Genomic DNA, 57,671 nt, shown 5'->3' on the forward strand with positions numbered 1-57,671 from the left:
TCATGAATTAGTTTCATTTGAACAAAATGAAAACGGGGTAAAAGCAACGATTCGAAATCGTGAAACAGAAAAAGAAAGTGTCATACATTGTGACTATGTAATTGCAGCGGATGGAGCGAAAAGTAAAATACGTGAGCAGTTAGGGATTAAAGCTGAGGGTCGTGGAACCATTGGTGGCTATTATATGAATATTTATTTTGAAGCTGATTTAAGTGAGTTTATACAAGGATATGCATTCGGTTTTTCGATGGTACTTCATCCGGAGGTTCTTGGTGCACTTATCCCGGTTGATAACGTAAAAAAATGGATTTATCATGTAGCCTACGATCCATTAAAAGGAGAGGGGTTAGAGGACTTCACTATAGAACGTTGTAAACAAATTACTCAAATAGCAATTGGAAGTACAAATATTGATTCAGAAATATTAAGTGTTTTACCGTGGGAAGCGGCCGAAAGTACAGCGGTGAAATTTCAAGAAAATCGAATCTTTTTAGTTGGAGATTCAGCACATATTATGCCGCCAACAGGAGGGTTTGGTTCAAATACAGGAATACAAGATGCACATAACTTAGCTTGGAAATTAGCGGCTGTTATAAAAGGGAAGGCAAAACCAAAATTGTTAGAAACATATCATGAGGAGAGACACTCTGTTGCAAAATTAACGACAGCTTATTCAAGTAGTTTACTGTTTCGTGCTGCAAATAGAGAGGAAGGTAGTTTGAATAATATGGATGGTTTAGCTGTTACAGTTGGATATCAGTATTGTTCAGAGGCGATTATAGATGATTCAGTAACTCCGTATAGAATGGATAGCATAGAGTTGAACGGAAGACCTGGAACGCGAGCGCCACATTTATGGGGAACGTATGAAGGGAAGAAAGTTTCTACATTAGACTTATTCGGTAACAGTTTTGTATTACTTACAGGAGTAGAAAATAGTTCTTGGGCTGAGGCAGCACATACTGTTTCAGCTAAATTAGGAATAAATATAAAAGGGTATCGTGTTGGTTTAAGTGGAGACTTTGTTGCTCCAGAAGATATTTTTAGCAAATTATATGGTATAGAGAATGGAGGTGCTGTATTAATTAGACCAGATGGCTTTATCGGATGGCGTTCGGAAAAAACGGTAGTAAATCCAGATATAGTATTGGAAGAGGTAATGAGAAATTTATTATGTGATTTTTAAGTAACTACAGAAATATTGTTTTATGTGCTTCACTGTACTGAAAAAAATATTCACAAATTTCAATAGGTTTGATATGATTAAATTCGACAAGTTAATAGAGGCCGGAGATATTTGAGAAAAGCCATAAATTTATTTAGGGACACAGGAGTGTATTCTAAATAATTTATGGCTTTTTTTATTGAATGAACCGTACAAAATAGGGAGTTACATGTGAAAAGGAGGGCTATAGAAATTAAATAGGATAATACTAGTTTATTAATAATATAGAGAAAGTATATTTGTAAGATTGGAATTTTAATATAGGTTTATAAAAATAATGAAAGTGTGTCTTCTATTTCGTGTAAATCTCATTAGCTTGTTGAAATTTGCAACGTAGGAAGGGTTAGAAGGATGAGAAAGATTATTAGCGTTTTAGTTATTTTCTTTATGACGGGAAGTATCTTTGCTGGGGGAGCTGTTCATGCGAAAGCAGAAGGAAAGCATGAATGGAATACGAATAAGCTTTTAAATATTGCACATCGCGGAGCAAGTGGACATGCACCTGAGCATACTTTTGCTTCTTATAATTTAGTGAAAAAAATGAAAGCGGATTATTTAGAGTTAGATATTCAATTAACAAAGGATGGCCAATTAATTGCAATGCATGATACAGCAGTTGATCGCACTACAAATGGAACAGGCGAAGTACGCGATAAAACGTTAAGCGAAATAAAGAGTTTAGATGCTGGATCATGGTTTAATAAAGCGTATCCAGAAAAGGCTAAGCAAGAGTATGTTGGGCAAAAGGTTCCAACTCTTGAAGAAATCTTCCAAAAGTATGGAAGAAGTATGAAGTATTATATTGAAACAAAATCACCAGATGTGTATCCAGGAATGGAAGAGAAATTGTTGGCGTTGTTACAAAAATATAATTTAGTAGGCCAAAACATGTCTTCTAGCCGTGTTATGATTCAATCATTTAGTAAAGATAGTTTGAAAAAGATTCATAGTATGAATGAAAATATTCCGTTAGTTCAATTGCTTTGGTATTATCCAAATGAAAACAATGAAATTGTTGAATGGTCTGGCATTACACATGAACCGAAAAGTGTAACGAATGATGATTTTCAAGAAATTAAAAAGTATGCAGCTGGTATTGGACCAAACTTACGTAATGATAACGGAGAACTAATTATTGATGAGTCATATATGAAAATGGCTAGGAAAAATGGACTGTTAATTCACCCTTATACAATTAATGAGAAACCAGATATGAGACTGTTAATCAAATGGGGTGCTACAGGAATGTTTACAAATTATCCGGATCGATTACATAGTGTATTGAAGGAAAAATAAGTGGAAAAGGGTATACCAGTGTTTTAGGTATACCCTTTTTAATCTAACTCCCCGATAAACGTAATCTCTTTTTGATAGCATTCATCTGCATCATAAATAATTTCTTGAAAGTGAAGCGTTTTGAAGGAATGATAAACTGAAATTTCCCATGTCTCCCAAAAATCAATTTCATTTGAAAGAAGAATCCATTTTTGAAATTCACTATCTCTATTAAAGAAATTATGAAAGTAGTCCTCATTTTTAAATATAATGATTTGCGAATCCCACAAATTATTTATAGAAATCAAAACAACAACTCGATATGTATGTGTATCGCTCGGTTTCATATTTATTAAATGATTTGCTTGATTTAATAAGGTTTGAATACATAACCGTTTTACTTTTCTAGGTGTTTTACGAGAGTCAATAAAAGCTTGCGAAACTGGCAATAGCATATTCCAATATTCATCGTTATAGAAAGTAGAAGGGAACGTTTTTGTATGTTCCTCAATTCGCTTTATCACAGTGTTTGTTTTTCGTTTCATACCACGTATTTTCTTTTCACGCATTGTGAGTCATCTCCATAAATTTTTGTAATGCAGCAGAGTGATATATATCTTTTCTAGTAATAAAAGTAGTAAGAACTTTTTTGAAGCTATTTGGTAAAGGGTTGAATGATATGTCATGTTGATGACCATTTAAAATAGACTTCATCATAATTGCTATGCCCATACCTGATTTTACACATGCGAGTATCGCTTCAATTGTTCCAAACTCTAATACTCGCTTAGGTGAAATTCCTTCTTCTTGAAGCCAATCTTCTAATAAATTTCTATAATAGCACCCGTGACTAAATGCAAGTAAATTCATGTCTCCTATGTCTTTAAAGGAAGATAAAGGCTTTTTGCTAATGAGAACTAATTCTTCTTTACGAAATATATTTGTATGAAGTTCGGCATGCTGAGTAGAGCCAGCTATAAACGCTCCGTCCAGTTTTCGTTCTAGTACAAGCCTAATCAATTGTTCCGTCGTATTTGATTCTAAAATCAATTCGATTTTTGGATATTTTTCATAATAGGCCGTTAATATAGATGGAAGTCTTACAGCGGTTGTAGATTCTGTACATCCAATTTTTAAAGTGCCTCTTGGTTCGATCCCATTACTTTGAACTGCTTTAACAGATTGATCCATTAAGTGGATAATTTGTTTGGCGTATGTTAATAAAATCTCACCGTTAGAAGTTAAAGTTACACCTTTTCCGTTTCGGTAAAATAAAGGCACACCTAATTCGTTTTCTAGTTTTTTCATACGCATTGTTACGCCAGACTGTACATAGTTTAAATTTTTAGCTGCGTGAGATATGTTTTCTTCTTTCGCAACTTCGTAAAATACAGTTAAATCTTTTATATCCAAGTATCATCCCTCCAGAAAAGGTATCATTTTTTTTGATGGATCACATGATAAATCTTTATTTTATATGATATCAGAACTTTCATACAATGGAAGGGGGTGGAGGGATTATTGTGTTAATGGAAGAAAGGGTGAATAGTACTTATAAGTGGGTTATGTTAATTTTTGCGACGGTTGCTCAAACAACAGCGACACTTATAACGTATGGTGTTGGAGCGTTTGCTTTATTTTGGAAAGAAGAATATGCACTTACGAATACGGAGATTGGATTGTTAGTAAGTGTTGTAAATATAGGACCGCTATTTTGTATGCTTTTTGTCGGGCGGCTACTTGATCAATACAATGAAAAGTTGTTAATTTCGATAAGTTCATTTTTACTAGGAGGTTCGTTTTTACTGACTAATATGGTCAATGGATTTAATGGGTTACTTTTTGTACTTTTATTAGTAGGAACGTTTTATAGTGTTTCGCAGCCAGGAGGAAGTAAGGTGATAATGAAGTGGTTCTCAAAAGAAAATCGCGGGTTAGCGATGGGGATTAGACAAGCCGGTATACCGATTGGTGGTACATTAGCGGGAGTATTGATCCCGTTTCTTACAATAAAATATAATATGGCCTATGCGGTAAATAGTATTGCATGCATTTGTATAATTGGAGGGCTTTTATTTTTTATATTTTATAAGGAACCATATACTCAAGAGAAAGTTAAACAAGAACGTAGTAAACTTTCTTTTTGGATGCAGTTAAAAGAAGTGATGTGTAAAAAAGAGTTGTATGCAATTTATATAACTGGCATTTGTATGATTTCATTGCAAATGGTTCTAGTTGCACACTTTATAAAATTTTTAGTATTGGAACAATCAATCACGCCAATTTTAGCTGGAAAAGTATTTTCCGTTATGTTCTTTTCTGGAATGGTTGGTAGGGTTATATTAGCAGCTACTAGTGATTTATTTTATAAGGGGAATAGGCGTACCCTCTTATTTATAACTGTTTGTATTTCTATTTTCTTCATTCTAATATTAGTAATGAGCATACATACAATAACGAATGTATTGTATGGTGTAAGTGCATTGTTAGGGTTCTTTTCAATTGGATGGTTTAGTCTTTTTATAACTGAAGTTGCAGAATCAGCAAGTGAAGAATCGGTAGGGATGACAGTGAGTTTTGCACTTACATTAAATCAAATTGCCATTATTGCTGCGCCTGCTTTATTTGGTTATATTGTAGATAAGAAGGGATATACGTATGCGTGGTTATGCATAGTTGTATTACTAACTATTTCAGCGGTCAGCTTATATAGGAAGTATAGAAAATGAAGGAATGTTAGCAATGTAAATTTTTTATGAAGAAAGTCTAAAGAAATGTTGAATGACCGACATTTCTTTTTTTATTTGTTGTATAATCAAAATGTAAATGAGATTCATTTTCAATTTCGTTCATTGCCTCTTTTGAAATTACCTGTAATTTTAGCCATAATTAGCTGTTTTTCATTATCGTTATTTGCATGATTTATTTTATTTAAAAGTTTTTCAGCATCATTTCCTTTTAATATCATAATCTGTTTTCTGTAATATTAAATTAATACAATGTTATTTTTTGTTATCCGATAATGAAACACCTTATCATCTAAACGATTGCGTTTATCGGTGTTTTTCATATTACATCTCCATTCTTTTTAGTATGTAACAAATGTTACAAAAGAATTTGAAATTATAGTGTAATGCATCCGATTGTATGTTGGAAATTTTGCAAGAAAGAAATACAATAGAGAGTAGTCAAAATTGAAAATGAGAAAAAGGAATCTAGTTTTAACAGAGTGAATATTAAATAATATTATAATATACTTGATAATTAAAAGATAGAATGGATATACGTTAAGTGAAACTAGATAAAAGAGGGTTCCTAGTATGTTAAAGAAATGGTTAATCATTTTCTTTATTTTTGCTGTTTTTTGTGGAAGTGTTGTTACACTAATACATGCAAATAAAGGAAAAAAATATGATGCAAAGGCATTTTCTAATGTAAATAGTAAGCAAAAAGATGTTAAGCAGGAAGTTGATGCGAATGAGAAAAAGCGTTATGAAATTGCAGCTGGAAAATTAGATCAGTATTTAAAAGATAAAGGATTTAATGGGAGTGTTCTTGTAGCAAGTAAAGATCATGTCATTTTACGAAAAGGCTACGGTTATGCGAATGTGAAAGATCAAGTATTAACAACGCCAAGAACGAAATATCGCATTGGTTCTATTACGAAAACAGTTGTTGCAATATCTATTATGCAATTAAAAGAAAAAGGGAAGTTGAACATTGAAGACAATGTAAATAAATATATCCCATCGTTTCCAGCAGATAAAAACATTACGTTACGAAACTTGTTAACACATACGTCTGGATTACCAGAACAGGGACAAGGTAGTGTTGATGCAGCATCACGGTTAAAATTAGTAACGTGGATTGGGGCACAAACGTTACAATTTCCAGCAGGGACAGGATGGAAATATACAGATTATAATTATATGGTGCTTGCATATATTGTAGAAAAAATATCGAATAAACCACTTGCTGAATATGTGAAAGAAAATATTTTGACTCCTGTTGAAATGCATGAATCTGGAATGGGCGCAACACTTCCAGAGGATATTTTCTTAGCAGAAGGGTATACGAAAAAAGATAATAAGTTAATAGCCACGCCTCGCTTAAAAATGAACTGGCTGTATGGTTGTGGTGAAATGTATACGACTGTTGAAGATATGAAAAAGTTAGATGAAGCTATTATGGATGGTAAACTACTTTCTAAACAAAGTGTATCAGATATGTTTTCTGCATCACCTGCAAGAAAATATGGATTTAGTTTCTATATTTACCCAGATTATTATCATAACCACGGTGTATTAGCTGGCTGGAACACTTTTAATAATTTTAACTGGGATAAACGAACGTTTGTCATATTATTTTCTAACGTCCAAAATGGTATGAATGATGCATTTAATCAAGAATTTAGGAAAATGGCGAATGATTTAATAGAAGGAAAGGGAATATAAAAAAGAGCCTCTAGCGAGGGGCTCTTTTTTATAGAGCTGAAAACTCCTCAACAAGTTGAGTGAATTGTTTCAATGCACTTTCAATCGGTTCTCGCGTTGTTAAATCGACGCCAGCTTTTTTCAATAAGTTTAATGGGTAGTCTGAACTTCCGCCTTTAAGGAATTCAATATAATTTTTCTGAGCATTCGGATCACCACGTAATAGTTTATCAGCGATTTGAATGGCAGATGCGAATCCAGTTGCATATTTGTATACGTAAAACGGGCGGTAGAAATGAGGGATTCTAGCCCATCCGTATTTTACTTCTTCATCAAATACAAGTGAATCACCGTTATATTCTTTAAATAGCTTTTCATAAATTTCACTGAAGACTTGGGCATTTAATGGTTTACCTTGCTCAGCCATTTCATGTGTGATTTTTTCAAATTCTGCAAACATGATTTGTGTAAAGAAAGTACCTTTAAATTTCTCAATAAAATGGTTAACTAAATGGTTACGCACGTTCGTTTCTTTTGCTTCTTTTAATAAATAGTGAATTAATAACACTTCATTTACTGTAGAAGCGACTTCTGCGACAAAGATAGAATAATGTGCAGAAATTCTTGGTTGGTATCCATGTGAATAGTGCGTATGCATACCGTGCCCGCATTCATGAGTAAGAGTGAACAGGCTGTTTAAATCATCGTGATGATTTAAAAGAATGAAAGGATGAACACCGTATACACCAAAGTTATAAGCACCAGAACGTTTTCCTGGTGTTTCTCTTACGTCTATATATCGTTTATCTTTAAAACTTTTTAATGTCTCAATATATTCTTCTCCTAAAGGAGCTAGTGATGCAATCATAATGTCAAATGCTTCACTATATGGAATGTCTTGTTTTGCACCCTCTACTAAATCGACGCCTAGGTCGTATTGTCTTAGTTCATCTACGTTTAATTTTTCTTTTCGAATTTCATTGTATGTATGTAATGTTTGAATGTTTTTTTTCGTTGTATCAATTAGGTTTTCATATACTTCTTTCGGAACCATATCGCCAAATAATGATTTCTCTAACGCCGATGGATAGTGTCTTAGCTTCGAAACAGTAACATTATTTTTAATAGCAGCGGATAAAGTAGATGCGATGGAATTCTTTAACTGAACATATGGTTTGTAATATGCTTTATAAGCTTCTTTACGCTTTTCACGATTCGTATCTTCTATTAATTTTGCATACATTCCGCGTGTTAAGTTCATTTTCTCTCCATCGTCAGTCGTCACTTCACCAAATAATATATCTGCATTATTCAACATACCAAATGTGTGCTGTGGAGAGGAAAGAGCTTCACCCATTTGTGATAAAATTTCTTCTTGGTCCTTATTCAATACGTGTTTTTTATAACGATATAATTCAAACAAGTCTTCTTTATAATATTGTAAGCCTTCTGTTTCTTCTATGTAAGAATGTAATGTGTTTTCGTCTATGCTAAGTAAGAAGGGGGAAAAGAAAGATTTAGCTGCACTTACTTTCACGTGTAATTGTGATACTTTATCGACAAGAGATTGCGCGTCAGTATCGCGTGTATCAAGGTCAGATTGTAATCGTGCATAAGCGAACATTAAAGATATTATGCTAGAAATTTCTTCACTCTTCGTTAAATAAGCTAATAAACTATTGCCATCGTGAATATTTCCATTAAACTCGTGTAATTCCTTCGTTAATACTTCAATTTTATGAAAATCACTTTCCCAATCTTCAATTGTATGGTAAATGTCTGTTAAATCCCATTTTTCTATATCAGCTACTTGTAATCGATCTTTAAGTTCTGTCATAATCATTTCCTTTCTAAACATGTAGTTATATTTCTATATAACTATGAAATACAACAAATTGCAAAAAATCCCTGCTGAAAATTGAAAAGCCCTGCTAAAATAACAAGGCTTACTTACTTATAGTGTAATTCCGAATTTTGAATGTAAAAGGTTTGTATATTGCATGTCTGTAACGGTTTCTTTCGTTTTTTTACCATTTTTCGCTACTGTAAGGCTATCCTTCGTTAAAGAGGCATGCCCATCTTCAGTTAGTTTTACAATGAGAGGTACTTTATTAAAGGGTGATCCTTCATGTTCAACGATAATTTTTTGTGCTGTATTTGCTTTTTCTTCATCCACTTCTTCTATATAAAATGCATAGCCTAACGTCCAATCATCAGCAGAAGATTGATCCAAGAACTCATTGTTTTTCCGCATCTCTAAAATGTAGTTTTCCTTTTCGGTCATTTCTTTACGAATACGATAATCTCCTGTAACAGAGTGAATGACTTCACCTGAGAAAGGGACAGGGGCAAGAGGTAAGTATGATCCAAATCCTACTTCAATTAAATAAAGTTCATTATGATGTGTTAAAACGGTTGCGATATGGCCAGAATCAACAGCCCATATGGAGTTTGCAGCGTTATAAACTGTTCCTGAAACGAGATGAACATCGAATCCTGAATCTTTCAGGAAGTAATACATAGTAGGATTGAGTTCATAACAAAGACCGCCACGGTTATTTACTAAAATTTTCTCCTTCAAATTTTCTTTTGATATTTCTGTAAAATTCTTTTCGAGAATATTTAAGTTTTCAAAAGGAACAGTTTGTGCCATTGCGTACATAATGTTAGATAAATCTTCAAATAAAACTGTGTCTTTTTCTTCTATATGTAATCTTGAAAAAAAATGTTTTTGAAAGTCGGTCATAGAAATCCCTCCATTATGCTTATATAGGTAAATTGTAAACAATCTTAGATGGGATGTGAAATTAAAACTACGCTGAATATTTGAAGGGAAATTTAAAATAATGTGGGAGAGTGAGAGATTGATACTTTACTAACAGATGGGTGTAATATTATAATAATTCTGACAAACTATGCAAACGCTTTCTTGGAAAGGGATGGTGTACAGATGTTTAAAAGAATAACAATAGTCGGATTGTCGATTGTTATGTTTTTACCTAGTATATATGGAGGGAGTAGAGCATATGCAGATACAGTTAACAATGGAACGCTAATGCAGTATTTTGAGTGGTACGCTCCGAATGATGGGAATCATTGGAATCGTTTGCGTACTGATGCTGAAAATTTAGCGCAAAAAGGAATTACATCTGTTTGGATACCACCTGCATATAAAGGAACTACGCAAAATGACGTAGGATATGGAGCATATGATTTATATGATTTGGGGGAATTCAATCAAAAGGGAACGGTGCGGACGAAATATGGGACGAAAGCACAATTGAGATCTGCAATTGACGCTTTACATAAGAAAAACATCGATGTATACGGTGATGTAGTTATGAATCATAAAGGTGGAGCTGATTATACGGAAACTGTCACAGCAGTTGAGGTAGACCCGAGCAATCGGAATATTGAAGTATCAGGTGATTATGAAATTAGTGCGTGGACGGGATTTAACTTTCCAGGGCGTGGAGATACTTATTCTAATTTCAAATGGAAATGGTATCATTTTGACGGAACGGATTGGGATGAAGGAAGGAAATTAAATCGAATTTATAAATTTAGGGGTATAGGTAAAGCGTGGGACTGGGAAGTGTCTAGCGAGAATGGAAATTATGATTATTTGATGTATGCGGATCTTGATTTTGATCATCCAGATGTGGTGAATGAAATGAAAAAATGGGGAATGTGGTATGCGAATGAATTAAATTTAGATGGTTTTCGTTTAGATGCTGTTAAACATATTGATCATGAATATTTGCGCGATTGGGTAAATCATGTTAGACAGCAAACTGGGAAAGAACTGTTTACAGTAGCTGAATATTGGCAAAATGATATCCAGACTTTAAATAATTATTTAGCGAAGGTTAATTATAATCAATCTGTGTTCGATGCACCACTTCATTATAATTTTCATTATGCTTCAACAGGAAATGGAAATTATGATATGAGAAATATTTTAAAAGGAACGGTAGTTGCGAATCATCCTACACTTGCGGTTACTCTAGTTGAAAATCATGATTCACAGCCTGGTCAGTCATTGGAATCTGTAGTGAGCCCTTGGTTCAAACCGCTGGCATATGCATTTATTTTAACGCGTGCAGAGGGGTATCCTTCTGTTTTCTATGGTGATTACTATGGTACAAAAGGAAATAGTAACTATGAAATTCCAGCGTTAAAGGACAAAATTGATCCGATTTTGACGGCACGAAAAAACTTTGCATATGGTACGCAGCGTGATTATTTTGATCATCCAGATGTGATTGGCTGGACAAGAGAAGGTGATAGTGTGCATGCTAATTCTGGTTTAGCAACATTAATCTCTGATGGACCAGGAGGATCGAAGTGGATGGATGTTGGAAAGAATAACGCAGGGGAAGTATGGTACGATGTTACGGGTAATCAAACAAATACTGTAACAATTAATAAGGATGGGTGGGGGCAGTTCCAAGTAAGTGGAGGATCAGTTTCCATATATGTTCAACAGTAATTTTGTGATGAAAAAGAAGAGGTAGACTGAAATATAAGTTTTCCTCTTCTTTTTATATTGTTATCATTCTTAAATTTTTATTTTCATAAACGAATTAGTCGACTTTTAAAACAACGAGAGATGCGTTGGAATAAATAATATCACCTGTGGCTTCTCTTATTCGTACTCGAAGAACATCCCCTTGATTTAAAGATAGTAAATCAGTTCTGGCAGATGTTGATCTTACCCCAGAACCACCACTAACTCGCGTTTCAATTGCGAATTGGATGGAATCGTTTATTGTAAGATTTAATATACTAGACGATATAGCTTGTATTACAAATACAATTGAAAAGGATACAGAGTACACGCCAGTGGTATCAATTGTAATAGAATTATTTAATGGATTTAGAGTAGTTCCATTAGCAGGTCCTGGGATTGTAAAATTAACATTTGTATTAACTACTGCTGAAAAACCGATTCCTACTTCAGAAGTTATTGTTCCAAATACGGGAAGAATCCCTAAACCAGTAACCCCAGTGGGACCAGTTATTCCAATTCCGGTAGGGCCAGTAACCCCAGTGGGACCAGTTATTCCAATTCCGGTAGGGCCAGTAACCCCAGTGGGGCCAGTTATTCCAATTCCGGTAGGACCAGTAACCCCGGTGGGACCAGTTATTCCGATTCCGGTAGGACCAGTAACCCCAGTGGGACCAGTTATTCCAATTCCGGTAAAACCTGTCGCACCGGTAGGGCCTGTGATTCCAGTAGGTCCAGTAGGGAAAGTAAATGGTGGAATTGATGGTAGTGTGGGACCAATTAAATTTGGTTCCAGAGCAGGTCCATGTAAAATATTATATTCTTCATTCATATAGTAACCTCCTATCATTGCTTGTCATAATTATTAAATGTATTAGGGGAAGGAAATGACATTCGCAATAGCGGAGGCGCTTCTTATAATTTCTCCTCAGCGAATATAGGTCTAATTTAAGAAATATTGAAGTGTAGAGTTGCGTACTACTGAAGTATGGCACCTTTACTTCTCACGTAACATATAGTATGATGATTTCAATAAATTAGATTTCAATGACTATAATATAACTTAATGAGAGGTGCTTTTTGTGAGTGCGGTAGGTATTAAATAGGAAAAATTTAATGAAATAAATCGGATAAGACCAGGGGATTTTTATGTACATCATACCCCTAATTTTGTCATGCATTTATTTCAAAACCTATGAAGATACCTACAATACTTTATAAAGCGTGTAATAAGGGACTGCCATCTATTTTTTATGGCTTATTTCCTCATATGTTATTACACATGCCTTGTAAATGTAAAAGCTGCGGTATCCCCGCAGCTTTTTTGTATATGTTTTTATTGTATAATTATGGAATTTTATATATGGCTCATTGGAATCTAATGAGTAGGTATCTTCATTTATGATAAAAATCAATCATAGTGAGGAGAAACAAAATGAATACGATGACTTTTGAAAAGTTACAATATAACGAATTAAAGGATATAGTGAAATCTTATTGTGTAAGTGGATTAGGTAAGGAATTATTAAACAAATTAGAGCCTAGTACGAGTATAAAAGTAGTGAGAAATCGCTTGAATGAAACGACAGAAGCACGAGCTATATTAGATGCAGAAGGGCATGTTCCTTTCTTCGGCATTTCTAATATTGCTAGTACAATTCAAAAATTAGAAAAAGGGATGATTTTAGATCCAGAAGAATTAGTCAGTGTTTCAGACTTTTTACGCGGATGTAGAAAGATTAAAAAGTTTATGTTAGATAAAGAATTTTTTGCACCAGTATTAGCTTCTTATGCAAATTCAATGACTGAATATAAAAGTATTGAAGAGGAAATTAACTTTTCAATTAAAGGAAATAGTATTGATGCAGCTGCAAGTAAAGAGTTAAAACGAATTCGAAATAATATCGATTCTGTAGATGGGAAAATAAAAGAACGTTTAACGAAGTTTTTAAATAGTAGTTCAAATAAGAAATTCATTCAGGAATTCTTTATTAGTAAAAAGGATGACCGTTATACGATTCCAATTAAATCTTCCTATAAAAACCAAGTTGCCGGAAGTATTATTGAAGCCTCGGCAAAAGGTTCTACTGTATTTATAGAACCACATACGGTTACGAAATTGAATGCAGAACTAGCAGGTTTGAAAGCAGAAGAAGCGGTTGAAGAATATCAAATTTTAGCGACTTTATCAGGAATGGTGTTAGAAAACATTTATAGTATAAAGATTAACATGGAGCTAATTAGTCAGTATGATATGGTATTTGCAAAAGCGAAGTTTAGTAAATCAATCAATGGAATAGAGCCGAAGTTAAATGATCATGGCTACATTCATTTAGTGAATTGTAAGCATCCGCTTTTAACAGGGCAAGTTGTACCCTTAAATTTTAAAATTGGTCAAGAGTATCGTAGTTTAATTATTACAGGGCCGAATGCGGGCGGAAAGACAATTGTGTTAAAAACGATTGGATTGTTAACATTAGCTACAATGTCAGGTCTTCATATTGCAGGAGATAAAGGTACAGAAATCGCTATTTTTGAAAATGTATTTGTAGATATTGGTGATAATCAAAGTATCGAAAACGCACTAAGTACATTTTCATCTCATATGAAAAATCTTTCTGAGATTATGAGCATGTCAAATAATAATACGTTACTTTTATTTGATGAAATAGGAAGCGGTACAGAACCGAATGAAGGTGCAGCACTTGCAATATCAATTTTAGAAGAGTTTTACCTTACGGGATGTATTACCGTTGCGAGTACGCATTACGGAGAAATTAAACGATTCTCAGAAATGCACGATGACTTTATGAATGCAGCGATGCAGTTTAATAGTGAAACGTTAGAGCCCCTTTATAAATTAGTTATCGGAAAATCAGGAGAAAGTAATGCACTTTGGATTGCGAATAAAATGAGCGTAAAAGAACATGTGCTGAAAAGAGCGAAAGAGTACATGGGAAATAAAGAGTACGCTTTAGAAAAAGTGAATGAAAGTAAAATTAGAAAACCGAAATTTGTACAAGAAAAAAGAGAATTTCATTATGAGTATAAAATCGGCGATCGTGTGAATTTATTAGATTATGATGATTTTGGTATTATCTATAAGGAAAAAGATAATTTTTATAACGTTGTTGTATATTATAACGGTGAATTTGTTGAAGTGAATATAAAACGTATTACGTTAGAGGTAGCAGCAAAGGAATTATACCCAGAGGGATATGATTTAAATACACTATTTGTCGATTATAAAGAAAGAAAAATGCAGCACGATATTGAGCGCGGATCGAAAAAAGCGCTTCGTAAAATCCAAAAAGAAATAAGAAAGAATAGAGGATAATATAGAATGGTAACGATTAGACAAGAGCAAAAAAACGATTATAGAAAAACAGAAGAAGTGGTACAACAAGCATTTTTACATGAAGAATTTAGTGATAAAACAGAACATGCACTTGTAAAACGTATTAGAGAATGTGACGCGTTTGTTCCGGAGTTATCAATTGTTGCGGTAGATGAAGATATAGTTGGTCACATTATGTTATCGAAAATTACAATAGAACAAGGTGGAACTTCTGTAGAATCGTTAGCACTTGCACCAGTTTCAGTTGTTAGGGACCATCAGAAGAAAGGAATTGGTGGAAAACTGATTACGGTTGCTTTAGAAAAAGCGAAAGAACTTGGATACGGATCAGTTGTAGTGTTAGGACATCCAGGGTACTATCCGAAATTTGGCTTTAAGAAAGCAAGTGAGTGGAATATAAAAGCACCATTTGAAGTGCCAGATGAAGTGTTTATGGTGATTGAGCTAAGCGAGAACGCTCTGCAAGGTGTAGAAGGAGTTGTGCAATATTCGAGTGCTTTTGCTGAGTAAGAGTATCGGTTGAAAATATAATCATAAAAGATGCTATCTTTTTGTAGGGATATACAGAAAGATAGCTTTTTTTATTAAGTAAATCTACTTACGTATATTTTGCTCAATGAATAATTAAGGTGGTAAAATTGATATAGAAATGTAAAGGGAGAGAATTGAATGAAGAATCGAGAAACAGATAGCAATGAGAATGTAGTTACGTTATATGTTACAAGGCACGGTAAAACAATATTAAATACGAACCATCGCGCGCAAGGTTGGGCAGACTCTCCGTTAGTAGAAAAAGGTGTGGAAGTTGCCTCTAATTTAGGAACGGGATTAAAAGATGTTCATTTTGCGAATGCATATAGTAGTGATAGCGGCCGAGCGATTGAAACTGCTAATTTAGTATTAAAATATAGTGAGCAAACAAAGTTAAAACTTAAGAAAAGAAAAAATTTACGAGAATTAAATTTTGGTATTTTTGAAGGTGAAAAACTTGAAAATATGTGGGATGTGGTTGGAAAAGCTGCGGGCGTTGCATCACCAGAAGAACTTATGAAGTTTTCTATTCAAGAAGTGATTAATCTTATTAGAGCAGCGGACCCTACAAAACAGGCGGAAGATTGGGAATTATTTTCTACTCGTATAAAAGCAGAGATTGATAAAATTAGTGAAGAATCTGCTGCAAATGGTGGCGGTAACGTTTTAGTTGTCGTTCATGGGCTTTTGATTACTACCTTAATAGAAATGTTAGACAGTAGCAAAACAAAACTTGGAGTAGAAAATGCTAGTGTGACGAAGATTGTATATAAAGACGGAACATACACAGTCGAGTCGGTTGGAGATATGAGCTATGTTGCAAAAGGGAAAGAAAGTGTGGAAATATAAAAATAAGGAAAGGAAGGTAGAGAAATCTAGCTTCCTTTCCTTATTTTTTAATATATCATTTATTAATTTGAATCGGAATATTCCGTTAAAAATGAACTATGAAAATTATTGTAATGGTATAATTAGAGAGTAGGAACAACAAATTAGTTTGCAGTGTATTGGAGGGACATTAGCCTTACATTTCATCTCGGAATCTAAAGTAAGTATACGAGAAATAAAAAAAGTAAGGAATGTGTGAATATGGGTGGTACATGGTATGTGATTTATGTTCAGTTCTAAGAAGAAAAGAATATTAACAATTATATGGAGAAGTGATTATGTTGATTAAATTGGTTCATTTGTTATTTGGAAAACCGTGTGAAAAAGGTGATTCGTTCTAAACTAAGTTTCCACGTTTTATTTATTGGAGTGCAGTTGTATTTTATTTTTTTGGAATGCTATTATTTGGGATTCTTTCTTTTATTGATACTGTATTTATTGGATCGTTGATATTAGGAGGTTTGTTCTTTCCTTTAATATTTAGATTCGTTTATTATATAAACTTAAAAATGAGGGGCCTAGAAAGAGAAGCGTAGAGAAAAAATATAAATAACAGGGTTATTGAAAAGAAGCGAGATTGAACATAAATAATGTTAAAAAAGGAAGCAAAGAAATACATTCTAGCTTCCTTTTTTTATTGGAATAATTATGGGATTAATAAAATCTTCCCTGTGCTTTTTCTGTTCTCTAATAATTCATGAGCACGGGCACCATCTTGTAAAGAGAAGGTAGTAGGACTTGCGATCTTTAATTTTTCGGTCGTAATCCATTCGAATAATTGAGAGGAGCGTTCTTTTCTCTCTTCATAAGATGTAAGCACGTTCCAAAGGTCTCCGCCAGTTAAAGTTTTCGAAGTATCCATAAGCATACGCGGATCAACGGGCGTAGGATTACCGCCAGCCATTCCGTAAAATACGACAGTACCACCAGTTTTAGTTGCGCTAAAACTTTCCTCTAGCGTAGAACCTACTGATTCATATACAACATTTACTCCATCACCGTTTGTTATTTCAAGTACTTTCGCAGGCCATGCTTCCTTATATAAAAATACGTGATCAGCACCAGCTAATGTAGCTATTTGTGCTTTTTCTTTTGATGATGTGAGGCCGATTACTTTTCCGCCTAGTAGTTTAATTATTTGGATAAGAAGTTGCCCAACACCTCCAGCAGCAGCGTGTACTAAAGCTATATCACCTTGTTTTATTTGATAGCTATCTTTCGTTAAATAATGTGCTGTTAATCCTTGTAATAAGACAGAAGCGGCTGTTTTAAAAGAGATAGAATCTGGAAGCTTAATTGCTTTCTTCGATGGAACGGCAACTAGTTCTGCATTTGCAAATGGAACGTCAGCAAATGCAATACGATCTCCAGGATTAATATTCGTAACGTCAGCTCCTACTTTTTCTACAATGCCAGCCCCTTCATAACCTAATATATACGGTGGGTTGCCACCGAGATGATAATCACCGCGACGTCTATAAATGTCGGCGAAATTTAAACCGATTGCTTTCGTGCGGACAAAAATTTCATTTGGATTTATGATTGGATCATTTAGTTCTTTATATTGTAGTACATCCGGATTTCCGAACTGTTCGAAACAAATTGCTTTCATATGGAATACCTCCATTTTTATTGTTTGTAGATGCTCTTTATCATACAATACAAATATCAATAGACAAAGAGGATTATTTCGATGAAATCAATCGGGAATATCGATTGAAAAGAGGGATGATAAATGGAGATAAAACAATTAATTACATTTAAAGTAGCGGCGGATACTTTGAATTTTACACAAACTGCGAAGAAATTAAACTTTGCTCAATCGAGTGTGACAGCGCAAATTAAAACGTTAGAAGCTGAGCTAGGTACGCCGTTATTTGAAAGATTAGGAAAACGTCTTTTCTTAACTGAAGCAGGTAGGAAGTTTCAACTATATGCCGACAAGATGATTGCGCTCAGCAACGAAGCAAAAATGGCTGTGAAAGATGATGAAGAAATAGCAGGTACGTTAATAATTGGTGCGCAAGAAAGCCAATGTACATATAGACTTCCTTCTATATTAAAGAGGTTTAAAGCACAATTTCCTCAAATAAAGCTTATATTTAAACCAGCGCATTCCAATAAAGATGCGAAGGAACAATTGATGGAGGGAAAAGTCGATCTTGCCTTTATTTTGGACGAATGTAAAACAGAAGATGCTTTACATGTGGAGCCGCTTATGAAAGAAGAATTAAAAGTAGTAGCTGCTTCAGGACATCACTTACTCGAGAAAGCTTCCGTTTTTACAAAAGATTTAGAAAGTGAGACGTTATTGCTAACAGAGCTAGGATGCTCGTACCGGACTTTATTTGAAGAGCTATTTCGTACAGAAGATGTGTATCCAGCAAATAAAATTGAGTTCGTTAGTGTCGAAGCAATTAAACAATGTGTTATTGCAGATTTAGGAATAGCTGTGTTACCAGCAATAGTAGTAGAAAAAGATATACGAGAGGGGACGATAAAAGAGTTACATTTAGAAAATGAAATCTCACCGATTTATACACAAATTGCTTGGCATAAAGATAAATGGATGACAGCGCCACTGCAGCAATTTATTGATGTAACGAGGGAGTTTCTTACAACGGATTAAGTGGAGAAATATTTATTTTATATAATAGTAAAAATGGCAATTTTGTATAAAGAACCGATGCTTGCATGAAACGAGTATCGGTTCTTTTATGTTTTAAATAAAGAATGCTATAACATGTGTATTTCTCAACTTTTTTTCTTAGACGATTACGTAAATTTCTTCGTATATTCCAATAATCATAAGGAAATTTACAACGTTTATTCGTTTCTGTAAGATGCCTCTAGGAAGCATGAAAGGAGGGGCGTACATAGGGGATAGATTGTCTTTATTATACGTACTTTTTTTGAGGGAGGAAATTGAAAATGTTTAAAAAGTTAATGAAAGTATGTGTATTAAGTGTAGCGAGTGTAGGGGTATTATTTAGTTTCCAAGGAAGTACATTTGCAGCTACTGATTTAAGTAGTTATTATGACGGGAAAAATCCAGCAACAACGAAAGTATACGGAGGCAGTACAACGTGTGATGCAGATGGATTTAATGCAAAGTCTACAGCGGTGTACGAAGGTAGTAAAAAAGTAGGGACAGTGTATTTACGTTACAGTAATAAATGTCATGCAGCTTGGGCTAAGTTTGTTTTAGATCAACCAGCACCAGCTGTTTCTGGAGGAGTGTATGCGTACGCTGTTGTGAATAAATATAAAAATGGTGTATTCCAAAAATCAGTCACTTCCAATCAGGGGAACGGGACAATAAAAACAGGTCAAACGAGTACGTATACAGGAATGGTATTTGATTTAACTGCTGATTTCGGATACACAGCAGATGCTGAAGCAGTTACTTTTAATAACGGTTATGGAAAAACAGGACGCTATTAAAAAGGAGCGGAGTGCTATGAAACTTTTAATAAAGGTAAGTACATGTTTCTGTCTATCATTGCTCGTTTTAACTAGTATGTTTAGCACGACGAATAATGATAAAGCATATGCAGAAGACCATTCATATGATGGGAAAAGTCCATATTACAATAGCTGCGATCAATCAGCAGTAACGAAAGAAAAGAAGTGGATTGATTCCAATTCTTATGTGGAATTAAAATTTAGCACAACGTGTAAGACAGCGTGGGCAAAAGTTACAGTAACTCGTGCAGCAGTATATAATAACGAAGCTGATGCAAGAATCGTAAGAAAAACAGATGGAAAGGCATATACTTGCGGGAGTGCTGGAGGAAATGGTGTTGTGAATAAAGGGCAAACATCATGCTATACACCAATGGTATATGATTTAGATCCAAGAAAGGCGCAAGCGCAAGGGAAACATGCTATTCCAAATAGTGATGCATATAATTATGCGGAGACTATTTGGTATTGATGGGGATATGGAGATTGTAAGATAGAATATTTTAAGAGCATGTTTTGATTGGATTTCAAAACATGCTCGTTTTTGTTTGAATGCGAATGATCCAAGCCAGTATCGATAGCAATCGGCTACATGAATATGAGTCTTTATAATGCTACCGCTTCCGAAATTAGGAACTGTGCTATGTAATTTTTCTACTGGGATTTCTTCCAAAAATGAAAATAGAGTTTCTCTTGTAGAGCTAATAAGATTATATTGCTGTTTTAAAATATGTAACATGCAAGTACACTCCTCTTTTATTTACATAGTAAGTAATTCTATATTTACGAGGAGTGAACCTTTTTATTATTTTTAATAAGCATATTAGATGTATTTCTTATTTGTTTCTGATAGATTAAACAAGGTGAAACTTTAATAAATTGAACATTCTTAGTTCATAATAAATGGTACATGAAGAAGGAGAACGATCAAATGAATAGACTAGTTGGCTTAAAACAATTTGAAATAACGCGTGGAGAATTGCTTAAATTTATGGAGACGTTAGACGATAAAACTGTAGATACACAGCCAGAGGGTTTTAACAATACAATTCGCTGGCATATCGGTCATGTATTAACGGCAGCAGAAGTTTTCATGTTTGGAAAAGAATTTAAACAATTACCAACTGAATATCCAGGTATGTTTGGGTATGGATCAAGACCGTCTAAATGGAAAACAGAAGGACCATCATTAGACGTGTTAATGGCTCAATTAAAAGAACAAGCAAAACGTATTAACGAAATTCCAGCAGAAGCATTTGAAAATAAACTGCCAGAGCCGTTCTTAGGACTAGAAACAGTTGGTGAGCTTTACGGTATGATGCTTTATCATGAAGCTGATCATATTGGGCAAATGAAGGCGATGGAACGTATTGTTAAAGTTCTTTAGTTCTTAATTGCATATAACAAGCAATACAGGTGTAATGTTAAATAATATATACAAAAAAGGTAGATAAATTATTATCTACCTTTTTTGTATAACTTCTTGAAGGATTAGAGAATTTTATAATTTTTTATGTTGTGATTATTAATTATAGTATTCCTAAATATGGAATATACGTATAATAATAGAGAAGAACTAGAAATAGGGGTGAATACTATGATTACATTAGAACAAAAGTTGGAGCAATATAAACATACATATGTACAGTTAAAGGGAGAACTAAAATGGAAAACGAGTGATTCTCGAACAGGAATGATGATTGCTGCTATGTATGCAGGTAGTGATAAATTGTTTGATCTCGGACGTTTTTTAGAAATTAGTAGTTATATTAAGAATGAGGTAGGGATGTTTTCATACTTAAAGTCTTATCATCGTTTTGTAGTGGCCGCAACATTAGATATTCACTTTACAGATTACAAGGAAGCTTTTCGCACGTTTTTAGATTTATATGAACAATTGGTCACTGGTGGCTTTAGCCGGAGTATATTTACTTATCTCGCAGCAGCTGTGCTTTTAACAGAAGAAAATGAACAGCATGGCGCGCACATTCAGCGTTCGATGCAAGTATATAAACGCATGAAAAAGGATCACCTCTTTCTTACAAGTACAAATGATTATCCGCTCGCGGTTTTATTAGCAGGACAATCAGAGAATGTAGAAACACTTATGGACCGAGTGGAACGTCTTTATCAGAAACTAGCGACAGCTGGTTTACGTAAAGGGAATGATCTTCAATTTTTGAGTCATATTCTTTCATTAAAGAAGGATGTCAGGGAAGAACTATTAGTTGCAAAATGCACAAATATATGGAATTTGTTAAAGCAAGAAAAGGTAAAAGTAAAACAGATGCATTACCCAGCTATCGGGCTACTAGCGTTACTCGAGGACGGAGAAAAAGAGATTCATTCTATTCGAGCATTTATTGAAAAATTGCAGGGGGATAAATTGTTCCGTTGGCATACAGATACAAATATTCTTATTGCTATTCAACTGTTCGTAAGTCAGAAAGGTGAGGAAAGTAAAGCTACTAACACAGGTTTACAAACAATGATAGAAGTCCTCATACAAGCACAACAGGCAGCCATGATGGCAACGATTGCCGCTTCATCTGTAGCAACATCTTCTGCTAGTAGCAGTTCATAATGTGTAATTGCTTATACTCTTGTAAATTATAACTCCCTTGATAAGGACGGTTTAAAAAATATTACTAAAAACAATTAGCTCATCACTCTCTAATGAGTGATGGGAACTGTTTTTACATAATCAGCATTATCTTTTTGATTCCTTCAAATGTTTGAGCTGCGTGACAATCATAATGCTAATAACAACGAGTAAAAACCATGAACTAATTTTGCTTAAGTGAACGAGACTCCATGCTTCCCGTTGATTTGGATATTGCCATGCTCCGAAAAATGTTGCGATGTTCTCTGCAATCCAAATGAAAAATCCGATAAGGAAAAAGGAGAGAACGAGTGGCATTTTATATGTAACGCCTTGTAATGAAAATTGTACAAATGTGCGAGAGAAAACGATGAATAGAAGTAAAGTTAAGAACCATCTAAAATCGTATAGAAAATGATGCGTGAAAAAATTGAAGTAAATCATTGCTCCTAATGGCACGATAAAAATAGCTTTCGGCCAATAATGCATTTGTAAATGCAACCTCCTCCACGCTTGGCATATGTAACTGGCGACACTTGCATACATAAAACCACTGTAAAGCGGAACTCCAAAAATCTTTGAATACGCCTCTTCAGGATAAATCCACGAACCGAAATGTACCTTATATATTTCTAGTAGAAGGCCAATGAGGTGGAAGACAGTAATTACTTTTAGCTCGTCTTTTGTTTCAAGTCCAGTTTTGTACATAATCCACTGCATAAGAAGACATACGATGAGTATAAAATCATAGCGGTATAACCCTGGGATAGAAATGATTTTTGATAGGGCTAGTGTTAAGAAAATAACGACTGGGAATAAACAAGATAATGCTTGCTCGTAAGTGAAATGTAATAGTTGTTTTATATAGAACATTGTGTCTCCTTTATTTTTGTTAGAAAACTCAAAATAATGACTAAGTATACTACAATTTAAAAAATAAACCAGTAGTCTATTTTGCATGTATTTGTAAGTTTTAGAGGGGAATTGTAATAAGTATTTTAATATATAACAAAGTAAAAAATAGTTTGCTATTTAAAAAAAGTGGGGATATAATATCTAAATGAAAATGATAATTATTATCAATATTAATTATAAATAAAAAATAATTATAAAAAACAACTGAATATAAAGGATGAAATGAAACATGTTACATAAGTCTACTATACGTGCTGGCAATAACCGCTGGATACATATTAAGTTAATATGTTTTATGAGCTTAACAATTATATGTTTAATTGGATCTATATTTTTGGCCGTCGCATTTGGTGCAAAGGATATTCATTTGCAAACGGTGTGGACAGCGGTTTTTGATTACAATCCGAAATTAACGCAGCATCAAATCATTTACGAATTAAGGCTCCCAAGGGTAATTGGCGCAGCAGTTGTAGGGGCAGCTTTTGCGGTCGCTGGAGCGGTTATGCAAGGAGTAACACGAAATCCTTTAGCTGATGCAGGTGTACTTGGCATAAATGCAGGAGCGATGTTTGTAGTAGCACTTAGTTTTGCTTTTTTTCCGCATATGCCGTATTCCTATTTAATGATTGTTTCCTTTATTGGAGCAGTCTTAAGTACAGTACTTATTTTTGTTATTGGATCAGCAACATCAGGTGGGTTAACACCAATGAGGTTAACGATTGCTGGAGCTGTTATGGCAGCGCTTTTACATTCATTAAGTTCAGGTGTTGCGATTTATTATGATTTAAGCCAAGATTTAGCGTTTTGGTATGCTGGTGGTGTTGCAGGGGTTAAGTGGGAACACTTGAAATTTTTAGTCCCTATTATTCTTATAACGATTATTTTTGCAATAGTGTTAGGGAGATCTATTTCACTCATATCAATGGGGGATGATGTTGCTACAAATTTAGGAGTGAAAACGAACCGAACGAGAATACTAGGGATGATTATAGTAGTTATTCTAGCAGGTGTTTCTGTTTCAGCTGTTGGTTCTATTGGATTTGTAGGACTAGTTATCCCCCACATTGCTAGAAAATTAGTTGGTGTGAATTATAGACTCATTATTCCTATGTCAGCGTTATTAGGAGCTATGTTATTAGTTTTAGCTGATTTAGGGGCAAGAACAGTAAACCCTCCTAAAGAACTTGCGATAGGAATTATGGTAGCTCTTGTTGGAGTTCCGTTCTTCCTCTATATAGCACGTAAAGTTGGGAGGGAGCTATAAGTGAAGGGTCTTATTAACACAGATAAAAAAAGAGCCATTACTGTAACTACAATTTTTGGTTGTATTAGTATCGCTGTCATTTTACTTAGCTTAAATACAGGGACACTTAGCATTGCACCGCTCAAAGTAATTCAAACGCTTTTCGGTTATGGTGATTTTGAAAGTGCAACCGTGCTATACGATTATCGTATGCCAAGAATTATAATCACAATGTTAGCCGGTATTGGCCTTGGGATTTCCGGTGCGATTTTGCAAGGATTATCCCGTAATGCACTTGCAGACCCTGGTATTCTTGGACTGCATTCAGGTGCATCTTTCGGGCTAATTATATTCGTTACATTCTTTCATTCTATTAATGAAAGTGCATCTATTTTAATACCGTTATTTACATTTGGCGGAGGAGTATTAGCTGCATTTCTTATTATTTTACTTGCGAGTGATCGGTCAAATGGTTTACTTCCCATTAGACTTATTCTCGTTGGTATTGCAGTTTCAGCTGGTTTTAGTGCAATTTCGTTATTTTTCTCTCTCAAGTTAAATGATGAGACGTATACATTCGCTTCTAGATGGCTAGTTGGTAACGTGTGGGGAAGGGATTGGATTCATGTCCTTGCATTATTACCTTGGATTTTCATACTAACCCCTTATGCGTGGCTAAAATCTAAAACGTTAAATGCATTGTCACTAGGTGATAGTGTAGCGGCGGGACTTGGTGTTTCTGTTCAAAAAGAACGGTTATTACTTTTAGCTACAGCGGTTGGATTATCTTGCGCAAGTGTATCGATGGCAGGAGGGATTGGTTTTATCGGTTTAGTTGCTCCGCATATCGCAAGGAAGTTAGTAGGTACTACATATCAACACTTTCTTCCTTTAGCTAGCATTATCGGAATGATTATTTTAGTGCTAGCAGATACGATAGGTCGTTCTATATTTGAGCCAAACTCTATTCCAGCTGGTGTAGTAGTGGCGGCATTAGGAGCACCGTATTTTCTTTATTTACTTACAAAAACAAAATAAATACTTCAAAGAGGAGAACATATGAAAAAGAAACTTACTATTTTATTTAGCATGATGTGTATTTTAGTATTATCAGCATGTGGTCAAACTAAAGCTAATGAAGAGGCAACGAAAAAAACGGAAAAAAGTAATGATCCAAAAATCGCCTCTATGTCCATTCATTTAACAAATAATTTACTTGCATTAGGAATTACACCAGTAGGTTCTGTTATTGGCGGAGATTTAAAAGATTTCTTACCACACGCAAAAGAGCAGTTGAAAGATACGAAGAAACTTGGTGTTGTAACAGATCCGAATATGGAAGCGTTACTTCAATTGAAGCCAACTGACATTTATGTGGATGAAAAATACGCGGGCAAAGATTTAGCGAAATACGAAAAAATTGCAAAAACACATTCTTTCAACTTAGATGAAGGCACGTGGAGAGATCAGTTAAAACAAGTTGGTAAACTTGTAAACCGTGAGAAAGAAGCGGATAAATATATTCAAGATTACGAAGAGCAATCAAAACGAGTAAAAAGTTTAATAGATAAAGAATTAGGTAATAACGAAAAAGTAATGGCAATGCGCGTTACTGCAAAAGAATTACGAGTATTTAGTACGAAAAGACCGATGGGACCAATTTTATTCCAAGACTTAGGATTACAACCTGCAAATGGTGTAGAGAAAATTGATGGAAACCGTCCTTTCGAAGTCATTTCACAAGAAGTATTACCTGACTTTGATGCAGATGCTATTTTCGTTGTCGTTAACAGAGATGATAAAGCGAAAGCTGCATTTAAACAACTTCAAGAAACACCAATTTGGAAAGACTTAAAAGCTGTTAAAGGTAAGCACGTATACATTATTAATGACCAACCATGGCTTGACTATTCTGCTTTAGGTAACAAAATGGCAATGGATGAAGCAGAGAAAATGTTTACGAAATAATATAGATTCGATGTTAGGAAGATCCTCTGAATTTTGAGGGTCTTTTTTATTGTTAGAATAAATAAAAAATTATACAATAAATTTAATTTAATGCAGAGGAGATGTGCCGATGTCAGCACTTATTGTAAGTATCCCGTTTATAAAGCAGTTTATGGAAATAGGGGATAAATAGGCTAGAATAATTATCCCCATTATTTAATAAAGGGGAGTTTGAAATGACAATGAATCTTTTTCAAAATAAAACGGTTAAATTATCAGTTATGAGAGAAGCAGATGCTGAAGTAATGGCTATGTGGCAAGAAGATAGTGAGTATTTAAGGAATGTAGATACAGATGTAGCATTCCCGCAATCGATACAAGAAATAGCAAGTGATGGGCTATTAAAGGGACGGAGATCGAATAGTGTTTCTTTTATGTTAAGGACAGTTCAAGATGATTGCTTAATTGGTTTTGTTGCAATTCATGGCATAGAGTGGAATAACAGAACGGGTTTATTAGCCATTGGTATAGGAGATGCAAATGATAGAGGAAAGGGATATGGAAGAGAAGCAATCCATCTTATCTTAAAATATGCTTTCTATGAATTGAATTTACACCGCGTCGGTCTGGATGTGATTTCTTATAATAAAGCAGCCATTGCGTTGTATAAAAAGATAGGTTTTCAGATGGAAGGGTGTATGAGAGAAGCGGTTCAAAGAGATGGGAAGTGTTTTGATCGTATCATTATGGGGATATTGCGGGATGAATGGATAGGGTTGCAAGATTAGCGAATACATTCAATATTATATATGTAGTATGCAGGAGATATAATGATAATTGGCGAAAATTTACAGTGAACTGATTGAATTTATAAGGAGTTATGTAAAATGAATTTAGAAAAAGTAAAACCAGTAAATGAAGAGGTCGCTGAATTAAAGGAACTAATTAAAGAGTTACACGGAAGTGTACATCAACTGCAAAGCGAAGTGCAGCAACTAAGGCACGAAAGACCAGTTGTTGAAGTGAGAAAAGGTGTTCAATTATCACCAACAATTGTCGGACAAATTGGTGGTATGATTTTAGGTGGGTTAGCAATTATCGGTATATTTTGGTGATGAAAAAAGGTTTGCAGCACGATGCTGCAAACCTTTTGTATTTGACGATATAATTTCATGCAATACAACTTTTACATTAAATAACGTAAATATATATAACCATGTGATAACAAGAGTGCAACAATAGTTAATGGTAAACCAATTTTTAAGAAGTCCATATAAGAGAAAGCATGTCCTTCACGTTTTGCAATACCAGCAACGACTACGTTTGCAGATGCTCCGATTAGCGTTCCATTTCCTCCTAAGCAAGCTCCAAGAGATAACGCCCACCATAGTACTTCGATTTGCGGAGAATCGACAGATAGTCCGAGTCCTGTAGCTAAGTCTTGAATAAGAGGAATCATCGTAGCGACAAATGGGATGTTGTCGATTGTCGCAGATGCGATGCCAGATACCCATAAAATAAGTATAGCTGCGAATCCGATGTCACCGTTTGTTACGCCGATTACTTCTTTTGCAAGTGAAGAGATAAGTCCGATATCAATTAACCCGCCAACGAGAACAAATAGTCCGGCGAAGAAGAAAATGGTTACCCATTCAACGTGGGCAAATACATCTTCAATATCATGTTCTTTCACGCCGATTAACATAAGAAGTGTAGCGCCTGTCATCGCGATAACAGCAGCGTCTACATGAATAATCGAATGAAGTACGAAGCCTAAAATAGTTAGTCCTAAAATCGAAATAGATTTTAAAAGGAGGCTTTGATCTTTAATGTAATCTTTTTCGTTTAATGCCATTAGTTTTTCGATTTGTTCAGGTGTTGTTTTTAGTTTGTTACGATACATGAAGTAAATAATGCCAAGTGTCACGATAGAAATAATAATTACGATTGGAGCTAAGTTAAGTAAAAAGGCGTTAAAGTCTAAATGCTTGTTTGCTGATCCAATCATAATATTAGGTGGATCACCGATTAATGTTGCTGTTCCGCCTATATTTGAAAACAGCACTTCTGAAATCAAATAAGGCACAGGATTTACTTTTAAAATACGTGTAATGGATAATGTAACAGGAACGATTAATAAAACAGTCGTTACATTGTCCAAAAATGCTGATCCGACAGCAGTTAATAGGGATAGTAATAATAAAATGCGAATCGGTTTTCCGCCAGCTGCTTTTGCCGCTTTAATGGCCACAAATTCAAAGACGCCTGATTGACTCGTAATATGTACGAGAATCATCATCCCAATTAAAAGGGTAATCGTTTCCCATTGAATATGTGATGTGAAAGCAGTATGTAAATCTACAACTCCAAAAATAATCATAATAGCAGCACCGAATAGTGCGATTACAGCACGATTCAATTTCTCAGAAATAATAAATCCGTACGTGATTAAAAATACGGCAATTGCAAAATAATATTGCCAATTTGCTACTTCATGTGCTGATTGTTCCAACCATGTCACCTTCTTTAAATTATGTATTCAATTGTCGAAATGTATCTCGCTGCAATAATGCGGGATAAAATATATTGTAGCAAATTCAAAAAAGAAAGAAAACTATTTAACAAAGTGAAGGAAAAAATGTATTTTTTACATATCATATAAAAAATATAAAAAACACAGTGCAAATTATTAGGAAAAGTGAGCGTTGTCCTCTAATATAGAGATAGCAATTTACATTATTTTTGCGTAAAATGGTTTAAAGAGGTGAATTCCGATGGAAATAGTAAAAGATAGTTCTCTTATTCAAAATGAAATTGAACGTTTTGTAAATAAAGATGTATATATTCATTTAGAAACGACAAACGGAGCGTATGCATCACACATAAATGAAAAGATGATGACAGTTGGTGCTTTCATTCGAAATGCAATTATCCGTTTTGAACGCGGGAAGATAACTGGAACAAATCCATACCGAGTTGGTCTAAAAATGGATCACGGTTGGGTATATGCTGAAGGTATTACGCACTGGGAAGTAGATGGTCAAGAGCGTTTATTACTAGCTGGACATGATAATTTAGGTCGTCTAGCAGTTGCACTTGAGTTAAGCTTAACACCATTTAAGTAAGAAGGAGGGAAACTTATGGAGAGACATGTACTTGTTGTATTTCCGCATCCAGATGATGAAGCCTATGCTGCGGGAGGAACAATTCGCTTATTAACAGATCAAGGAGTACCTGTAACATATGCATGTGGTACTCTAGGACAAATGGGACGTAACATGGGTAAGAACGTATTCGCTAACCGTGAAACGATTCCAAATATCCGTGAGAAAGAATTGAAAGATGCTTGTGAAGCGATGGGCATTAAAGATTTAAGAATGCTTGGCTTCCATGATAAAACGTTAGAATTTGAAGATGTTGATTTCGTTGCTGACAAAATTGAAGCAATCATTCAAGAAGTAAATCCATCTCGAATTATTACATTTTATCCAGAGCACGGTGTACATCCAGATCATAATGCATTTGGCCGCGCTGTCGTTCGCGCTGTATCACGTATGCCAAAAGAAGAGCGCCCAGTTATCCATGCTGTTGCGATTACGAAAAATCGTGAAGCAGTATTAGGAGAACCGGATGTTGTAAATAACATTAGTGAAGTATTTGATCATAAATTAACTGCATTAGGTGCGCACCGTTCACAAACAGAAGCAATGCTGGAAGATACGCATGCAAAAATAAAAAACAAAGATGCAGCAACATTAAAATGGCTGCAACTTGAACAATTTTGGACTTATAAATGGGAGTAGGCTAGAAGGATACCTTCTAGTTGCTCTTACATAGAAAAAGCGCCGTCACTTGTGATGGCGCTTTTTCTTGTTGAAGACTATATATTTTTTAGGGTGCTTCAAAATTTTTAAATTAACGTGCAGTATAGCCTCCATCAACAAGAAGTGTTGTACCGTTAACAAAACTAGCATCATCACTTGCTAAAAATAAGACAGCTTTAGCGACTTCTTCTGGTGTTCCAAGTCTGCCTTGCGGATGAAGTGAAGCTAAATATTCTTTCTGTTGAGGATTAACACTACCTAGTAAAGGGGTGTCAATATAACCAGGGCACACCGCATTAATACGTATTCCATATTTAGCGTAGGCAGTACATAAATTTTGAGTTAATAGTTTCACACCACCTTTTGCAGAGGAGTATGCTGTTGGGGTAGGTAATGAAACAAAACTATGAATCGAACCAGCGTTAACGATGACACCACCTGTACCTTGTTTAAGAAATTGTTCAATCGAATATTTATCAGAAAGGAATACCCCAGACAAATTAATATCAATAGTTCTTTTCCATTTTTCATAGGATAATTCGTTTGCCGGTGCATCATCAGCAACGCCGGCATTGGCATACATAATATCTAATTTACCGTATGTACTTACTGTCTCATGAATTAGCTGTTTAATATCTGCCTCTTTTGTTACATCAGTTTTAATAAATAACGTAGTATATCCATGTGCATTCAATTCATCTGATAGTTCTTTTCCACGTTCAGAAAAGTCAGCAATAACTACTTTTGCACCTTCTTCGATAAAAAGACAAACAGTAGATTTGCCAATTCCACTTGCACCACCAGTTATGATTGCTACTTTGTCTTTTAATTTCATATAAACCTCTCCATTCATCAATGAATTTAAGTCGAATTTTTAAATCTTGTTACTAAACTATTAACCTTAAATAGTAAGTTTATAGAAGAAAAAGCTCGCGTTTACTTAATCGTGAGAGTACTATTTGTGTCTTTATCCCGCTATTTGCCGGGCAGTAAGACCCGCACCTCAAAATTCAGCGGAAGCAAAGACGTTAGGTGGGGGCAGGCTACCTGTAAAAGCACGATTGATTAAAGTTTCACTTTATTGTACTTATTGATACAGTGATGCATGAAATTATTAATTTGGTCAATTTTATCATTAGATTGAATATTTGGTAAAGAGCCTTCGAACAGAGTGAGTGTGGATGCTGAAAAATTAAAATAAATATTCAGTATTATTTGTAGGGTAAGGAACAAAGGGGAGAGATAACTACTACGCTAGTTAAATAGGAGAAAGCCTTGCAGGGGGGCAAGGCTTTAAACAGGGTATTAAAAATTATTGATTTATTAAGAATAACTTCTTCTTGTGAATAAACTAATTTTAGCATGATAACTCATATATATGTGTTACGAATTTGTGAATAAAAACTCAATGATAAAAGTATGAGTGAAAGGAAATAAGGTATTTGGGATATGCATTATTACACAAAGTTCAGTTGAAATAGGGAGGAACATAAAAAAAGCGCAATGAGCAAAATAATTAAGAGACGAATTATACTAAAGATTAGTGGAACGCCTACTATTTAATTTCTTTTTGTATTTAATTCTTTAGAACTGATTGTTAATAATGTATGTAAGAAGCGTATATTTTGAATTATTTAATAGAATAATATATATTTATATTGATTTAATGATTTTAGTTTGTTAAAAATGGGGAAATCGATATGAAGGTTAAATTTGCCGTAATAAAAGATGAGAGCTTTGATTGTAGTTTATTGGAAACAAAATTATTGAAAACTTTTAAAGAAGTAGATTGTGAAGCAGATATTGTAAAGGTTGAGAATGAAATTTTTGAAAACAATGATGTACAAACGCATTTATCAGAAATAACCATTCATGTTACTGGAAAAAATATTGGATACAGATCCGTTTCAGCCAGTATATTTATTGTTCTAGAGAGTTTATCAATACAGCTATTTCGTATTCATATTAGTATATTTTAAGCAGTTCAAAAAGTGGATTCTTCAGAAAATCATACTGATTATATTAAGTTGTAAATATGAAAACAATAGAAATTATCGTAGGTGCTCCCGAATGTTGGATTGCACCTTGTTTGTTGTTAAATAAACAGGGGATTCCTTTTCTAATTTTAATGTATCTTAACGCTAATTCATAAATAGAAGAATGGAAACATGTGAGTGATTCAATTAGATTGTACAAATAATTTGGTACGCTGATATACGGAATGTATTCACAGGTAAGAGGGTTGTCTCATAATATATATAGATTTTTCTATAAAGATGAACAGAGGGTGTGAATATATGGAAGATGTTTACGCTAAAATTGACAGTCTCAAGGCGGAGCAAAAAGAAATTATGAGAGACATTCGAAATTTAGAAACGCGTACCACTATTAATGAGAAAGACATAGCAACAATCAATAAGCAATTAGAAAAAATAAGTACAAACACTACTTGGATTTTGCGAATTATTATTAGCGCGATAATAATGTCAGTTTTAGGATTGATATTAAAAGGGATGATTTAAAAGAAAGAGGGGAGCTCCCTCTTTCTTTTATGTAAATGAGAAACTATAAATTTTCCGTTTCCTTTTCGTCTGCATACTTATCCTCTAAGGAAATTAATAGAGGGATTGATATAGTTACAAGAATGATTAAAGTGGTGATAAAAGATTTAGAAAGAGAAAAAGAACCTTCAATTAAAGGTGATAAAAACTTGAATGAAAGTATACTTGTTATGAAGGAAATTACTAAAAAGCTAAAAAGAGATATATTTTTATTCTTTATAGATGTCTCTATAAAGTCTTTAACACAGGTTATTACGACAAATATAGTTAATATGATAAGAGAAACAAAATAATGTGTTAAATTCGTCATATTAATAGTAGGATCGTCTATTATGTAAGCAAGTAACTTAGATACTAATATTCCTCCAAACAATAAAATAATAAAAGCAAGTAATCCTTCCAATATATAAGTGCTGAAATTGTCTTTCTTGTTAAAGAGTTTATAGTTTAGAGTAGATTGGGTTATTTGAATTAGGAATAGGGTAATAATCCATACATAATATACAAATGGTAATTCTCCTGAGAATAGAGAAATTAGAAAGTTTACTACTGTCCTTAAAATTTCAATCATTACGAAAGTCCTCCTACTTGTTCAGCTTTATGACATTAGGAATATATGAGTATATCATTTTATAATTAGGTTTATAGATTCAAACTATTTCTAATTATTCCATAATAAGGTGTTTGTATCAAGTTGTTCACTAATATAAAAAGCACATTTGAACGTTAATACTAGAAAAATAAAAGTAATATGTAATATAATTGAAAAAGTATATTTAAAAATCGATGTTAATATTACCCTCCTATAAGTATTAACATACGTAATTGAGGTGTTTTCTTTGTTGTTTTATGACCGGATTTCTATAATGGCCCCTCCTGTTCCGTAGCTAAGGAAAGTCTTTTTATTTCTGAGATTTTCAAAGTTATAGGAGGGTATGAAAAATGAAAAAAGTCTCAGTACCATCACTTTTGTTAATGATTATTCTTGTCGCATTTCCGCAAATTAGTGAAACGATTTACACACCGTCTTTACCGGACATTTCAAAGGCGTTACATGTAAGTAATAATGAGGTGCAGTTAACGCTTAGTGTGTATTTTGCTGGATTTGCTTTAGGTGTATTTTTTATTGGATGGCTATCAGATATAATTGGCCGTCGCCGGGCAATGTTATTTGGAATTGTCGTATATGGCGCTGGGAGTTTCTTATGCTTTATTGCAAATTCCATTGAAGTTTTATTGGTAAGTCGTTTTATTCAAGCGTTTGGAGCAAGTGCAGGATCAGTTGTGACGCAAACGATTCTTCGTGAAAGTGTAGAAGGGCATAAGAGGCATGTTATGTTTGCTCAAATCTCGGCAGTCATTGCTTTTACACCAGCGATAGGACCGTTAATTGGTGGCTTTCTTGATCAAATGTTTGGATTTAAAATAGTATTTTTAAGTTTAGTAGTTATGAGTATCGGTATTTTTCTGTATACGTTTGTTTCTCTTCCTGAAACAAAAACGGGCTCAGTAACGAATAAAATAAATGTATTTTCAGTCTTGAAGAGGTTAATTACAAATCCGAAAGTGATAACATATGGGCTGTTAATTGGAGGAGCAAATGGTGTTTTATTTAGCTATTATGCAGAAGCACCGTTTATCTTTATTGAATACTTTCAGTTATTACCTAGTACGTATGGGTTTTTAGGAATTGTTGTTGCGTCTGCTTCTATTGTTGGAGCGAAAGTTTCAAAGCGTTTACTTGCTACTTATAAACCAGAGAAAATTATATATATCGGTTGTCTTGTAATGACAGGGGGAGCTATCCTTTTATCTGTTATTACGTTTGTTGGATCAAATCCGAATGTAATATATATGGTTGTATTTTTAATAGCGATGTTTATATTGCTATTAGGAATTGGCATAGCGTTACCTAACTGTTTAAGTTTAGCGTTAGTAGATTTTCAAGATGTCATTGGTACAGCAGGTGCATTGTTTAGCTTAGGGTACTATGTAATTGTAACGATGACAATTTGGGGAATGAGTCAGCTGCATACAGGCTCATTAATGGTGATGCCACTTTATTTTCTGGTTATTGTAGTTATAATGGCAGTGTTTACTAGGGTGTTTATCTTTGGTAAGCAAACTTCGAAATCGATTTAAATATGAAATCATAAAAGAGTCTCATTTTTTAATGAGATTCTTTTATATTTTATTCCGTTGTTTTGAGGCAGAAAGGTTTCTGCCTCAAAATTTGGCTGGGGTAAAGAAGTTAGTAGTTTATTAATATATTAAATTTCTCATTGGTATATAAATTGAATGTGTGGGAAATTACGTTATTAACAATAAAGGCTGAAGTATTTAAGATATGAAACTAAGGAAAAAATGTTCTCCTCGGTTATTTATATTGTAATAATATACATGCCGGAATCATATTGAATAGATGTATTTTATTGTTAATTTAGTTAAAAATTAATCAGACTTATGTATAATAATTTATTGAAAAAATAATTGAATTTTTCAGATTAATGAATTAATATAAGGTAAGTAATTTTAAGATTTATAGAATATTGGAAGATGAAAGGTTTTGAGAATTTTATTAGGAGCGCAAAACGATTTTAGGATAGCTTTAAAGCTAGTGTAAAATGACGTTTGCTTCATCATTTTCAGGGCCAAAGGGAATTAGGGGAAAGCATCTTGTTTTAAAATGCGACGACTATGAATCATCTAAGAGGGGGAAGTGAAGTGGCAAACAAAGAATTGAAAAGAGGTTTAGAAGCACGTCATATTCAAATGATTGCTTTAGGCGGAACAATTGGTGTTGGTTTGTTTATGGGTTCAGCCAGCACGATTAAATGGACAGGTCCGTCAGTAATGCTTGCTTATGCAATTGCAGGTATTTTCATCTTCTTCATCATGCGTGCCATGGGAGAAATGTTGTATATGGAGCCAAGTACAGGCTCATTTGCGACATTCGGTCATAAGTATATTCATCCACTAGCTGGTTATATGACAGCGTGGAGTAACTGGTTCCAGTGGGTTATCGTTGGGATGTCAGAAATTATCGCGGTTGGAGCGTATATGCAATATTGGTTCCCAGATTTACCAGCTTGGATACCAGGTATAATTGCAATGGTTATTCTTGGTGCAGCCAACTTAATTTCAGTTAAGTCATTTGGTGAATTCGAATTTTGGTTTGCGATGATTAAAATCGTTACGATTCTGTTAATGATTATTGCGGGATTTGGCCTTATTTTCTTCGGGATTGGTAACGGCGGAGAAGCGATTGGCATATCTAATCTTTGGTCAAATGGCGGTTTCTTTACAGGTGGTTTTTCAGGATTCTTCTTTGCATTATCACTTGTAGTTGGAGCATATCAAGGTGTGGAATTAATCGGGATTACTGCTGGTGAAGCGAAAAATCCGAAGAAGACACTTACAAAAGCAATTCAAAGTACAATTTGGCGTATTTTAATTTTCTACATCGGTGCTATTTTCGTTATTGTAACTGTGTATCCGTGGGATCAATTAAGTACAATTGGTAGTCCGTTCGTAGCAACTTTTGCGAAAGTTGGTATTACGGCAGCAGCTGGACTTATTAACTTCGTTGTAATTACAGCGGCAATGTCTGGTTGTAATAGTGGTATTTATAGTGCTGGACGTATGCTTTATACGTTAGGGGTAAATGGACAAGCACCGAAATACTTCACGAAACTTTCTGGAAATGGTGTACCTTTATTCGGTACAGTTGGTGTAATTATTGGTTTGGCGGTTGGTGTTGTATTAAGTTATATCGCGCCGAAAAATTTATTCGTATATGTATACAGCGCAAGTGTACTTCCTGGTATGGTACCATGGTTCGTCATTTTAATTAGTCAAATTCGTTTTAGGAAAGAAAAGGGAGCAGAGATGAAAGATCATCCGTTCAAAATGCCGTTTGCTCCTGTTACAAACTATTTAACAATTGCCTTTTTAATTATGGTATTAATCGGAATGTGGTTTAACGATGATACTCGTATTTCACTAGTTGTAGGTATTATTTTCTTAGCTATCGTTACAATTAGTTTCTATGCTTTCGGAATAGGGAAGCGAGCTCCGTTAGACGTTCAAAATAATAAAGAGATTTCAAGTAAATAAAGAAGGGGGCTGTTCATCTGGAACAGCCTTTTCTTATTGTTGTTATTTGTCGATAAATCGGTACACCTTGTCGAATTGTTGATATAATTTGATTTGTGATAGATATATTTGAAAAATCGTTGATATATTGTACGTTATGATAGATATATTCGAAAAATCGTTAATATAATTTCACATACTATCTGTCACTATCATGATTAAAATTTCTCTAATACGATTTTCCCTATGGTGTGCCCGCTTTCAAGTAGTGCATGTGCTTTCTTTAAGTTTTCAGCGTTAATCGGTGTTAATGTTTCATTTAAAGTAGTCTTTAAAATGCCTTCATCTAGTAGTTCGCTTACTTTATTTAATAGTTCGTGCTGCGTAATCATATCGCCAGTTTCATACATCGCTTTTGTAAACATAAACTCCCAAACGAGTGTAGCACTTTTACTTTTTAAAATACCCATTTCAAGAGGGTGTTCATTTTCTACGATAGAGCAAATTTTGCCTTGTGGTTTAATAAGGTCACATATTGCTTGCCAATGTTGATCTGTATTGTTTAAGCAGAAAATATAATCTACATCGCTGAATCCAAGGCTTTGTAATTGCTCTTTTAAAGGGGTATGATGGTCAATTGTATGGTCAGCTCCAAGCTTTTTAACCCAGTCTATCGTTTCGCCGCGGGAAGCAGTTGCGATTACATTTAGTCCAGCCCATTTCGCAAGTTGAATTGCGATTGAACCGACACCACCAGCTCCGCCGATAATTAAAATGTTTTTAAATGAGTTCGTATCTTTTTTAGTATGATCAATGCCTAAACGTTCAAATAAACCTTCCCATGCTGTAATCGCTGTTAAAGGAATTGCGGCGGATTCAGCATCATGTAACGTTTTTGGTTTCTTACCGACAATTCTTTCATCAACTAAATGATATTCACTATATGTACCTTGTCTCGTAATGCTTCCAGCGTAAAATACTTCGTCTCCTTCTTTAAATAATGTACAACTTTCGCCAGTTTGTACAACAACACCACTAGCATCCCAGCCAAGTATTTTTGGTGCATCTTCTTTTTTATCTTTCGGAGAGCGGACCTTTGTATCAACTGGGTTAACGGAAATAGCGTTAATTTTCACGAGTATATCTCTTCCTGTGGCAACAGGTTTTTCAATTTCCAGATTAATTAAACTGTTTTCTTCTTCAATAGGTAAGTATTCATGTAAACCAATTGCTTTCATTTGTAATCCCTCCATTAAAGTAAGAATCATTTACCTCTATATTATAGATGGTGAAATACTGCTATGTAAAAAAATACCCTCTTTTTTATGTAAGCTGTACTGATAGTCTAGAAGGAGTTTATTTCTAAAAAGAAGAATTTTTTACTGTATTACTTTATCCAAAACTAAATGTAAAGGTGGATACATAATGACAGTAAAGAAACTTTATTTCATCTCAGCAGGTCGTTGCATGTTGGATCATTCGTCTGTTAACAGTGCGTTAACACCGGGGAAACTATTAAACTTGCCGGTGTGGTGTTATCTTCTAGAGACGGAAGAAGGTCCTATTTTAGTAGACACAGGTATGCCAGAAAGTGCAGTTAATAATGAAGGGCTTTTTAACGGTACATTTGTTGAAGGACAGATTTTACCGAAAATGACTGAAGAAGATAGAATCGTGAATATATTAAAGCGTTTAGGGTATGAGCCAAACGACCTTTTATATATTATTAGCTCTCACTTACATTTTGATCATGCAGGAGGAAACGGTGCTTTTACAAATACACCGATTATTGTGCAGCGAACGGAATATGAGGCAGCACTTCATAGAGAAGAATATATGAAAGAATGTATATTACCGCATTTGAACTACAAAATTATTGAAGGGGATTATGAAGTGGTACCAGGTGTTCAATTATTGTATACGCCAGGTCATTCTCCAGGCCATCAGTCGCTATTCATTGAGACGGAGCAATCCGGTTCAGTTTTATTAACGATTGATGCATCGTACACGAAAGAGAATTTTGAAGATGAAGTGCCGTTCGCAGGATTTGATCCAGAATTAGCTTTATCTTCAATTAAACGTTTAAAAGGAGTTGTGGCGAAAGAGAAACCAATTGTTTTCTTTGGTCATGATATAGAGCAGGAAAAGGGTTGTAGAGTGTTCCCGGAGTATATATAGTGCAAAAAGTCATGAGTTCGCGTGCTCATGACTTTTTCGTTTAAATAATTTTTTTAAATAAATTATAAACTTTTTTTGAACTATCTTCGTTTAACTGATAGTACGTAAGGTTTACATCATCAGGAGTATCTTGCTGAGCAATCATCACTTCGCTGCTGTGATGATCAACTACCCATATGAAATATTTTTTATAAGTTCCATCTTCGAAAGTAATCCACATATCACAATCTATTAAGTCTGATCCTTCTTCATCTAATGTTAATTTGCCTTTTTTTGCGGTATTCATACTGTTAATAAACGTTTTTAATTCATCTGTTTTTGTGAGAAAGATATTCTTTTTTGTTTTAATTGATTCGACATGTATATCTTTTATTTCCTGTTTTCCTAAAAAAACAGGAGGCTCATTTGGATCTCGCGAGCTTGAAATAATAGTAGCTTTCTTTTTCGGCTTATTTGCAGTATACAGATCTTGAATAGATTTTCCCGAGTTTACAAACCATACAATTCCAGAAATAATTAATACGCTACCGAGCAGTAAAATGATTTTCTTAATAGAATATTCTCCTCTCTATTACTTCGTATGAAGAGCTTTTCTATTAATATATGATAGGGAGGCGCAAAGTATTATAGTTGAACTTGGTTATGCTTCACAGTTTTTACAGGGCGATCTACGAGTAAATTGTAAGTGAGACCAATTAGTACGAAAATGCCACCGATAACTTTGCCCATTGAGAGTTCATGCGACAAAATGAAATCAATGATAGTCCCCGCAAATAATTGTCCGATAAAGATGAGTAATGTTAAATAAAATGCTGATATTTTAGGAGTGATATAGTTCGATAGTGAAATGACGATAACGCCTACTAATCCGCCTAAGTACACAGCGATGGGAATAGATTGTAACGTCTGCATTGGAATATACAATGAATCTGAACTGAAAATTAAAAATAACATAGAGAAAAATAATCCAGTAATATAATTGAAAAACGTGCCTTCCCAATTTCCAATTTTTGCTGCTAAATTCGCGTTTATAATTCTAGCAACAACGATAGAAACACCAGCTAAAATAGCGATCGTAATATATAACATTTTTTTGCCTCCATTAATAAATTGTCATGATTATAATTCCGGAAGAGATGAAACATAATCCAATTAGTTTTTTCTTTTCAAACTTTGCAACTTTCATTCCTAATAAGCCGAAATGATCAATAACGATGGAAGCGATAGATTGACCGAGTAAACTTAATGCAATCGTAATAGAAGCACCAAGGACGGAGAAACTTATATTATTAAAAAGGACAGTGAATACTCCAATCGCTCCAGCGCTATATAAAAAAAGCGGAATACTTTTATCAAAATGAATTTTATTTTTGTTTATGATTAAAATGAAGATAACTGCAATTAAACCGACAAGGTGAATGACAACGCTTGCTGTATACTTCCCAATTAACTCAGATAAAATCCCATTCAGTGGAAGCATAACGGCGATGAGCACACCAATAAAGACAGAAAGAAAGTTATACAATGTAATATCCCCTTTAATTTTCATATTTGTAATGACTGTATCATGCTGAAATTGTGTATTGTTATGACATATGTCATAGTGGAAGAAGAAAATTTTAATTACAATGGGGATGAGTTGTAAAGGTGGGGGACTATGAAGAAAGTATGTAATTCTATTAAACTAGCAGAGTATATGAAGCAAAATAATATTGATTCATTTTTTAGTCATGATATGAAGCCGTATATGGAACTTATATTTTTTAAAAAGAATGAGTTTATTTGTAGAGAGAATGAAGAAATAGAGTATTTATTTTTCTTCGTTGAAGGAAAAGCGAAAGCGTTTAATACATTAAGTAACGGGAAATCTGTATTGCTATGTTTCTATGATAGTTTGCAGCTGTTAGGAGATGTTGAGTTAATTCATTCTCAAAAGACTGCTTCAAACGTACAAGTAATGGCAGATTCATATTGTGTTGCTTTACCTTTAGGAAAAGTGAGAAATCAGCTATTTCATGATGCGAAATTTTTAAGATGTATTTGTGGATCGTTAGCACATAAGTTAAATCGACTTTCAAAAAATAGTACAATTAATTTACTATATCCACTTGAAAATAGACTTGCAAGTTACATGTTAGCAGCAGGGGAACGAGCGGTGCAGCACGGAAATCGAATTGTGTTTAGTGGGAATTTAACGGAAACAGCTGAATTGTTAGGAACGAGTTATCGGCACCTATTACGTACATTAAATATTTTTTGTGATAAAGAGATTATAAAGAAAAACAATGGTTGCTTTGAAGTAGTGAATGTGGATGTTTTGAGGGAATTGGCTGCGGATGTTTATAAATAGGAGATGAAGTTATAAATGATTACACCTATATTTAGAATTTTTGATATTGAAAAAGCAAAACTATTTTACATAGGTTTTTTAAGATTTAAACTGGATTGGGAACATCGGTATGAGGAAAATATGCCATTATATATACAAATTTCGTTAGATGATACTGTGATACATTTATCAGAACATCATGGTGATGCCTCACCAGGTGGTGCGATTCGGATCAAAATAGATGATGTAAAGGATTATCATTCTGTATTATTAAGTAGAGAATATGCTTATTCGAAGCCGAATATAGAAAAAACACCTTGGGGTACAATTGAATTAACTGTGATTGATCCGTTTTTAAATAGAATTATATTTTATGAGGAAAAATTGTCGGAGTAGAAAGGATTCATATACAAATATTCATGGGTTAAGTAGTGTAGTTACGTGGTAAATGTAATGAAGAGTAGTTCATAAAGTAGTGAACTGCTCTTTTTCATGTTGTTAAACAGATTGAATTATTGAAAAATAAATCGTATGATAAAATACATGAACAAATGAGCATATATTCATTTGTTGTAAGGAGGAGGGAAAAGATGTTAGATGCAATCATTGTTGGAGCTGGTCAAGCGGGATTGACAATAGGATACTACTTGAAGCAGGCAGGATATAATTTTTTATTACTCGAGGCAGGAAACCGAATTGGTGATTCATGGAGAAATAGATATGATTCTTTGCGGCTCTTTACACCGAGTGAATATAGTAGTTTACCAGGTAGGATATTAAAAGGAGCAAGGAATGAATTTCCACATAAAGATGAAATTGCAACTTATTTAGAAGAATATGCAAGACATTTTCAATTACCGGTACAATTACAAACGGAAGTTCTAAAAATAAAGAAAGAAAAAGAAATATTTGAATTACATACTCCTACAGAAATTTTACAAACGAAAAAAGTTATTATCGCATCAGGTGGTTTTCAGCATCCATTTATTCCCTCGTTTTCAGAAAATCTTTCACCACATATTTTTCAAATACATTCATCACAATATAGATCATCATCGCAAATTCCACAGGGGAAGGTACTTGTAGTAGGTGGCGGAAATTCAGGGATGCAAATAGCAGTAGAACTTGCAAAAACGCATGAAGTTACGGTGTCTATTAGTCATCCTTTAACGTTTTTACCGTTACAACTTTTCGGAAAAAGTATTTTTAATCTGCTAGAAAAAGTGGGTTTATTGTACGCTGAAATAAATACAAAGAGGGGAAGATGGTTTCAGAAGAGAAAGGACCCTATTTTCGGTTTTGAAGGTAAGAAACTTATTCGTAATGGAGCAATTAAACTGCAAGAAAAAGCAGTAAGTGCATCAGGAAATAACATTATGTTTCAGAATGGTGATATTTATAGTGCAGAAAGCGTTATATGGTCAACTGGTTTTGTTCAAAATTATAATTGGATTAAAATTGAACAGGCAGTGAATGAGAAAGGATTTCCTAATCATATAAGGGGAATCAGTCCAGTAAAAGGATTGTATTATATCGGATTACCGTGGCAATCTCAAAGGGGTTCCGCACTTATTTGTGGTGTAGGAAAGGATGCAGCATATTTGCTTTCTGAAATCAAAAAAATAGATCAGTAGTGATAACTACTGATCATCCATATGTACATGAATTAGGAGAGGTCAAACATTTATTAAATTTATTATAATAGATTTTCATAGAATTAAAAACTGAAAATTCTAATTTCATGTTGAGAAAGTTTTTTGTATCGAAATATATGAAAAAATAGGGATTTTTATTGAAACAGAAAAAGATATTTCTATTTTAGTAAATTATGATATAGTCTAAATAAGCGTGTTTTTCCATAAATGTAATTATTTTCATTGTAGTTTCGTTTATATGAGGGAAGGAGAAGTAATTATGAAGTTTGATGATCAACGCTTATTAGGAGTCCGATTAGGTTCTGTACTTGTGACAGAGGAAAATCAATATTTAGTAATTAAGAAAAAAGATCATTATGCACTGTTAAATATACATAATTTAGAATGCACTCATGTTGAAGTGCAGTTAGAACATTTGGAAGAAATGTTGCGGGAAGATTTCCAAGAAAGCATAACGGAAATTATCGCACCAGAACATATAAAAATTGTTGCGAAAAATGTTATATAGATAAAGAAGCTGGAAGGAACAGCTTCTTTATTTTCATTATAAGGGTAACGTTTTTACAACTTCACCAATGATCCCTTCCATTTGATGAACACCTAAATCGGAATTGGTCATAATAACAGCACCATTCCAGCAGTATGGATAACAAACCATCATACATTGAAATCCAACGCCCCATCCGAGTGAATAAACCTGTAATTCTTCATTAGAATCATCTAGAAAAACACCTAATCCAGTCCATTTTGAGCAACCTTGAGGAGAAATCATGTCTATTACTAATTTTTGAGAAAGTTTTAGTTTACCCTTTCCTTGTAAGGAATGAATGATTTCAATAACTAAAGCTGATAAGTCAGTTGGTGTTGTCCAAATACCTGAAGCAGCTGCGAATGGATAAAATGGATACTTCTCATTTGTTACAGTTCTATCTTTATTATGTCCGCAAGCAAAAACATCGCTTTTATCTATGTCTTTTGGAGAGAAAAGTGTACTATTTTTCATTTGTAGTGGCTGGAAGATGTGTTCTTCTAATAACTGACTAAATGATCTTCCTGTAATATCTTCAAGTAGTAGTTCAATAATACAAAAGTTTGCATCGGAGTAGTGAAATTCGTTTTCTGGTTTATAAGTTATTTCTATCGGTACTGGGCAATAGGATGTTTTACCGGCAAGGAGTTCAGACATGTTTGGTCGCCCTTGTGCAAATGTATAATGTCCAAAACTATTAGGAGGATCAATAATTCCAGATTGGTGACTTAATAAATTTCGCAGGGTGACTTTTTTCTGTGAGGTAAATAGGTTGGTAGGTATGTTCCAAGATGTGAGTCTATCATTTATGTCTTCATCTAAATGTATGATTTCTTGATCTGATAACGTTAGTACGAGCATTGTAGTGATGAATTTACTAATTGAACAAGAGTTGAATATAGAATTCGTAGTGACAGTTCTAGTTGTTCCAGATTCAAGCGTTCCAAAGGCAATCGTTTCGTCTAGTTTGCCATCACGTATAATAGCAAGGCTTAAACCTGCAACGGAATATTGGTTCATTTTTTCGTATATATTGTTACTTTTTAAGTTCATAGTGACTCCTTTCTTAAAAAGACAGAATGTTAGTTCTATTATACATTAGTAAATAGAGAGAAAAAGAAAAAACTTTATCTTTTATCGATGAAGTTTTTTTAGTTAATTCGAAGTGAATGTTTTAAAAAATTTGTCTCGGTACATGTACATAAGCCATGAGGTTGTTAGTAAGGAAATAATCATTTGTTTATTTTTAATTGGCGCATTGAAAACAAGCCAGCCAACGATATCAAATAATAAATGTAGTGCAAATGAAAGAACTATAAATTGTAGTAACGTCTTAAAAAATCTTTTCATAATGTGTCCCCCTAAAATAAAAGGTTTTATTAACAGTGTTGTATATTACTATTATACATTAAATGTGTTTAGTGGTAAAATTTACACAAGTTAGTGAAATAAAACAAATGAAAGCTAATAAGGAGGGATAGTCATGGAATTTTGGATGATCATACCGATAGCGGTCCTTGGGTTTATTTATATCATTGAAAAATTAAATAGAATCGAAAAGAAAACGGATGCACGTTTAAAGAGGATGGAAGATAGATTACAGCTAATTTCGAAAGAAATGGGAATTGTAGATAGAGAACCTGAAATTAATAAAGAGTTACGTCAGCTTATGGAAGAAGGAAAAACAGTTACAGCAGTTAAGAGAGTAAGAGAGGCTTTTGGTTTTTCCTTATTAGAAGCGAAGCAATATGTTGATAAATTATAAAAAAGATCATCCATTTGGGTGATCTTTTTTCAATGCACCATGCGTGTATTTACATAAGCAGCGATTATAACGTGGCCAATTATAATGATAGGAAATAAGATTTTGACATTAGGAGTAGTGAAGACACTACCAATTGTGGCGATAATACCAGCAGTTAAATTATAAAGACCAACTATTTTTGATAACCTAACTTTATCTGGCACACGGCGTTCATTGAATCCTGATAAGAGCCAAGTGTATTGTTTAACTCCGATGAAATAGGCTAGTGCAAATGAAATAATTGCTAGTATGAATAATGAGGGGGAAGCAAAGAGAGTCATTGAAAACACCTCCGTTAAAGGGTTATAAATAAATTATAGTATGAATGTTATAATTTAACAAAATTAAAGCGTACAAAATTTGTGCGCTTTTTATTAATGGTATGAAAAATATGCAAAAAAAGATGGAACAAACTGTTAAGGTGAATTGTCTAATATAGGTAATAACTATTTCGTTTGAAAGAAAGGGTGGAGAAAATGAAAAATACATTATTAAAATTAGGGGTATATGTTAGTTTACTAGGAGTAACTCAATTTGTTAGTACAGTTTCTTCTGTGAAAGCGGAACAAAAGCTAGAGCATAAAGCTATAAAAAATGAGACAGGAACTATTTCAATATCTCAGTTAAACAACAATGTATGGGTTCATACGGAGTTAGGTTCTTTTAATGGAGAAGCAGTTCCTTCGAACGGTCTAGTTCTTAATACTTCTAAAGGGTTAGTACTTGTGGATTCTTCTTGGGATGACAAATTAACGAAGGAACTAATAGAAATGGTAGAAAAGAAATTTCAGAAGCGCGTAACGGATTTCATTATTACACATGCGCACGCTGATCGAATTGGCGGAATAAAAACGTTGAAAGAAAGAGGTATTAAAGCGCATAGTACAGCATTAACTGCAGAATTAGCAAAGAAAAATGGATATGAAGAGCCGCTTGGAGATTTACAAACAATTACGAGTTTGAAGTTTGGCAATACAAAAGTAGAAACGTTCCATCCAGGGAAAGGACGTACAGAAGATAATATTGTTGTTTGGTTGCCACAATATAAAATTTTAGCTGGAGGCTGTTTAGTGAAATCTGCGGAAGCAAAAGATTTAGGAAATGTTGCGGATGCGTATGTAAATGAATGGTCTACATCGATTGAGAATGTGCTGAAGCGATATGGAAATATAAATTCGGTAGTACCTGGTCATGGAGAAGTAGGAGACAAGGGATTACTTTTACATACATTGGATTTATTAAAATAAGAAATTGTAGAAATACAAAAGAAAGGAGAAATAATTTTCTCCTTTCTTTCTTCTAACTATATTTAAATGCTGAATCTGTCGATTACGTCAGCATATATTACTGAGATTTTAATTCCAAGTATACAAATACTAGTACTGTCATAATTGCAATAACAACGTAAGTAGCATCAAGCATTATAAGTGTTTTTAAAGTTTCAGTCATCGTAATTCACCCCTGTTATAAAAATATAACATGATCTTTTTATTGATTAGATTAGAGATCATAAAGATAAAATGTATATGAAATTTCTTAAGTAGCTTCTATATAAATATATCATATAAATAATGTAAGTAATGTTAAGATAGTGTAAATGTATTGTAAATAAAAAGCTTTACAATAAAGGCTTTAATAAAAAATGATAGTTTCTTAAAATAAAAAATACGCTATTCTTTCTATTGAATGATAGAAAAGGATGGCGTTTTTGTATGTCTATTTTCATATGTGATGAATTGCAACTATTTGTATAAGGATTCAAAAAATTTTCGTTGTATATATTTCTCCAAATTAATTATTTAGCTATTTAAAAGTATCGAAAGATGTGTGCACACTAATGTACATTTTTTAGTGTCAATAAAAATATTATGTCAACAATATGAACTGTCACAAATCTTTATATATTATTGTGATTGATATCACATCACTTTTTTTCAATGGGTATTATGCTTAAGGTGTAATGAATGATTGGGAGAGGGTGGGATGATATGTTTTGTTATCAATGTGAACAAACGCCAACAGGCGGATGTAAAGTCATGGGTGTTTGTGGTAAGAATGAAACGATTGCGAGTTTACAAGATACGATTGTGTTTGGGCTAAAAGGAATTGCAGCTTATCGCACACATGCTGCTCAGCTAGGGTATACGGATGCATTTGTAGATGCTACAACACAAGAAGCTTTATATATGACATTAACAAATTCTAATTTTAACGAACAAGAGCATATTGATATGGCTATGAAAGTTGGGAAATCAGCTTTACGGGTGATGGAGTTATTGGATGAGGCACATACGAATCATTTTGGTGTGCCAGAACCTGTACAAATTACACAAAATCGTGTAGAAGGTAAAGCAATTGTAGTTACGGGCCATAATTTATTTGCATTAGAAGAACTATTAAAGCAAACAGAAGGAAAAGACATTAATATTTATACGCATTCTGAAATGCTACCAGCACACGGATACCCGCAGCTGAAAAAATATAAACATTTAAAAGGAAACATCGGTAAGGCATGGTATGATCAAAGACGCCTTTTTGAAAAATTTACTGGTGCCATATTAGCTACAACGAACTGTGTTATGCCAATTAAAGGCTCGTACTCTGATCGATTCTTTTCATATGACATTGCAGGTTTAGAAGGTGTACAAAAAATTGAAAATGATGATTTTACAACGTTAATTCAAAAAACGCTAGAACTTCCAGAAGTACATATGGAGTCGGATGAACAGTTAGTGACAGGGTTTCATCATAATACAGTATTATCATTAGCTCCAGAAATTATTGACGCAGTAAAAAAAGGGAAAATAAAGCGTTTCTTTGTTATCGCCGGTTGTGATGCACCGGGAAAAGGCGGAGAATATTATCGTGAATTAGCAACGTCACTTCCGCCAGAAACGGTTATTTTAACAACTTCTTGCGGGAAATTCCGCTTTAATGATGTGGATTACGGTGTTGTACCTGGTACGGAAATTCCGCGTTACATTGATTTAGGACAGTGCAATAATTCAATTTCTACAGTGAAAATAGCGGCTGCTTTAGCTGATGCTTTTCAATGTGAAGTGAATGAATTGCCAGTAAGTATTGTCCTATCATGGTTTGAACAAAAAGCGGTTGCCATTTTACTAGGGCTATTTAGTCTTGGGATTCAAGATATTCGCATCGGTCCAAAGGCTCCTGAATTTATTTCAGCTGGCGTGCTTGATGTATTACAAGAAACATTTGGTTTAAAACTAATTACAAATGCAGCAGAAGATATGGCTATGATGTTATCGTAACAAAAAATGATCTGTCTTATTAAATAAGAAGAGCTAGCCATATTCATTAACTTTGGTATAGTATAGCGCCCCAAAACAAAAATGTAGAATTTTTATTTTGGGGTATTTTCTTTTCTTAGTGGGATAGGTATGGGGAAATTTTAAAAAAGAAAACAGACTGTATCGAATAGGTAATAGTTGATTTTAGAAAAAAATATAAAAATCGAGTTGACATTCATCGCTACTCAGTCATACAATGTACTTGTAATAAGCAATACTGAGTAGTGTTGTTTCTCAAAATATTTTCAGCAGACAATAGGTAATAGCGGATTTTAGAAAAAATTTGAAAATCAGTTGACATCTATCGCTACTTAGTCATACAATGTAGATGTAATAAGTGATACTGAATAGTTCGAATTCACAAAAACTGTTCAGTGAAAAATTCGCCTTAGTACTCTGTAATACTGAATATAAGTCAGACAGAATAGGGGGTAAAGGAGGATCAGAACATGGAAAATTTAACTGAAATGTTGAAAGGTTCACTGGAAGGGTGTGTGTTGGAAATCATTAGCCGCCGTGAAACGTATGGTTATGAGATTACTCGCCACTTGAATGATCTTGGGTTTACCGAAGTCGTGGAAGGAACGGTGTATACCATTCTCGTACGACTAGAGAAGAAAAAGCTTGTGAATATTGAAAAGAAACCATCAGATATGGGGCCGCCTCGTAAGTTTTATTCATTAAATGAAGCTGGTCGTCAGGAGCTTGAACTATTTTGGAGAAAATGGGATTTTGTATCGTCAAAAATTAACGTCTTGAAGTCAAACTAGCCTCATAATATAAAATGTTTCGGCTCATATTTGGAGAGTTTCTTGTTCTGCTTTATAAAAAGGAGGAAAATAACATGTTGGAAATATTCAAAAAATTAATCGGTGATAAAAAAGAGTACAGAATGATGATGGCACGTGTTGCAGCACTGCCAGAGGACTATCAGTTTGTGTTTAAGAAAATTCAAAACTATATGTGGAATTTTTCGACCGGAAACGGGATGGATATGCTGCACATTCAGTACGAATTAATCGATTTGTTTGAAGCCGGTGCAGCGGAAGGTAGACAAGTGCTAGATATTACTGGGGAAGATGTGGCATCTTTTGCTGACGAACTAGTGGCAAACGCTAAAACGTATGTCTCCAAATATCGTGAAGATTTGAATGAAAGTATTATGAAGAAATTGAGAAAAAAATAAATGCAATACGTAATACCGACTGATTAGCTGGTCATAAATGTGAACTACCGCCATCGCTATTCAGTTATATTTTTAACTCAGTACTAAGTGTTACAGAATATCGGTGGTACTAAATAGAGGGTATAGGTAATTTATTTTTGTAAGGGGGAAAAAGCATGAGCAATGCAGCGATTTCTGTAAAAGGATTAAAAAAAATTTTTAAAGACAAAGAAGTGTTAAAGGGAGTGGATTTTGATGTACAGCGTGGCGAAATTTTCGCACTGCTAGGCTCAAATGGAGCGGGAAAGACAACAACGGTCAACATCCTTTCGACGCTAATGAAGCAAGATGGCGGTGAGGTAAGCATTTGTGGATTTGATGTACAGCGCCAACCAGATCAAGTTCGTCAAAGTATCAGTTTGACAGGACAGTTTGCAGCTTTAGACGGCATGTTGACGGGGAAAGAAAACTTGATAATGATCGCTAAGTTACGTGGTGTTTCCAATCCCGTTCAAGTCGCTGACAATTTGCTTGAAAGATTTAGCCTGACTGATGCGGCAAACCAAAGGGCAGATCAGTATTCAGGCGGGATGAAGCGCCGGCTTGATATCGCGATGAGTTTGATAGGGGCGCCAGCAGTTATTTTTCTTGACGAACCAACGACTGGACTTGATCCTGAAGCGCGAATCGAAGTGTGGGATACAGTCAAGGAACTTGCCGGTAGCGGCACAGCGATCTTGCTTACGACCCAGTACTTGGAAGAAGCCGAACAACTAGCAGACCGTATCGCTATTTTGCATGGCGGAAAAATTATTACGACAGGTACTCTTACTGAACTGAAAGAGATGTTCCCACCGGCAAAAGTGGAGTATATCGAGAAGCAACCGACATTGGAAGAAATATTCCTTGCGATCATTGGCAAAAAGGAGGAGATGTAAATGAAAAGTAAAACAGGTGTATTATTAGGTCGTTTAATGCGTAACATTATGCGCAGCCCGGATACAATTATTACAGTAGCGATTACGCCGATTATGATGATGCTATTATTTGTTTACGTATTTGGCGGGGCTATAAAGACAGGAACAGATAACTACGTCAATTATTTATTGCCGGGAATTTTGCTAATGGCTATCGCATCCGGTGTAGCTTACACTTCTGTGCGACTCTTTACGGATGTAAAGAGTGGGCTGATGGCACGTTTCATTACGATGCCTATTAAGCGTTCATCGATATTGTGGGCTCATGTTTTAACCTCTCTTGTTGCTAATGTACTTACTATCGTGGTGGTTATTCTTGTTGCATTATTAATGGGTTTCCGTTCCAGTGCTAATATTCTAGAGTGGCTCGCGGTAGCTGGAATACTTGGGATGTTTACGCTGGCGCTAACATGGCTAGCTATCATTCCAGGATTGAAAGCGAAGTCTATGGAAGGGGCGACTGCTTACTCGTACCCGCTAGTTTTTCTTCCATTTATTAGTTCGGCCTTTGTGCCTACCGAAACGATGCCAAAAATTGTTCGTGCGTTTGCAGAGAATCAGCCTGTAACTTCAATCGTGAATGCGATTCGTGCTCTTTTATATGAAGGAACTGTGGGTAACGATATTTGGATTGCACTCGCTTGGTGCGTAGGTATAATGGTCATCTCTTACTTTTTCGCCAGTAAAGCATTTAAACGTCAGTTAGGGTAAGAAACGAGATAAACGAAACCTTCAGGAATAATATATATTTAGAAAAGCACGGGAGATTTTCCGTGCTTTTATTATTTATCATGCTCTCATTGTAGTAAATGAAATGGTATTTAAAAATAGGATAATTATCCAGTGATAAAGCTTAATATTTGAGGCTCACTGCTTATGGAATGTATAAGCACACTCGTTTTTGTAAATCTGCTAATACTTCATCGGGTATTTCTTTGATTTTAATATCCTTCCCTAGAAAAAGCAGCCAATTTATTATTTCCGTCACTTCATCGGGATTGTTAACATTGATAAAAGTTTTTAAAATGGCTGTGGATTGGTAAGGATTAGTATAAGATATTGCAATTTTTAAAGGATGGTATTTTTTGAACTGGGCAATTGCTGTCGGACCAAGTTCAAGTACAAGGTTAATTGCTTCAGCCTTCTTACTTAGTTTTTCTAAAATCTTTTTCTTATTGAGCCTTTTATTCGTCGTGTACGGTTCGATATTGATGAGAGCATCGACAGGAAACATTAACTTCTTTTCTTCTTTTAAGTCAAATCCTTCAATGATCCAATGGCTTTTTTCTTGATAAAGGTGTAATAGATAAATTGGATAAGACTTAATTTCTTCATCTTCTTTAATGGTAATCAATAAATGGTTATCCAAAAGAAGGATTTGAATGAGTTTTTCTAACATAGGATGGGGGAGATCAGAAAGCTCAAGTAGATCGGGATTATGAGGATTAGTTCCTTGGAACAGCAAGAGTTGATTTAAAAGAACGAGGTCATCTTGCTGGGTTTCTGAGATGAGTCCTAGTAGTTTTTCAGCTAAAGATTGACGACTTTTTAGATAGGGAAGTTGTTGATTCCTCGTAGCCATAAAGGCAATAAAAAGAGCTTTCACTTCATTATCAGTAAAGCGAACAACGGGCAGGATAGAATTATGCATAACAAAATATCCACCCGTTCTCCCAACTTCAGCGACAAGTGGCATTCCCATAGCTTCAATTTCTCTAATGTCTCTAATAGCTGTCGATCGTGATATGTTAAATTCTCGTATGATTTCAGAAATTGTAAAGTGGGAGCGGTTGTTGATATACCGCATAATTGTATTAATCCGTTCAACTTTTTTCATTTTGGTCTCCTAAACAGTATCATTTTTTGACATGGTTTAAAGATATTATAAACGTATCAGATGAAAAGATAAATCGTTTGATTAATAAAAAAAGAGGCAGGTTTTGTATATGAAAAATTATACTATAGAAGAAAAAGATAGCTTTATTGTGTTAGGTATTGGAACTGAAATTAAGAGTGAGTACACAGACTTTGCTGGAATAAATAAAGAAAAGGAAGACTTTTGGTCGGCTGTTAAAGAAGATGGAAGGCTGGACACTTTAAAAGCTTTAGCGACAAATGAATACATTTTTTCTGTGAGCGAAGCGGTGAATAACAAAATGATGTATTATGCGGGTGTCATGACAGAAGCACAAATAGAAGAAGAATCTAGAGTGATTCAGTTTCCGAGGGGAGAATACTTAGTAGTAAAAGGGGAAGACAAAACAGCTGAAGAGTTAAGTAATAAGTTGACTGGCATCGCCTTCGGTCAAGCTTTACCAGATGCAAATGAGTTTGCTTATGTTGGTGGACCAAATACGACGGTTGAGATGGGGAAAAGAAACGGCTTAGTGTTTGGTGAAATGTGGATTCCAGTTGTAAGGAAGTAAAGTGATAAAAGATACGAATATGGGAAGTAGAGGCTAACAATCTTGGATTGTTGGCCTTTTTAACATGAATATAATATTCATATGTTTATTGTATTTTTTGCGACAAGATTAAATAGCTTTTTTGTTACTTTACAATAAAGTATACTTAATATCAGTAATTCATATAATTAGGAGTGGTTTCTATATTTAGAGAAAATACAAAAAGGATACTTCTGTCATTAGTAACAAATCCAATACTAATAATTGTATACGGGATTTTTTGTTATGAGTTGGCCTTATACTGTAAGTACGGAAGAATGAATTATAATATTTACATTTTGTTATTATGTATAGTACTTTTTATATCCATAACTACATTTACTACAATGCGGGTGATAAAAAATAGAGAATATAAATCTAAAAAATTAACAAATTCAATAGCATGGAGATCCATTTCTATTATCGTTATTGTTGCAATTACATCATTTTATGGGATGCAGATTTATAAAAGTGCAATAAATTACAATGGCAAATTGGCATGGTTTATAGAAAAGTTAAAACATGAAAGGTCAGTTAAACTTAAACATAATAATATATATAAATCTGGAGTAGAAGGTATTTTTGAAGATATAAATAAAAAATATCCTTTGCCAAAGAAATTGTATATGGCAACTGATTTTGATCTTACGTTTCATTCAGATGGAACAATCACAGCGTTTGATACATTTGTTTATGGGAAAAATGTTGATGGGAAAGAAGAAACTTATTTAATCTCTTATAATAAGAAGAAATCAGAAGATATTACTATAATACGAGACGGATACGCAAAGCCTGATTATAATGATGATAAATTAGTAGAACCTTTAATTAAAACGGTTAAGGCGATCCCAGTTAAGCAAACGGTCAAAAAATGGAATGAAAGTAAGTATGGGTTGATTTATTATGGAAAAAGAAATTGGGGATCCAATACAGAGGGAATTATTAATATTACTGAGGATGGTAAGGAGCAGAGTCTTAAAGAAGCAGCTTCTGATATCATTGGATATACTGTATCTATATTTGTCCCTGGAAAAGAGAAAGAGCTAGTCCCTGCTAGATATAATTTAATAAGTGACGCAAGTTGGAGTAAATCAAAGACGCCTCCAAAAGAAGATAGGCTTAAAGAGAAGGAACAACAAGATTTAAAGAATGAAAAAGAACAGTTTTTCCTATCGAAAGAAGTTGGTTATAAACTAAATATGACAGATAAAGCATTAGGGAGCGCCTTTTATTCATTAAGCAAGACTAGTGATGAAGGGAAAACATGGGAGGTTATCAATCCAGACCCATTTAATGGGGGGATTGGTAGTGTATCAGGAATCACTTTTATAAATGATAAACTTGGGTTTTTAGGAGCAATCAGGCCTTCTGGTAATGAAGGAGAGTTATATCGTACAGATGATGGGGGAGTATCTTTCAAAAAGGTAGAATATCCGCCGCATGAAGTGAAATTAGATCATACACAGTCCACAATAAGTCCTTTTGATTCTCCTAGTATGCCATATGAGAAAGATGGGGTTTTTAATATGTTAGTTGGACAAGGGGCAGATGGAGACTACAATGGCGATAGTAGTGCACTTTATCAATCAAAAGATAACGGAGAGACATGGGAATTTGTAGAAGAAGTGAAAAAGAAATAACCAGAATGTCTTTTTGAAAAATAAGGTAACTACTCAGCTATACATTTCATTTAGAAATTTGGTAAGGAGTATAATTCCAGCCATGAAGATAAAAATGGACCTATACCTCGCTGCCTTTCTTTGTTTTATTTCTTATGCTTACTATCAACGCTATATTTATAGAAAGGTATTTTGGTGATATACAAAAGTGGATTCGAAATATTACATGTTGCTTTGCTTTATTCGTAGTAGTTTTAGTAGCTCTACGGATAGGTTACTTTTTAATCCAAAGATTTCCATTTTGTATGTATCACTTCTACCTCAATTTTAAGATCCAGAGAAGGGATTGCTGCTTTTTCAAGGTGAAGTTTTGGGGCTTACGCAAATCACTGTTAGCTTTATAGTTAACCTTGTAATTGTATGTACAGCAAGTAAAATTGCAAAATGGTTTGGCACACGCCCGACGTGGCTACGAGTACAGCGTTGGCTTATGGCAAGTGTTTTAACGGTGCTTGCTGTACGTCTTGCTTTTGAACGTCGACAGTAAGAGCCTCTTTACCTTCAGTTTCTATAATATAACCTAATAAATATTAATATAATTTATGTATAGTAGATATTAACCTTATAAAATAAGGGGGGAATATTATGACTGAGACAAATGAATCTTCAGGAGTCAATTTGAAAAAAGATATGAAGTTTTCTATTATAATTCCTGCACACAATGAAGAGAAGTACATTAGAAAATGTTTAGATTCAATTGCAAAGGCATCAGAGGCATATAAAGAGCAAACGGAAGTTATAGTTGTTTTAAATCGTTGTACAGATAAAACAGAGGAAATAGCAAAATCTTATAATTGTATTACATTGAAAAATAACGATAAAAACTTATCTAAAATTCGAAATGCAGGGGCTAAAATAGCCAGTGGAGAAATAATCGTTACTATAGACGCTGATACGATAATGACAGAGTCTATGTTGTCTAATGTAGATAAATATTTAGCTTCAGGTAAATACATTGGTGGTGGGGTGAATGGGAAGTTTGAAAGAATATCTTTAGGAATATTTCTCTCCGCAATGTTAATCATAATCCCTTTACTTTTTAAGTACGGAGCTATATCTGTAGGGATTTTTTGGTGCTATAGAAAAGACTTTATGGCAATCAATGGATTTAATGAAAACATGCTTATGGCAGAAGATGCAGATTTCGCAAAACGTTTAAAAGAGTGGGGAAAGAAAAATAATAAGAAATTCGGTACTATTAAAAATGGAATGATAACTTCATGCAGAAGATTTGATACATATGGAGACTGGACTTTATTTAAAAATCCAAAAGTAATTTTAGCTTATCTAAAAGGAAATGATAGAAAATACGCAGATAAGACATATTATGATAACCAAGAAAGATAAAAGTGGAGAAAAGCGGCAGAGGATAGCTAGTACTTTTTTTAGATATGATGAGAATCCAACTTAATTTAATAGATATTATAAGAAAACCATCAATTTGATTATCCTTTTTCAAATTGATGGTTTTTATTTTTGAAATAAATATGTATTTTTTTATAAAAATATTTTTTGACCCCCATAAAACTATGTATTCCTCCGAATATGTATAGTGAAGAAAATAAATAGAAGAAAAATGACTATGAAAGAATATAGAAGTATTAATAAAATTACTAGATTAAGTGGGCATCCAAAATAAAAGGATGAAATTACCAATGATATAGAGGAGAGTTATTCAAGAATTGCAGATAAAATAGAAAAAGAATAAGCAAAACGAACGGTAGAAAATAAGAAAGTAGATAAAAATACAAACTTAACTTTAGTGCTGAGAGAAAAGGAAAATCATTAAGAAAACGTTGGGAAAAGTTAGACTCGAAAAATATAATTAACAGCAAGAAAACAAGACCGAAGAAAAGTACCAAGAAAATCTGGTTAAATGGTCACTTGTGCAGTGGCCATTTTGCTATTTGAAGGAGGCTGGGAGATTACAAGTGTTGAGTTTAGTAATGAAGATCTTAAGAAAACCGAAAATAGAAGATATCGTATGTAACATACAAAACAACGAAGAAGATAAAGAAGCGTTTATCGTACAGTATCAGCCTTTTATTAGAAAATCAATTTCATCTGTCTGCCGCCGATATATTACAGAACAGGATGATGAATATAGCATTGGATTGTTTGCGTTTAACGAAGCAATTGAACAGTATTCATATACAAAAGGAAAATCCTTTTTAGCGTTTGCTGATCTTCTTATAAAAAGAGATGTAATTGACTATATACGTAAGGAGTCTAAACATAACTTTGTCTTTTTAAAAGAAGATGAGCAAGAGGAAATGTTAGAAATGAAAGTGTCGCTTACGGAGTATATGAAAGAGATGGAAAATAGTAACCGTAAGGAGGAAATTCTTCATTTTCAAAGTGTGCTAGCTGAGTTTAAAATCACATTCTCAGAGCTTGCTAAAGAATCTCCTAAGCATCGTGATACACGTGAGCACTTAATAGAAATTGTGAAAATTATTATAAAAGAAGAGGAAATGATGGAAGAGCTGTTCCGAAAGAAAAAGTTACCGCTTAAACATATTGAACCGCGTGTTAGGGTAAGTCGCAAAACATTGGAGCGTCATAGAAAATATATCATTGCAATGTGTATTATCTTTGCAAACAACTATACATACATTCTTGATTATATAAAGGGAGGGAAGCATGATGAATAAAGGAATTGTGATGGATATAAAAAAGCATAGCGTAGTTGTTTTAACACCAAATGGAGAGTTTATTACGTGTA

At 34.1% G+C, this 57,671-nt stretch carries 60 protein-coding genes and 3 pseudogenes (2 of these 63 running past the window's edge); 43 read left to right on the top strand and 20 right to left on the bottom strand.

Going from position 1 to position 57,671, the window contains the following annotated elements; genetic code table 11:
* Together MR143_RS12375 and MR143_RS12380 are read left to right on the top strand one after the other, a co-directional pair.
* Positions 1 to 1,186, top strand: partial view of an FAD-dependent oxidoreductase gene (locus tag MR143_RS12375; RefSeq protein ID WP_000841672.1) — the 3' portion only. The gene continues 434 nt to the left of window position 1, outside the view; 1,186 of the gene's 1,620 nt are visible here — the last part of the coding sequence; its start codon lies off the left edge, out of view; its stop codon occupies positions 1,184 to 1,186.
* A gap of 390 nt (positions 1,187 to 1,576) precedes the next feature.
* Entirely contained in the window at positions 1,577 to 2,521 is a 945-nt protein-coding gene (locus tag MR143_RS12380; RefSeq protein WP_001226351.1) for a glycerophosphodiester phosphodiesterase, read from the top strand.
* Between the two features lie 38 nt (positions 2,522 to 2,559).
* On the opposite strand, the gene MR143_RS12385 is transcribed toward MR143_RS12380, so the two are convergent.
* Together MR143_RS12385 and MR143_RS12390 are read right to left on the bottom strand one after the other, a co-directional pair.
* Complete coding sequence (locus MR143_RS12385; protein ID WP_001208346.1) at positions 2,560 to 3,069, bottom strand: DUF3916 domain-containing protein; 510 nt, start codon at positions 3,067 to 3,069, stop codon at positions 2,560 to 2,562.
* Complete coding sequence (locus MR143_RS12390; RefSeq protein ID WP_242280788.1) at positions 3,062 to 3,913, bottom strand: LysR family transcriptional regulator; 852 nt, start codon at positions 3,911 to 3,913, stop codon at positions 3,062 to 3,064. Before MR143_RS12390 ends, MR143_RS12385 begins: the two co-directional genes overlap by 8 nt.
* Before the next feature lie 86 nt (positions 3,914 to 3,999).
* Between MR143_RS12390 and MR143_RS12395 the strand changes: the two genes are divergently transcribed.
* Positions 4,000 to 5,229, top strand: coding sequence for an MFS transporter (locus tag MR143_RS12395; RefSeq protein WP_003302165.1), 1,230 nt, complete (start codon positions 4,000 to 4,002; stop codon positions 5,227 to 5,229).
* A 110-nt stretch (positions 5,230 to 5,339) separates the two neighbouring features.
* On the opposite strand, the gene MR143_RS33180 is transcribed toward MR143_RS12395, so the two are convergent.
* Positions 5,340 to 5,468, bottom strand: a complete 129-nt coding sequence (locus tag MR143_RS33180) for a hypothetical protein (RefSeq protein WP_000600991.1) — start codon at positions 5,466 to 5,468, stop codon at positions 5,340 to 5,342.
* Positions 5,469 to 5,820: 352 nt separating this feature from the next.
* On the opposite strand from MR143_RS33180, the gene MR143_RS12405 reads away from it, so the two are divergent.
* On the top strand, positions 5,821 to 6,954 hold the full coding sequence (locus MR143_RS12405) for a serine hydrolase domain-containing protein (protein ID WP_000915169.1): 1,134 nt from the start codon (positions 5,821 to 5,823) through the stop codon (positions 6,952 to 6,954).
* A 28-nt stretch (positions 6,955 to 6,982) separates the two neighbouring features.
* Here MR143_RS12405 and pepF read toward each other — a convergent pair whose 3' ends face one another.
* Positions 6,983 to 8,770: an oligoendopeptidase F gene (gene pepF, locus MR143_RS12410; protein WP_199717900.1), complete on the bottom strand. Its 1,788-nt coding sequence runs from the start codon at positions 8,768 to 8,770 to the stop codon at positions 6,983 to 6,985.
* 117 nt (positions 8,771 to 8,887) lie between these two features.
* Positions 8,888 to 9,679: an arylamine N-acetyltransferase family protein gene (locus tag MR143_RS12415; RefSeq protein WP_242280789.1), complete on the bottom strand. Its 792-nt coding sequence runs from the start codon at positions 9,677 to 9,679 to the stop codon at positions 8,888 to 8,890.
* Positions 9,680 to 9,883: 204 nt separating this feature from the next.
* Here MR143_RS12415 and amyS point away from each other — a divergent pair, with 204 nt between their 5' ends.
* A complete protein-coding gene (gene amyS / locus MR143_RS12420; RefSeq protein ID WP_000476394.1) occupies positions 9,884 to 11,425 on the top strand; it encodes an alpha-amylase in 1,542 nt (513 codons plus the stop codon).
* Between the two features lie 94 nt (positions 11,426 to 11,519).
* Here the strand turns inward: amyS and MR143_RS32950 are convergent, their stop codons facing one another.
* Positions 11,520 to 12,275 (bottom strand): exosporium leader peptide-containing protein, encoded by a 756-nt coding sequence (locus tag MR143_RS32950; RefSeq protein ID WP_089148888.1) that lies wholly within the window; start codon positions 12,273 to 12,275, stop codon positions 11,520 to 11,522.
* A gap of 603 nt (positions 12,276 to 12,878) precedes the next feature.
* Between MR143_RS32950 and MR143_RS12430 the strand changes: the two genes are divergently transcribed.
* From MR143_RS12430 to MR143_RS12440, 3 genes are all read left to right on the top strand, one after another.
* Entirely contained in the window at positions 12,879 to 14,780 is a 1,902-nt protein-coding gene (locus tag MR143_RS12430) for an endonuclease MutS2 (protein ID WP_001095192.1), read from the top strand.
* A 6-nt stretch (positions 14,781 to 14,786) separates the two neighbouring features.
* Positions 14,787 to 15,311, top strand: a complete 525-nt coding sequence (locus MR143_RS12435) for a GNAT family N-acetyltransferase (RefSeq protein ID WP_000256483.1) — start codon at positions 14,787 to 14,789, stop codon at positions 15,309 to 15,311.
* Between the two features lie 159 nt (positions 15,312 to 15,470).
* Positions 15,471 to 16,181: a histidine phosphatase family protein gene (locus MR143_RS12440; protein ID WP_000797115.1), complete on the top strand. Its 711-nt coding sequence runs from the start codon at positions 15,471 to 15,473 to the stop codon at positions 16,179 to 16,181.
* Between the two features lie 685 nt (positions 16,182 to 16,866).
* On the opposite strand, the gene MR143_RS12445 is transcribed toward MR143_RS12440, so the two are convergent.
* Positions 16,867 to 17,832, bottom strand: coding sequence for a quinone oxidoreductase family protein (locus MR143_RS12445; protein ID WP_000643677.1), 966 nt, complete (start codon positions 17,830 to 17,832; stop codon positions 16,867 to 16,869).
* Positions 17,833 to 17,955: 123 nt separating this feature from the next.
* Between MR143_RS12445 and MR143_RS12450 the strand changes: the two genes are divergently transcribed.
* From MR143_RS12450 to MR143_RS12460, 3 genes are all read left to right on the top strand, one after another.
* Positions 17,956 to 18,849 carry a LysR family transcriptional regulator gene (locus tag MR143_RS12450; protein ID WP_000403879.1) on the top strand — a complete coding sequence of 298 codons (894 nt, stop codon included), beginning with the start codon at positions 17,956 to 17,958 and terminating at the stop codon, positions 18,847 to 18,849.
* Between the two features lie 302 nt (positions 18,850 to 19,151).
* On the top strand, positions 19,152 to 19,664 hold the full coding sequence (locus MR143_RS12455; protein ID WP_000473750.1) for a YjfA family protein: 513 nt from the start codon (positions 19,152 to 19,154) through the stop codon (positions 19,662 to 19,664).
* Positions 19,665 to 19,680: 16 nt separating this feature from the next.
* Positions 19,681 to 20,157, top strand: a complete 477-nt coding sequence (locus MR143_RS12460) for a DUF2690 domain-containing protein (RefSeq protein WP_000770759.1) — start codon at positions 19,681 to 19,683, stop codon at positions 20,155 to 20,157.
* 45 nt (positions 20,158 to 20,202) lie between these two features.
* On the opposite strand, the pseudogene MR143_RS33430 reads toward MR143_RS12460, so the two are convergent.
* Positions 20,203 to 20,424 (bottom strand): annotated as a pseudogene (locus MR143_RS33430) (DinB family protein); the annotation flags it as partial.
* 171 nt (positions 20,425 to 20,595) lie between these two features.
* On the opposite strand from MR143_RS33430, the gene MR143_RS12470 reads away from it, so the two are divergent.
* Both MR143_RS12470 and MR143_RS12475 read left to right on the top strand, forming a co-directional pair.
* On the top strand, positions 20,596 to 21,072 hold the full coding sequence (locus MR143_RS12470) for a DinB family protein (protein ID WP_152664942.1): 477 nt from the start codon (positions 20,596 to 20,598) through the stop codon (positions 21,070 to 21,072).
* A gap of 159 nt (positions 21,073 to 21,231) precedes the next feature.
* Positions 21,232 to 22,269, top strand: coding sequence for a DUF4003 domain-containing protein (locus MR143_RS12475; protein ID WP_002164117.1), 1,038 nt, complete (start codon positions 21,232 to 21,234; stop codon positions 22,267 to 22,269).
* A 126-nt stretch (positions 22,270 to 22,395) separates the two neighbouring features.
* Here MR143_RS12475 and MR143_RS12480 read toward each other — a convergent pair whose 3' ends face one another.
* Positions 22,396 to 23,160, bottom strand: a complete 765-nt coding sequence (locus MR143_RS12480; protein ID WP_000499381.1) for a DUF817 domain-containing protein — start codon at positions 23,158 to 23,160, stop codon at positions 22,396 to 22,398.
* Positions 23,161 to 23,431: 271 nt separating this feature from the next.
* On the opposite strand from MR143_RS12480, the gene MR143_RS12485 reads away from it, so the two are divergent.
* The 5 genes from MR143_RS12485 to MR143_RS12505 all read left to right on the top strand — a co-directional run bounded on the left by MR143_RS12485 (position 23,432) and on the right by MR143_RS12505 (position 27,507).
* Positions 23,432 to 24,466, top strand: a complete 1,035-nt coding sequence (locus MR143_RS12485; protein WP_000902712.1) for a FecCD family ABC transporter permease — start codon at positions 23,432 to 23,434, stop codon at positions 24,464 to 24,466.
* Positions 24,467 to 25,483, top strand: a complete 1,017-nt coding sequence (locus tag MR143_RS12490) for a FecCD family ABC transporter permease (RefSeq protein ID WP_000677271.1) — start codon at positions 24,467 to 24,469, stop codon at positions 25,481 to 25,483.
* A gap of 21 nt (positions 25,484 to 25,504) precedes the next feature.
* Positions 25,505 to 26,413 (top strand): iron-hydroxamate ABC transporter substrate-binding protein, encoded by a 909-nt coding sequence (locus MR143_RS12495; protein ID WP_000728234.1) that lies wholly within the window; start codon positions 25,505 to 25,507, stop codon positions 26,411 to 26,413.
* Between the two features lie 215 nt (positions 26,414 to 26,628).
* On the top strand, positions 26,629 to 27,180 hold the full coding sequence (locus MR143_RS12500; RefSeq protein WP_000178499.1) for a GNAT family N-acetyltransferase: 552 nt from the start codon (positions 26,629 to 26,631) through the stop codon (positions 27,178 to 27,180).
* 99 nt (positions 27,181 to 27,279) lie between these two features.
* Positions 27,280 to 27,507: a coiled-coil domain-containing protein gene (locus tag MR143_RS12505; RefSeq protein WP_001047528.1), complete on the top strand. Its 228-nt coding sequence runs from the start codon at positions 27,280 to 27,282 to the stop codon at positions 27,505 to 27,507.
* A 71-nt stretch (positions 27,508 to 27,578) separates the two neighbouring features.
* Here MR143_RS12505 and MR143_RS12510 read toward each other — a convergent pair whose 3' ends face one another.
* The gene (locus MR143_RS12510; protein WP_000437989.1) at positions 27,579 to 28,904 is read right to left on the bottom strand and encodes an ArsB/NhaD family transporter; all 1,326 of its coding nucleotides are present in this window, start codon (positions 28,902 to 28,904) and stop codon (positions 27,579 to 27,581) included.
* 262 nt (positions 28,905 to 29,166) lie between these two features.
* On the opposite strand from MR143_RS12510, the gene MR143_RS12515 reads away from it, so the two are divergent.
* Together MR143_RS12515 and bshB2 are read left to right on the top strand one after the other, a co-directional pair.
* On the top strand, positions 29,167 to 29,517 hold the full coding sequence (locus tag MR143_RS12515) for a YojF family protein (protein WP_000407046.1): 351 nt from the start codon (positions 29,167 to 29,169) through the stop codon (positions 29,515 to 29,517).
* Positions 29,518 to 29,532: 15 nt separating this feature from the next.
* A complete protein-coding gene (gene bshB2 / locus MR143_RS12520) occupies positions 29,533 to 30,195 on the top strand; it encodes a bacillithiol biosynthesis deacetylase BshB2 (RefSeq protein ID WP_000439487.1) in 663 nt (220 codons plus the stop codon).
* A 112-nt stretch (positions 30,196 to 30,307) separates the two neighbouring features.
* Here bshB2 and MR143_RS12525 read toward each other — a convergent pair whose 3' ends face one another.
* Positions 30,308 to 31,051 carry an SDR family NAD(P)-dependent oxidoreductase gene (locus tag MR143_RS12525; RefSeq protein ID WP_000768027.1) on the bottom strand — a complete coding sequence of 248 codons (744 nt, stop codon included), beginning with the start codon at positions 31,049 to 31,051 and terminating at the stop codon, positions 30,308 to 30,310.
* 865 nt (positions 31,052 to 31,916) lie between these two features.
* Between MR143_RS12525 and MR143_RS12530 the strand changes: the two genes are divergently transcribed.
* Entirely contained in the window at positions 31,917 to 32,195 is a 279-nt protein-coding gene (locus MR143_RS12530) for a hypothetical protein (RefSeq protein WP_000865020.1), read from the top strand.
* A gap of 318 nt (positions 32,196 to 32,513) precedes the next feature.
* A complete protein-coding gene (locus tag MR143_RS12535) occupies positions 32,514 to 32,738 on the top strand; it encodes a hemolysin XhlA family protein (protein WP_000390462.1) in 225 nt (74 codons plus the stop codon).
* Positions 32,739 to 32,781: 43 nt separating this feature from the next.
* Here the strand turns inward: MR143_RS12535 and MR143_RS12540 are convergent, their stop codons facing one another.
* Complete coding sequence (locus MR143_RS12540; protein ID WP_000570039.1) at positions 32,782 to 33,348, bottom strand: DUF5823 family protein; 567 nt, start codon at positions 33,346 to 33,348, stop codon at positions 32,782 to 32,784.
* A 371-nt stretch (positions 33,349 to 33,719) separates the two neighbouring features.
* Here MR143_RS12540 and MR143_RS12545 point away from each other — a divergent pair, with 371 nt between their 5' ends.
* The gene (locus tag MR143_RS12545; RefSeq protein ID WP_000757995.1) at positions 33,720 to 34,919 is read left to right on the top strand and encodes a multidrug effflux MFS transporter; all 1,200 of its coding nucleotides are present in this window, start codon (positions 33,720 to 33,722) and stop codon (positions 34,917 to 34,919) included.
* Positions 34,920 to 35,501: 582 nt separating this feature from the next.
* Positions 35,502 to 36,893 (top strand): amino acid permease, encoded by a 1,392-nt coding sequence (locus tag MR143_RS12550; protein WP_001284406.1) that lies wholly within the window; start codon positions 35,502 to 35,504, stop codon positions 36,891 to 36,893.
* A gap of 197 nt (positions 36,894 to 37,090) precedes the next feature.
* On the opposite strand, the gene MR143_RS12555 is transcribed toward MR143_RS12550, so the two are convergent.
* Entirely contained in the window at positions 37,091 to 38,110 is a 1,020-nt protein-coding gene (locus MR143_RS12555) for a zinc-binding alcohol dehydrogenase family protein (RefSeq protein WP_000643785.1), read from the bottom strand.
* 187 nt (positions 38,111 to 38,297) lie between these two features.
* Here MR143_RS12555 and aiiA point away from each other — a divergent pair, with 187 nt between their 5' ends.
* Entirely contained in the window at positions 38,298 to 39,050 is a 753-nt protein-coding gene (gene aiiA / locus MR143_RS12560; RefSeq protein ID WP_000216601.1) for a quorum-quenching N-acyl homoserine lactonase AiiA, read from the top strand.
* Between the two features lie 40 nt (positions 39,051 to 39,090).
* Here aiiA and MR143_RS12565 read toward each other — a convergent pair whose 3' ends face one another.
* The 3 genes from MR143_RS12565 to MR143_RS12575 form a co-directional block, all read right to left on the bottom strand.
* On the bottom strand, positions 39,091 to 39,585 hold the full coding sequence (locus tag MR143_RS12565) for a YhfM domain-containing protein (protein ID WP_033690086.1): 495 nt from the start codon (positions 39,583 to 39,585) through the stop codon (positions 39,091 to 39,093).
* A gap of 89 nt (positions 39,586 to 39,674) precedes the next feature.
* The gene (locus tag MR143_RS12570) at positions 39,675 to 40,139 is read right to left on the bottom strand and encodes a DMT family transporter (protein WP_000965803.1); all 465 of its coding nucleotides are present in this window, start codon (positions 40,137 to 40,139) and stop codon (positions 39,675 to 39,677) included.
* Between the two features lie 13 nt (positions 40,140 to 40,152).
* Positions 40,153 to 40,599 carry a DMT family transporter gene (locus tag MR143_RS12575; RefSeq protein WP_002181299.1) on the bottom strand — a complete coding sequence of 149 codons (447 nt, stop codon included), beginning with the start codon at positions 40,597 to 40,599 and terminating at the stop codon, positions 40,153 to 40,155.
* Between the two features lie 108 nt (positions 40,600 to 40,707).
* Here MR143_RS12575 and yeiL point away from each other — a divergent pair, with 108 nt between their 5' ends.
* The 4 genes from yeiL (at position 40,708) to MR143_RS12595 (ending at position 43,542) form a co-directional block, all read left to right on the top strand.
* Entirely contained in the window at positions 40,708 to 41,400 is a 693-nt protein-coding gene (gene yeiL, locus MR143_RS12580; protein WP_000754841.1) for a transcriptional regulator YeiL, read from the top strand.
* A gap of 15 nt (positions 41,401 to 41,415) precedes the next feature.
* Entirely contained in the window at positions 41,416 to 41,775 is a 360-nt protein-coding gene (locus tag MR143_RS12585) for a glyoxalase superfamily protein (protein WP_000632393.1), read from the top strand.
* A 194-nt stretch (positions 41,776 to 41,969) separates the two neighbouring features.
* On the top strand, positions 41,970 to 43,013 hold the full coding sequence (locus MR143_RS12590) for a flavin-containing monooxygenase (protein WP_000882896.1): 1,044 nt from the start codon (positions 41,970 to 41,972) through the stop codon (positions 43,011 to 43,013).
* 280 nt (positions 43,014 to 43,293) lie between these two features.
* Positions 43,294 to 43,542 (top strand): hypothetical protein, encoded by a 249-nt coding sequence (locus MR143_RS12595; protein ID WP_000666948.1) that lies wholly within the window; start codon positions 43,294 to 43,296, stop codon positions 43,540 to 43,542.
* A 36-nt stretch (positions 43,543 to 43,578) separates the two neighbouring features.
* Here the strand turns inward: MR143_RS12595 and MR143_RS12600 are convergent, their stop codons facing one another.
* Entirely contained in the window at positions 43,579 to 44,616 is a 1,038-nt protein-coding gene (locus tag MR143_RS12600; protein ID WP_086409460.1) for a serine hydrolase domain-containing protein, read from the bottom strand.
* Positions 44,617 to 44,718: 102 nt separating this feature from the next.
* Entirely contained in the window at positions 44,719 to 44,913 is a 195-nt protein-coding gene (locus MR143_RS12605) for a hypothetical protein (RefSeq protein WP_196478567.1), read from the bottom strand.
* A gap of 133 nt (positions 44,914 to 45,046) precedes the next feature.
* Here MR143_RS12605 and MR143_RS12610 point away from each other — a divergent pair, with 133 nt between their 5' ends.
* Positions 45,047 to 45,328 carry a hypothetical protein gene (locus tag MR143_RS12610; RefSeq protein WP_086409462.1) on the top strand — a complete coding sequence of 94 codons (282 nt, stop codon included), beginning with the start codon at positions 45,047 to 45,049 and terminating at the stop codon, positions 45,326 to 45,328.
* A 29-nt stretch (positions 45,329 to 45,357) separates the two neighbouring features.
* Here MR143_RS12610 and MR143_RS12615 read toward each other — a convergent pair whose 3' ends face one another.
* Positions 45,358 to 45,648: a DUF3784 domain-containing protein gene (locus tag MR143_RS12615; protein ID WP_048525556.1), complete on the bottom strand. Its 291-nt coding sequence runs from the start codon at positions 45,646 to 45,648 to the stop codon at positions 45,358 to 45,360.
* A gap of 195 nt (positions 45,649 to 45,843) precedes the next feature.
* On the opposite strand from MR143_RS12615, the gene bla2 reads away from it, so the two are divergent.
* The 6 genes from bla2 (at position 45,844) to MR143_RS12645 (ending at position 51,534) form a co-directional block, all read left to right on the top strand.
* Positions 45,844 to 46,614 carry a BcII family subclass B1 metallo-beta-lactamase gene (gene bla2 / locus MR143_RS12620; RefSeq protein WP_199717902.1) on the top strand — a complete coding sequence of 257 codons (771 nt, stop codon included), beginning with the start codon at positions 45,844 to 45,846 and terminating at the stop codon, positions 46,612 to 46,614.
* Positions 46,615 to 47,355: 741 nt separating this feature from the next.
* Positions 47,356 to 48,642, top strand: coding sequence for a hydroxylamine reductase (gene hcp / locus MR143_RS12625; protein WP_002082429.1), 1,287 nt, complete (start codon positions 47,356 to 47,358; stop codon positions 48,640 to 48,642).
* A 488-nt stretch (positions 48,643 to 49,130) separates the two neighbouring features.
* On the top strand, positions 49,131 to 49,451 hold the full coding sequence (locus tag MR143_RS12630) for a PadR family transcriptional regulator (RefSeq protein WP_000429484.1): 321 nt from the start codon (positions 49,131 to 49,133) through the stop codon (positions 49,449 to 49,451).
* 74 nt (positions 49,452 to 49,525) lie between these two features.
* Positions 49,526 to 49,867 (top strand): DUF1048 domain-containing protein, encoded by a 342-nt coding sequence (locus tag MR143_RS12635; RefSeq protein ID WP_000889650.1) that lies wholly within the window; start codon positions 49,526 to 49,528, stop codon positions 49,865 to 49,867.
* 155 nt (positions 49,868 to 50,022) lie between these two features.
* On the top strand, positions 50,023 to 50,784 hold the full coding sequence (locus MR143_RS12640; protein ID WP_199717903.1) for an ABC transporter ATP-binding protein: 762 nt from the start codon (positions 50,023 to 50,025) through the stop codon (positions 50,782 to 50,784).
* Entirely contained in the window at positions 50,785 to 51,534 is a 750-nt protein-coding gene (locus tag MR143_RS12645) for an ABC transporter permease (RefSeq protein ID WP_000837801.1), read from the top strand. It abuts the gene before it with no gap.
* A 163-nt stretch (positions 51,535 to 51,697) separates the two neighbouring features.
* Here MR143_RS12645 and MR143_RS12650 read toward each other — a convergent pair whose 3' ends face one another.
* Positions 51,698 to 52,660, bottom strand: coding sequence for a helix-turn-helix transcriptional regulator (locus tag MR143_RS12650; RefSeq protein ID WP_000755056.1), 963 nt, complete (start codon positions 52,658 to 52,660; stop codon positions 51,698 to 51,700).
* A 109-nt stretch (positions 52,661 to 52,769) separates the two neighbouring features.
* Here MR143_RS12650 and MR143_RS12655 point away from each other — a divergent pair, with 109 nt between their 5' ends.
* The 7 genes and pseudogenes from MR143_RS12655 to MR143_RS12685 form a co-directional block, all read left to right on the top strand.
* Positions 52,770 to 53,249 (top strand): GyrI-like domain-containing protein, encoded by a 480-nt coding sequence (locus tag MR143_RS12655; protein ID WP_000801038.1) that lies wholly within the window; start codon positions 52,770 to 52,772, stop codon positions 53,247 to 53,249.
* Between the two features lie 173 nt (positions 53,250 to 53,422).
* Positions 53,423 to 54,907: a WD40/YVTN/BNR-like repeat-containing protein gene (locus tag MR143_RS12660; protein WP_074593070.1), complete on the top strand. Its 1,485-nt coding sequence runs from the start codon at positions 53,423 to 53,425 to the stop codon at positions 54,905 to 54,907.
* Positions 54,908 to 55,014: 107 nt separating this feature from the next.
* A pseudogene (locus MR143_RS12665) lies at positions 55,015 to 55,167 on the top strand (DUF3963 domain-containing protein); the annotation flags it as partial.
* Positions 55,164 to 55,433, top strand: a pseudogene (locus MR143_RS12670) (LysE family translocator); the annotation flags it as partial. The pseudogenes MR143_RS12665 and MR143_RS12670, both read left to right, overlap by 4 nt.
* Positions 55,434 to 55,531: 98 nt before the next feature.
* Complete coding sequence (locus MR143_RS12675) at positions 55,532 to 56,293, top strand: glycosyltransferase family 2 protein (protein WP_000141001.1); 762 nt, start codon at positions 55,532 to 55,534, stop codon at positions 56,291 to 56,293.
* A gap of 584 nt (positions 56,294 to 56,877) precedes the next feature.
* A complete protein-coding gene (gene sigI, locus MR143_RS12680; RefSeq protein WP_199717904.1) occupies positions 56,878 to 57,600 on the top strand; it encodes an RNA polymerase sigma factor SigI in 723 nt (240 codons plus the stop codon).
* Positions 57,590 to 57,671, top strand: partial view of an anti-sigma factor domain-containing protein gene (locus MR143_RS12685; RefSeq protein ID WP_199717905.1) — the 5' portion only. The gene runs 1,112 nt beyond the window's last position; only the first 82 of its 1,194 coding nucleotides appear in the window; the start codon lies at positions 57,590 to 57,592; its stop codon lies beyond the right edge, outside the window. Before sigI ends, MR143_RS12685 begins: the two co-directional genes overlap by 11 nt.

This window comes from Bacillus cereus group sp. BfR-BA-01347 (assembly GCF_022663835.1).
In the GTDB taxonomy this organism is placed as follows: domain Bacteria; phylum Bacillota; class Bacilli; order Bacillales; family Bacillaceae_G; genus Bacillus_A; species Bacillus_A thuringiensis_K.

Excerpts from the sequence above, each read along its gene's own strand:
- MR143_RS12440 (WP_000797115.1), top strand. The coding sequence starts at position 15,471 with ATGAAGAATCGAGAAACAGATAGCAATGAGAATGTAGTTACGTTATAT.
- MR143_RS12645 (WP_000837801.1), top strand. The coding sequence starts at position 50,785 with ATGAAAAGTAAAACAGGTGTATTATTAGGTCGTTTAATGCGTAACATT.
- MR143_RS12505 (WP_001047528.1), top strand. The coding sequence starts at position 27,280 with ATGAATTTAGAAAAAGTAAAACCAGTAAATGAAGAGGTCGCTGAATTA.
- MR143_RS12470 (WP_152664942.1), top strand. The coding sequence starts at position 20,596 with ATGAAGAAGGAGAACGATCAAATGAATAGACTAGTTGGCTTAAAACAA.
- MR143_RS12435 (WP_000256483.1), top strand. The coding sequence starts at position 14,787 with ATGGTAACGATTAGACAAGAGCAAAAAAACGATTATAGAAAAACAGAA.
- MR143_RS12590 (WP_000882896.1), top strand. The coding sequence starts at position 41,970 with ATGTTAGATGCAATCATTGTTGGAGCTGGTCAAGCGGGATTGACAATA.
- MR143_RS12495 (WP_000728234.1), top strand. The coding sequence starts at position 25,505 with ATGAAAAAGAAACTTACTATTTTATTTAGCATGATGTGTATTTTAGTA.
- MR143_RS12555 (WP_000643785.1), bottom strand. The coding sequence starts at position 38,110 with ATGAAAGCAATTGGTTTACATGAATACTTACCTATTGAAGAAGAAAAC.
- MR143_RS32950 (WP_089148888.1), bottom strand. The coding sequence starts at position 12,275 with ATGAATGAAGAATATAATATTTTACATGGACCTGCTCTGGAACCAAAT.
- MR143_RS12415 (WP_242280789.1), bottom strand. The coding sequence starts at position 9,679 with ATGACCGACTTTCAAAAACATTTTTTTTCAAGATTACATATAGAAGAA.
- hcp (WP_002082429.1), top strand. The coding sequence starts at position 47,356 with ATGTTTTGTTATCAATGTGAACAAACGCCAACAGGCGGATGTAAAGTC.
- MR143_RS12455 (WP_000473750.1), top strand. The coding sequence starts at position 19,152 with ATGTTTAAAAAGTTAATGAAAGTATGTGTATTAAGTGTAGCGAGTGTA.
- amyS (WP_000476394.1), top strand. The coding sequence starts at position 9,884 with ATGTTTAAAAGAATAACAATAGTCGGATTGTCGATTGTTATGTTTTTA.
- MR143_RS12385 (WP_001208346.1), bottom strand. The coding sequence starts at position 3,069 with ATGCGTGAAAAGAAAATACGTGGTATGAAACGAAAAACAAACACTGTG.
- bshB2 (WP_000439487.1), top strand. The coding sequence starts at position 29,533 with ATGGAGAGACATGTACTTGTTGTATTTCCGCATCCAGATGATGAAGCC.
- MR143_RS12570 (WP_000965803.1), bottom strand. The coding sequence starts at position 40,139 with ATGTTATATATTACGATCGCTATTTTAGCTGGTGTTTCTATCGTTGTT.
- MR143_RS12675 (WP_000141001.1), top strand. The coding sequence starts at position 55,532 with ATGACTGAGACAAATGAATCTTCAGGAGTCAATTTGAAAAAAGATATG.
- MR143_RS12480 (WP_000499381.1), bottom strand. The coding sequence starts at position 23,160 with ATGTTCTATATAAAACAACTATTACATTTCACTTACGAGCAAGCATTA.
- MR143_RS12540 (WP_000570039.1), bottom strand. The coding sequence starts at position 33,348 with ATGATTGAAATTTTAAGGACAGTAGTAAACTTTCTAATTTCTCTATTC.
- MR143_RS12485 (WP_000902712.1), top strand. The coding sequence starts at position 23,432 with ATGTTACATAAGTCTACTATACGTGCTGGCAATAACCGCTGGATACAT.
- MR143_RS12635 (WP_000889650.1), top strand. The coding sequence starts at position 49,526 with ATGTTGGAAATATTCAAAAAATTAATCGGTGATAAAAAAGAGTACAGA.
- bla2 (WP_199717902.1), top strand. The coding sequence starts at position 45,844 with ATGAAAAATACATTATTAAAATTAGGGGTATATGTTAGTTTACTAGGA.
- MR143_RS12525 (WP_000768027.1), bottom strand. The coding sequence starts at position 31,051 with ATGAAATTAAAAGACAAAGTAGCAATCATAACTGGTGGTGCAAGTGGA.
- MR143_RS12585 (WP_000632393.1), top strand. The coding sequence starts at position 41,416 with ATGATTACACCTATATTTAGAATTTTTGATATTGAAAAAGCAAAACTA.
- aiiA (WP_000216601.1), top strand. The coding sequence starts at position 38,298 with ATGACAGTAAAGAAACTTTATTTCATCTCAGCAGGTCGTTGCATGTTG.
- MR143_RS12630 (WP_000429484.1), top strand. The coding sequence starts at position 49,131 with ATGGAAAATTTAACTGAAATGTTGAAAGGTTCACTGGAAGGGTGTGTG.
- MR143_RS12395 (WP_003302165.1), top strand. The coding sequence starts at position 4,000 with ATGGAAGGGGGTGGAGGGATTATTGTGTTAATGGAAGAAAGGGTGAAT.
- MR143_RS12430 (WP_001095192.1), top strand. The coding sequence starts at position 12,879 with ATGAATACGATGACTTTTGAAAAGTTACAATATAACGAATTAAAGGAT.
- MR143_RS12595 (WP_000666948.1), top strand. The coding sequence starts at position 43,294 with ATGAAGTTTGATGATCAACGCTTATTAGGAGTCCGATTAGGTTCTGTA.
- MR143_RS12500 (WP_000178499.1), top strand. The coding sequence starts at position 26,629 with ATGACAATGAATCTTTTTCAAAATAAAACGGTTAAATTATCAGTTATG.
- MR143_RS33180 (WP_000600991.1), bottom strand. The coding sequence starts at position 5,468 with ATGATATTAAAAGGAAATGATGCTGAAAAACTTTTAAATAAAATAAAT.
- MR143_RS12475 (WP_002164117.1), top strand. The coding sequence starts at position 21,232 with ATGGAATATACGTATAATAATAGAGAAGAACTAGAAATAGGGGTGAAT.
- MR143_RS12450 (WP_000403879.1), top strand. The coding sequence starts at position 17,956 with ATGGAGATAAAACAATTAATTACATTTAAAGTAGCGGCGGATACTTTG.
- pepF (WP_199717900.1), bottom strand. The coding sequence starts at position 8,770 with ATGACAGAACTTAAAGATCGATTACAAGTAGCTGATATAGAAAAATGG.
- MR143_RS12445 (WP_000643677.1), bottom strand. The coding sequence starts at position 17,832 with ATGAAAGCAATTTGTTTCGAACAGTTCGGAAATCCGGATGTACTACAA.
- MR143_RS12615 (WP_048525556.1), bottom strand. The coding sequence starts at position 45,648 with ATGACTCTCTTTGCTTCCCCCTCATTATTCATACTAGCAATTATTTCA.
- MR143_RS12460 (WP_000770759.1), top strand. The coding sequence starts at position 19,681 with ATGAAACTTTTAATAAAGGTAAGTACATGTTTCTGTCTATCATTGCTC.
- MR143_RS12575 (WP_002181299.1), bottom strand. The coding sequence starts at position 40,599 with ATGAAAATTAAAGGGGATATTACATTGTATAACTTTCTTTCTGTCTTT.
- MR143_RS12605 (WP_196478567.1), bottom strand. The coding sequence starts at position 44,913 with ATGAAAAGATTTTTTAAGACGTTACTACAATTTATAGTTCTTTCATTT.
- MR143_RS12530 (WP_000865020.1), top strand. The coding sequence starts at position 31,917 with ATGAAGGTTAAATTTGCCGTAATAAAAGATGAGAGCTTTGATTGTAGT.
- MR143_RS12515 (WP_000407046.1), top strand. The coding sequence starts at position 29,167 with ATGGAAATAGTAAAAGATAGTTCTCTTATTCAAAATGAAATTGAACGT.
- MR143_RS12640 (WP_199717903.1), top strand. The coding sequence starts at position 50,023 with ATGAGCAATGCAGCGATTTCTGTAAAAGGATTAAAAAAAATTTTTAAA.
- MR143_RS12380 (WP_001226351.1), top strand. The coding sequence starts at position 1,577 with ATGAGAAAGATTATTAGCGTTTTAGTTATTTTCTTTATGACGGGAAGT.
- yeiL (WP_000754841.1), top strand. The coding sequence starts at position 40,708 with ATGAAGAAAGTATGTAATTCTATTAAACTAGCAGAGTATATGAAGCAA.
- MR143_RS12535 (WP_000390462.1), top strand. The coding sequence starts at position 32,514 with ATGGAAGATGTTTACGCTAAAATTGACAGTCTCAAGGCGGAGCAAAAA.
- MR143_RS12655 (WP_000801038.1), top strand. The coding sequence starts at position 52,770 with ATGAAAAATTATACTATAGAAGAAAAAGATAGCTTTATTGTGTTAGGT.
- MR143_RS12600 (WP_086409460.1), bottom strand. The coding sequence starts at position 44,616 with ATGAACTTAAAAAGTAACAATATATACGAAAAAATGAACCAATATTCC.
- MR143_RS12650 (WP_000755056.1), bottom strand. The coding sequence starts at position 52,660 with ATGAAAAAAGTTGAACGGATTAATACAATTATGCGGTATATCAACAAC.
- MR143_RS12610 (WP_086409462.1), top strand. The coding sequence starts at position 45,047 with ATGGAATTTTGGATGATCATACCGATAGCGGTCCTTGGGTTTATTTAT.
- MR143_RS12545 (WP_000757995.1), top strand. The coding sequence starts at position 33,720 with ATGAAAAAAGTCTCAGTACCATCACTTTTGTTAATGATTATTCTTGTC.
- MR143_RS12405 (WP_000915169.1), top strand. The coding sequence starts at position 5,821 with ATGTTAAAGAAATGGTTAATCATTTTCTTTATTTTTGCTGTTTTTTGT.